Below are 57,551 nucleotides of genomic sequence, written 5' to 3'. Positions count from 1 at the left end.
GTTATAAAATAAGGAAAAAGAGATTTTTCGACAAAATGGAAAAAAGCTTGTTGTCAAATTGCGATAATCGTCGATTCGTTAAGAAAAACGTAGAAAAAGCTAGATAATGCTCTATTATTCGGAAAATTAAAGTTTTTTAAAGGTGATAGCATGGTTTTGTCGAATTGAACACTCAGAAGAGAAATGCAAAAGACTAAAGGAATCGACATTGGGGAGGAAAGAACGTGGAGAAAATTAAAGTGTGTGTAGCTGATGACAATCGAGAGCTTGTTGGCCTTTTGACAGAGTACATTGAGGGACAGGAAGATATGGAAGTACTTGGCGTGGCGTATAATGGTCAGGAATGTCTGACATTATTTAAAGATAAAGAGCCCGACGTTCTCCTCTTAGACATTATTATGCCTCATTTAGACGGTCTTGCTGTACTAGAACGCCTCCGTGAAAACAATGAAATGACAAAACAGCCAAGTGTGATTATGCTAACGGCATTTGGACAAGAAGATGTCACGAAAAAAGCAGTTGATTTGGGCGCATCCTATTTCATTTTAAAGCCATTTGATATGGAAAACCTAGTAGGTCATATTCGTCAAGTCAGTGGAAACGGCACACAAGTTACCCATCGCTCTTCATCAATCCAAAACAGTGTTCTTCGTAACAAACCTGAACCGAAACGTAAAAACTTAGATGCGAGCATTACGACCATTATTCATGAAATTGGCGTGCCCGCTCATATTAAAGGCTATTTATACTTAAGAGAAGCAATTTCTATGGTGTACAATGACATTGAGCTTCTCGGAAGCATTACTAAAGTGTTGTACCCAGACATTGCAAAGAAATTTAACACGACTGCCAGCAGGGTAGAACGAGCGATTCGTCATGCCATTGAAGTCGCTTGGAGCAGAGGAAACATTGATTCCATTTCCTCACTCTTTGGTTATACTGTCAGCATGTCAAAAGCGAAACCAACCAATTCAGAATTTATTGCCATGGTAGCTGATCGTTTGCGATTAGAGCATAGAGCAAGCTAGTATCTTTTTCATGAAAAAACGTTTCTTCATTGAGACGTTTTTTTATTTTGAAAGATGTTGTCAAAAATTGGTTAGGTTGATAAAATCATCTTAATGTTTAAATTGGACAAACGGGCTGCTTTATTTTCAGAATAAAATGAAAAATAAAGCATGAAAAAAATAAAAAAGACATAAAGTAGTGGTAATCAGCTGCGCCAATCGATCATGAAGTCTTCAAAATAGAAGAAGAAAACGCTCATTCGTAAGAAAAAGGATGAGAGGAAAAGGTCTCATGGATTTGGTAATTAAAGCAAACGAGATCGAAAGTTCTATTTCTATTGACCTGATTGGTTGGCGTTTTAAAGTCACTGGCTTCTTAGAGATTGTGCCATTTGAACTGAATATTCCCATTGTCGAATTTAATAATTTTCACATTCTTTTACTATGCTATAATAATGAAAAGAAGAGGGTGAGGTTATGGGAAAGCTGAAAATCCACTCTGCTGAGGTAGCGAACGAAATTAGCAAGTGGACGAGGGTCATTTCTCAGAATGACTTAGAAAAATCTGCTGTCTATAAAGAGAAAATTCAGAATTTGCTAAAAAATACAGATGAAGACCGTGAAGTTCTCCTTTATTATCAGCTTGTTGACGGCAGACATGAAATGTTACTTGGAAATATTGAAAAAGCCAATCAAATTATGAAAAGTGTCGGAACGCTCGATGAGAAGGCAGATGACATTATTAATTTTTATTTTTACTTTTACAAAGGCCAATATGCTGCATATGTGAAAAAGTATGATGAAGCCATAAGCTTTTACAAAATTGCAGAACAGCGGCTAAAACGTGTGAATGAAGACCTGGAAGTAGGAACTTTTCACCATAAGGTTGCTTCGATCTATTACGAACTGAAACAAAATTTCATATCCATTAATCATATTAAAAAAGCCATCGATACATTCAAAGCGCATGAAGAGTACACAGCGCAGGCGATTGACAGCTTAATTTTACATGCAAGTAATTGTATTGATTTGTTCCAATTCGATGAAGCAGAGAAAAAGTATAAAGAAGCACTTGAGAAAAGTAAGCGCATTAACAATGAAGTGCTCATTGGGAAATGCTATCACAATTTAGCGGTTCTTTATTATGCAAAGCATGATTATGAAAAAAGCGCACATTATGCCAAAAAAGGGATGGGCATTCAAATTCACCGTGACAATAGCCATTATTACATCCAATCTTTATATGTTCTGGCCAATGCCTTGGTTCATTTAGGAGATCAAGAGGCGAGGGAATATATTAAAGAGGGTATTTTGTATAGTTGTGATATCCAAAATAATGAATATATAGTAAAATTTGAAATTTTGGATTTGATGTGCGAGAATAGTGGGGCAGCAGACGTATTCTCAGAAAAATTAGACTACATAGAAAAAAATAGATTATATGTGGAGCTTGAGGATTTGTCTGAACAAATATCGAAATACTTCAAGGAACGAAATGATTATCAAAATGCCATTCGTTTTCTTGAAAAGAAATTCGATGCACAAATACTTCAAAAGAAAGTGGAGGTTATCTTATGAAAAAGTTGTTGTTAGGTGTAACCGTTGTTACAGCAGTCGCAGTTGTTTCTTCCCTTTTTGCTCTTGACGCAGAGACGACAGAGCAAGCCATCAGAGCGATTACGTGATCGAATTTATCTGTCAACCTCTTCGTATGAATCAGAAGAGGTTTTTTTATGCGCTCAAAACTGGAAAAACGAAAAAAGACACGTCATAATGAAAGGAAGCATCATATTTAGAGGTGACCTATGACGAAAATTTTTGCACACAGAGGCTTTAAAGGCATTTATCCTGAAAACACCATGATAGCTTTCGAGCATGCACTTCTTTCGGGAGCTGACGGAATTGAGCTGGATGTTCAGCTGACGAAAGACGGAAGACTTGCTGTCATTCACGATGAGAAACTGAACAGAACAACGAACATGAAAGGTTTAGTAAAAGACCATACATATGAAGAATTAAAAGCAGGAGATGCGAGTCATTCTTTCTACGAAGAAACCGGTGCTGTATCCATTCCTCTTTTAGAGGAAGTATTAGAGCTAGTGACGCAGCAATCATCACTCATCATCAATATTGAACTGAAAAACTCCATTTATCGATATCCGGGTATCGAAGAGAAAGTAAAAAAGCAAATCGAGCATTTTCAAATAGAAGATCGTGTACTTGTTTCATCGTTTCATCACGGCAGTTTAGCTCTTTTTCACAAACTGATGCCGCATGTTGAACTAGCTGTTCTTACAATGGATGTGATCCATCAGCCGGAGATGTATATAAAAACAGTACCAGCAAGAGGCTACCATCCGAATATAAAGGGTGCCGGCGTGACCAAAGAGGTGGTGTCAGCACTCCATGCCGCTCAGCAAGTGATCAGGCCGTTTACAGTAAATAGTGAAAAGCAAATGAAAAACATGTTTTCCTTAGGTGTCGATGGCATTTTCACTGATTTTCCTGATCGAGCCGTGAAAATAAGAGAAGAAATGAAATAAAGACCTGCTATCATCAGCAGGTCTTTTTTCACGTTTTATCTCTGCTTAAAGCGAGCAGTCACTTTATTTCGTTTACGGTCTCTATATAAAATAAAGCCAGCCACTACATAAAGACCACCCCCTAAAAATAACAACCCTGCAATTCCTTGCAGCCATAAATATGGAAATGGTGCAATGATGATGCCGAAAACAGTGTCACGCAGCAGCTTAATCCCAAGTGCTGCAAGCGCGCCAGGTATTAAAATAATCACTAGTGCAAGTATTCTCCCCATCAAATGTCCCCTTAAACGTCATTTACTTCCATTGTCTAATTCAAAAAATATTTTGTCAAGAAAGGAAAACGTGGTAATATAAGAGTTGTGCAATTTTTTGCAACGGAAAAATATGGTGTGCAAATTTTTTCATATAAAGGGGTAACGGGATGCAGAGAGTCTTGATTGTCGGTGCAGGACAAGGTGGATCAGCATTGCTTGAAACATTGCTGAAAACAAATACGATTCAAATCATTGCGATCGCCGACCTTGATCTTGAGGCACCGGGGATGGTAGAAGCGAAAAAGAATGGAATTGAGACGACAACGGATTGGAAAGAATACATAAAAGATGACATTGATATCATCATTGAAACAACAGGCAGTTCAGCAGTGCTGAAAGAACTGATTGAAAAAAAGCCAGAGCACGCAGTCATTGTGCCAAGTTCAATGGCTTACGTCATATCAGAATTAATGTCAGAAAAACAGCAGCTGATTCAAATATTAAAGGAACAAACCTATAAGCATGACCGCATTTTTAATGCAACGAACGACGGGATGATTTTTATAAACATGGATGAAGAAGTCGTCCTGTTTAATCGATCAGCGGCCAAAATGGTTGGATGCTCGCAAAAAGATGCGATTGGCCGTCATATACGAGAAGTGATCCCAAATACAAAGCTTCCCGACATTTTAAGATCGAGAGAGCCAGAATTTAATCAAAAACAATTTCTGAATCAGCAAATACAAATTGTGACAACGCGTTTGCCAATTATTGATGACGCGGGGAGAATGCTAGGTGCTTTATCCATTTTTAAAGATATTACAGATGCCGTTGAACTTGCGGAGGAAGTGACCAATCTTAAAGAAGTACGAACGATGCTGGAGGCGATCATTCAATCGTCGGATGAAGCCATATCGGTTGTTGATGAGCAGGGAAAAGGGATCTTAATCAACCGGGCATACACGAAAATGACTGGATTAACAGATAAAGAAGTTGTGGGGAAACCAGCAGGTGCAGATATTTCTGAAGGAGAAAGCATGCATTTGAAGGTACTGGAAACAAGGAGACCAGTTCGAGGCGTCAGAATGAAAGTCGGACCGAATAAAAAAGATGTGATTGTCAACGTAGCTCCAGTCATCGTTGATGGCATTTTAAAAGGCAGTGTCGGGGTCATTCATGACGTATCAGAAATTCAATCACTCACGAATGAATTAAATAAAGCAAGGCAGCTCATCCGGACACTTGAAGCAAAGTACACTTTTGAAGACATCATTGGAGAAAGTGAGCAAATGCTTGTGGCTCTTGAGCAGGCAAAGCTAGGCGCGAAAACGCCAGCCACGATTTTACTCCGGGGAGAATCAGGTACTGGAAAAGAGCTGTTTGCGCACGCCATTCACAATGAAAGTGACCGGAAATATAATCGCTTTGTACGGGTCAACTGTGCGGCCTTATCTGAGACCCTTTTAGAGTCAGAGCTTTTTGGCTATGAAGAAGGAGCGTTCTCTGGTGCAAGGCGGGGCGGGAAAAAAGGGCTGTTTGAAGAGGCAAACCAAGGCAGCATTTTTTTAGATGAAATTGGTGAAATGACGCCAAGTACACAGGCGAAACTGCTTCGTGTGATGCAGGAGAAAGAAATTGTAAGAGTAGGCGGAACAAAGGCCATACCAGTCGATGTTCGTGTGATCACGGCGACAAATGTCAATATTGAAAAAGCGATGGCGGAAGGAAAGTTCAGAGAAGATTTATATTATCGAATGAACAGATACCCGATCTCCATCCCGCCTCTAAGGCAGCGTCTTGAGGATATTGACTCGTTAAGCAAACGTCTCATCCAAAAGATCAATTTAGACTATGGACGGAACGTGAGCGGGTTAACGGAACAGGCACTCAAAAGACTGCGATCATATAAGTGGCCTGGAAACGTAAGAGAGCTTGAAAATGTACTTGGACGAGCCATGATCTTTTTGAACCCGCAAGAAGAGTGGATTGATGAAGGGCATATTTCTTTCATGGAGTCAGAAGATCAGGAAGAAAAAGAGCAGCAGGAACTGGCTGTCAGTCAATTTGAGGGAGAGACGCTTTCTGATGCTGTTGAGGCATTTGAAGCGCAGCTGATTAAACAAACCCTTGAAAAGCATCAATTCAATCGCACGAAAACAGCGAAAACGTTAGGGATCAGCATTCGGAACCTTTACTATAAAATGGATAAATATCAACTTGCAAAAGATAGCATGCAATAAAATGCATGTAACCTGCAAAAGATTGCACGAATGTCATGCGAATTGCCTCATTTTCACTGCATTTCAAACTGGCACGGAACTTGCATATAAAACATGAACCGAGCACAAGGAAAGGTGGGCATATATGAAGCTTGACGATCTGATTATGAAAGCCGCCCAGCTGCAGAATAAAACGGCGGCTGTGGCTCATGCAGAAGACGAAGAAGTGCTTCATGCCATCAAAATGGCAATTAAGCGAAAGGTCGCTCGCTTTCTCCTGGTTGGGAACAAACGCAACCTGAAGGAGCTAGTGAAGCAGCATGAAATCAATGAGGACTGGATAGATATTATTCATTCAGATTCTCCCGAAGAATCGGCCAAAATTGCCGTGCAGGCAGTGAGCGAAAAGCATGCAGATATTTTGATGAAGGGGCATGTCCCGACAGCCGTTCTTTTAAAAGCGGTACTGAATAAAGAATATGGGCTCAGGACAGCGAGTGTCCTATCACATGTCGCGGCATTTGAAGTGCCGGGCTTTGACCGCTTTATTTATGTCACAGATTCTGCGATGAACATCGCGCCCGATTTAAATATGCTGAAAGAGATTACGATCAATTCTGTTCAAGTAGCAAAAGCTGTCGGAAACGACATGCCGAAGGTTGCAGTATTGTCTGCGGTCGAGGTCGTGAATCCGGCAATGGATTCAACTTTGACTGCGGCAAGTCTTGCGCAAATGAATCGGCGGGGGCAAATTTCTGGCTGCCTGATTGATGGGCCTCTTGCTTTAGACAATGCCATTTCTCAAACGGCAGCTTCTCATAAAAATATTACGAGTGATGTAGCCGGCCATGCAGATATTTTGCTTGTGCCAACAATTGAGGCAGGGAACATTCTTTATAAATCTCTCATCTACTTTGCACATGCAAAGGTGGGAGCTGTGGTGGCAGGAGCGAAGGCGCCGATTGCTTTAACAAGCCGATCTGATTCAGCCGAAAGTAAGCTTTATTCAATTGCGCTTGCCATCTGTACATCAAATTAAGCGGAAGTAATAGGAGGAATAACACAATGGAACTTTTTAAATATATGGAACGATACGATTATGAACAGCTTGTATTTTGTCAGGATGAGCAGTCTGGTTTAAAAGCGATTATTGCGATTCATGATACAACACTTGGGCCGGCACTAGGCGGAACGAGAATGTGGACGTATGAAAACGAAGAAGCAGCCATTGAGGATGCACTGCGTCTAGCAAGAGGAATGACTTATAAAAACGCGGCAGCAGGACTTAATCTTGGCGGCGGAAAAACGGTCATCATCGGCGATCCGAGAAAAGACAAAAATGAAGAAATGTTCCGTGCATTTGGACGTTACATTCAAGGGCTGAATGGCCGCTATATTACGGCAGAAGATGTCGGTACAACGGTAGAAGACATGGATCTCATTCATGAAGAAACCGATTTTGTCACAGGGATTTCTCCTGCATTTGGTTCTTCTGGAAACCCGTCTCCAGTCACTGCTTACGGTGTATACAAAGGGATGAAAGCCGCTGCCAAAGCTGCATTTGGGACCGATTCATTAGAAGGAAAAACAATTGCCGTCCAAGGTGTTGGAAATGTCGCTTACAACCTGTGTAAACATCTGCATGAAGAAGGCGCGCAGCTCATTGTCACAGATATCAACAAAGACTCTGTCAAGCGAGCTGTTGAAGACTTCGGCGCAAAAGCAGTCGACCCTGACGATATTTATGATCAAGCATGTGATATTTATGCACCGTGCGCACTTGGTGCAACCATTAACGATGTGACCATTCCTAAGTTAAAAGCAAAGGTGATTGCAGGTGCTGCAAATAACCAGCTAAGAGAAACGCATCACGGTGACCTTATCCATGAAATGGGGATTGTCTATGCTCCTGATTATGTGATCAATGCAGGCGGTGTGATTAACGTTGCTGATGAGCTTTATGGCTATAATGCAGATCGTGCGATGAAAAAAGTCGAAGGCATTTATCAAAATATTGAACGTGTAATTGAAATTTCAAACCGTGATGCCATTCCAACTTATAAAGCGGCAGACAGATTGGCTGAAGAGAGAATTGAAAGAATGCGCAAATCAAGAAGTCAATTCTTGCAAAATGGTCAACATATTTTAAGCCGTCGCTAAATTGAAGAATGAGTTGAAACGGAGGTTTTGTTTTTGCTGACAAAAGAATGGCGTATTCTCACGATTAATCCTGGCTCTACTTCAACAAAAATCGGTGTGTTTCATAATGAACGTTCTATTTTTGAAACGACACTAAGACATACAGATGAGGAATTAAAGCAGTTTCCTCATATCATTGATCAATTTTCATTCCGTAAAGAAACCATTTTGAAAACACTGCATGAACAGGGGATGAACATCTCAAAGTTTGATGCAGTTTGCGCGCGCGGCGGCCTCCTTCGTCCGATTGAAGGAGGCACATATGAAGTCAATGAGCAAATGGTGGAAGACCTAAAAGAAGGATATGCCGGCCAGCACGCATCCAATCTCGGTGGAATCATCGCGAGAGAAATTGCACTTGGCCTGAATATCCCAGCCTTTATTGTCGATCCAGTTGTAGTGGATGAACTAAAGCCAATTGCTCGTATTTCAGGGCTACCAACGATTGAAAGAAAAAGCATCTTTCATGCATTAAATCAAAAAGCAGTCGCAAGAAAAACAGCGGCTTCTTTTGGAAAAAGTTACGAAGATTTGAACATGATTATTACTCATATGGGCGGCGGTATCACCATTGGTGTTCATGAAAAAGGAAAAGTCATCGATGTGAATAACGGTCTGCATGGCGAAGGTCCTTTCAGCCCAGAGCGTGCGGGAACCTTGCCGACAGGTGATCTTGTGAATCTTTGTTTTTCGGGGGAGTATACCCAAGAAGAAATGCTCAAACGCATTATTGGTGAAGGCGGACTTGCGGGCTATCTTGGCACGACAGACGCTGTGAAAGTGGAACGCATGATTGAAGCGGGTGATGAGCGGGCAGCGCTCATTTATGAAGCAATGTGCTATCAGATTGCCAAGGAAATCGGTGCGGCTAGCGCTGTCTTAAAAGGAGCAGTTGACGTCATTGTATTAACAGGCGGACTTGCGTACAGCAAACAAATTACGTCAAGTATTCGCGGCTATATTGACTGGATTTCAGATGTTGTCGTGTATCCAGGTGAAAATGAGCTGCAATCGTTAGCAGAAGGTGCGCTTCGTATTTTAAAAGAAGAAGAATCACCGAAAGAATACCCAAATGATCAACAGGAAAAGAAAGGAGTGACAAGTCATGGCAACTGAATATGACCTCGTCATTCTGGGTGGAGGCACAGGCGGCTATGTAGCGGCCATCCGTGCCTCGCAGCTTGGATTGAAAACAGCAGTTGTAGAAAAAGAAAAGCTCGGCGGAACATGTCTTCATAAAGGCTGCATCCCGTCTAAAGCGCTGCTCAGAAGTGCAGAAGTTTATCAAACCGTCAAACGCGCAGCTGATTTTGGTGTTGAGGCAGGAGGCGTTGCCTTGCAATTTGCCAATGTGCAGAAAAGAAAAACAGAGATCGTCGAAAAACTAGCAGGCGGCGTCAAACATTTAATGAAACAAGGAAAAATTGATGTATATGAAGGGATCGGCCGTATTCTTGGCCCGTCTATCTTTTCGCCAATGCCAGGAACGATCTCCGTAGAAATGGCAAATGGAGAGGAAAATGAAATGCTCATTCCAAAGCAGGTCATCATCGCGACAGGATCAAGACCGCGTGTGCTGCCAGGGCTTGAAGCAGATGGAACACACATCCTCACTTCAGATGATGCACTTGAACTGCCAGAGCTTCCGCAGTCGATGCTGATTGTGGGGGGCGGAGTGATCGGAATCGAGTGGGCTTCCATGCTCAATGATTTTGGTGTGAACGTCACTGTGATTGAATTTGCAGACCACATTTTGCCAACAGAGGATCAGGACATATCTAAAGAAATGGAAAAGCTATTATCTAAAAAAGGCATCACTTTTGTGACAAATGCGAAGGTACTGCCAGATAGCGTAGAAAAGCAGGGAAATCTCGTGACAATTCAAGCGGAAAAGGATGGAGACATTCAGACGTTTGAAGCGGAAAAACTCCTTCTTTCAGTCGGCAGAGTACCTAATATCGAAGGCATAGGTCTTGAAAACACGGACATCCAAACCGAAAAACAAGGCATTGTCGTGAATGAACATTATCAAACGAAAGAATCGCATATTTACGCAATAGGAGATGTCATCGGCGGACTTCAGCTGGCACATGTGGCTTCTCACGAAGGTATGATTGCTGTTGAACATATGGCTGGGAAAGATCCAAAGCCGCTCGATGAAACGCTCGTATCTAAATGTGTTTACTCTCACCCAGAAACCGCTAGTGTTGGACTCACTGAACAGGCGGCAAAAGAGCAGGGCTTTGAAGTCAAAATAGGGAAATTTCCATTTATGGCGATTGGAAAAGCGCTTGTGTACGGGGAGTCTGATGGATTCGTCAAAATCATTGCCGATCAAAAGACAGATGATATTTTAGGAATTCATATGATTGGTCCTCATGTAACAGATATGATATCTGAAGCTGGATTAGCCAAAGTACTTGATGCAACCCCGTGGGAAGTGGGGCAGACGATACACCCGCATCCGACTTTATCAGAGGCGATTGGCGAGGCAGCCCTTGCTGTTGACGGGAAGGCGATCCATTTTTAATCAAGGAGGGAAACATGATGAGTAACATGCGTCATCAGGAATTAGGATTATCAGATGAACAAGCAATTGATATATACAGAACAATGCTTCTAGCAAGAAAAATCGATGAACGGATGTGGCTTTTAAACCGTTCCGGGAAAATTCCATTCGTCATTTCTTGTCAAGGGCAGGAAGCGCAGCAAGTCGGCGCTGCATTTGCTCTTAATAGAGAAGAAGATTACGTCTTACCTTACTATCGTGATATGGGGGTTGTCCTTGCTTTTGGGATGACAGCAAAAGATTTAATGATGTCTGGTTTCGCAAAACAAGACGATCCAAACTCAGGCGGAAGACAAATGCCAGGGCATTTTGGGCAAAGAGCAAATCGAATTGTGACTGGGTCGTCACCTGTCACAACGCAGGTTCCTCACGCGGTGGGAATTGCCCTTGCTGGACGATTAGAGCAGAAAAACTTTGTCAGCTTTGTCACGTTCGGTGAAGGCTCATCAAACCAAGGTGATTTCCATGAAGGCGCAAACTTTGCTGCTGTGCATAAACTGCCTGTTATTTTCATGTGTGAAAACAATAAGTATGCGATTTCCGTGCCATATGACAAACAAGTAGCCTGTGAACGCATTTCAGATCGTGCGGTTGGATATGGGATGCCTGGCGTAACTGTTGATGGAAATGATCCGCTTGAAGTATATGCCGCTGTCAAAGAAGCGAGAGACCGTGCGGCTAGAGGTGAAGGTCCGACATTGATTGAAACAATCTCTTACCGTTTAACTGCGCATTCAAGTGATGACGATGATTCAAGCTATCGAGAAAAAGAAGAAGTGCTCGAAGCAAGAAAGAAAGATCCGCTCATCCAATATGAAACGTATTTAATCGAAGGAAAGGTCATGACTTCTGAAATGAAAGAAGAGATGACAAAAGAAATTATGCAAATCGTAAACGAAGCTACTGATGAAGCGGAAAACGCAGCTTATGCTGAGGCAGAAAGCGCACTTCGTTACGTGTATGCGGAGTAAGGGGGAAGAAAAATGCCTGTTATGTCATATATAGACGCCATTACACTGGCGATGAAAGAAGAAATGGAGCGAGATCCGAAAGTGTTTGTGCTCGGAGAGGATGTCGGGAAAAAAGGCGGCGTATTTAAAGCGACAGCGGGTCTTTACGAGCAATTTGGAGAAGCGCGCGTCATGGATACACCTCTTGCAGAATCAGCCATTGCGGGTGTAGGTATTGGGGCAGCGATGTATGGAATGCGCCCAATTGCAGAAATGCAATTTGCGGATTTCATTATGCCTGCAATCAACCAAATCATTTCAGAGGCTGCAAAAATTAGATACCGTTCTAATAATGATTGGAGCTGTCCAATGGTCATCCGCGCACCTTATGGGGGCGGAGTACACGGGGCGCTTTATCATTCACAATCGGTCGAAGCCATTTTTGCTAACCAGCCAGGTTTGAAGATTGTGATGCCTTCTACACCTTATGATGTCAAAGGTCTTCTAAAGGCTGCAGTGCGTGATCCAGATCCTGTATTGTTCTTTGAACATAAACGTGCATACCGCCTGATTAAAGGAGAAGTGCCTGAAGAGGATTACACTCTTCCGATTGGAAAAGCAGATGTGAAGCGTGAAGGCGATGATATCACGGTCATTACATATGGCCTTTGTGTCCATTTTGCGCTGCAAGCAGCAGACCGCCTTGCAAAAGACGGCATTTCCGCTCATATTCTCGATTTGAGAACAGTGTATCCGCTTGATCAGGAAGCGATTATAGAAGCGGCTTCTAAAACAGGGAAAGTGCTTCTGTTAACGGAAGATACAAAAGAAGGCAGCATCATGAGTGAGGTTGCGGCGATCATTTCGGAGCATTGCTTATTTGATTTAGACGCACCAATCAAACGCCTGGCAGGACCAGATATTCCGGCAATGCCTTATGCGCCGACAATGGAGAAATTCTTCATGGTCAACCCGGATAAGGTAGAAGCTGAAATGAGAGAGCTGGCGGCGTTTTAAGAAAGAGGAGGGTTTCAAAGTGGCAATTGAACAAATGAAAATGCCTCAGCTAGGTGAAAGTGTAACAGAAGGAACCATTAGCAAATGGCTCGTTTCACCTGGCGATCATGTGAATAAATACGATCCGATTGCGGAAGTCATGACGGATAAAGTGAACGCAGAAGTCCCGTCATCTTTTACAGGAACGATTACAAAGCTATCGGCTGAGGAAGGCGAAACGCTGCAAGTAGGAGAAGTGTTCTGTGAAATTGAAGTCGAAGGAAGCGAGCAGCAGAGCGTGAAAGAAGAAGCACCTGAGCAAAGCGAAGCGCCTGAAGCAGATCAAACAAATGAGAATCAAAGTCAAAAGAAACGTTATTCTCCAGCCGTTCTTCGTTTAGCAAATGAGCATGGCATTGATTTAGCGGCTGTTCAAGGTACAGGAGCAGGCGGGCGAATTACTAGAAAAGATTTGCTGCAGCTTATTGAAAACGGCGGCGTCAAAGAGAAGACAGCACCTGTCAATGAACGTGCCGTTCAACCGGAGCCTGCGCAGTCATCTAAAGCAAAAGCGGCGCCTGCTGTCCCTTCTATGCCTGGTGATGTTGAGCTGCCAGTCACGCCGATCCGTCAGGCAATTGCCGCCAATATGCTGAGAAGCAAACATGAAATTCCGCATGCATGGACAATGATGGAAGTCGATGTGACAAATCTAGTGACAAGAAGAAATCAGCTGAAGGATCAGTTTAAAGCAAAAGAAGGCTTTAACTTGACGTTCTTTGCGTTCTTTGTCAAAGCAGTGGCTCAGGCCTTAAAGGAATTCCCTGAAATGAACAGTATGTGGGCCGGAGATAAGATTGTGCAGAAGAAAGCAATCAATGTTTCGATTGCTGTCGCTACAGATGACGCGCTTTTTGTTCCAGTCATTAAGGATGCGGATGAAAAGACCATTAAGGGCATTGCCAAAGAAATTCATGAGCTTGCGTTTAAGGTGAGACAAGGAACGCTCAAGCAAAGTGATATGGAAGGCGGTACTTTCACTGTCAACAACACGGGATCATTTGGTTCGGTACAATCTATGGGAATCATTAATTATCCGCAAGCGGCGATTTTACAAGTAGAATCGATCGTGAAGCGTCCAATGATCGTAAACGGAATGATTGCGGCAAGAGACATGGTCAATCTTTGTCTCTCATTAGATCACAGAGTACTAGATGGTCTTGTATGCGGTAGATTTCTTCAACGAATTAAACAAATCCTTGAAGGTATCGACGAGCAGACATCTGTTTATTAAAACATTATTTTCCCCCTCCCGGCATGAGAGGGGGATTTCCACATCTAGGAGAAAGGAGCGATGATATGTCTGGACTAGATTTTTTTGCTTTTCTCACGATTGGTCTCATGTTTATCACAGCGATTGCCTTCGCTTTTCTGCGGTACATTTCTAAATCGCGCAATCATCCTGAACGATTACTGCTTATCATATCGATCGTTTCAATTATTCAAATCGTGTACTGTCTGCTGATTGTCGGCGGGTTTAAAGGAGCAGCCAATAGCTTTTTAGGAATATCACTTCTCGCCGGGACGCTGCTCGGATATGCACTTGAATATTTATACAGACGCTATATCAAAAAAACGCCCGAATCAAAATGATATCGGGCGTTTTTTTATTCTGCTGGAACAATAAAGGTCAAATGGTGTTTTAACACTTCTAAAGAAGAGGGAGCCGTCATATAAACCTCACCATCCGTATCAGCATCCATTTCCTCTTTTGTGTGGATACGAATACTGGACGCTTGAATGAGAGACAGATCGCCGGTGAAATCCTCCAGCTCTTCCCGGTTCATTGAGAAGATTTCTTTTAAAGCAGAGAAACTCGTATTTCTGCAAATTAAGATTTCAGCTTTTCCATCATCAATGGCTGCATGAGGCAAATCAATTTTATTTGTACCGATAAAATGTCCATTCATGACAAGAACGATGACAGCTTCCTCTACCCAGCTTTCCTCTTCGGTCTCAATGCGTACGTGAAAAGGATCTGTTTGCTGCAGGGTGCGCAGGGCACTTGTGAAGTAGCTGATTTTGCCAAGTACGGCTTTTTCTTTGTCATTAATATTGTTGGACGTGTCTGCGATCAGCCCAATTCCCCAAAAGTTTAACACGTATCGATCTTCTGCTTTGATTAAGTCGACCTTTTTCTCTTTGCCGTCTACAATCATTTGAGCGGCTTTTTGTATTTGTTGAGGAATACCTAGTGTTCTAGAAAAATCATTGCATGTCCCGCCTGGTAATATCGCTACAGCGGGCCTTTTTTCTAAGCCGCCAATACCGTTCATACATTCATGCACGGTACCATCTCCGCCTAATATGATGAGCAATTCCACCGTCTCATCAATATGACGGCAGAAATCATAAGCATCATTTGGCTGTTTTGTTGGTTTCAAAATGAGTTCATCAATATGTAGTGAAAGAAGAGGCACTGTTTGACCGAGTGTTTTTTCCATGTTTTTTTGTCCAGCATTTCCATTATAAATGAGCATCGCTTTTTTGAATTGTGCCATCACGCAGTTCTCCCTTTCTTCTCTTTATCATCACTTTTCCCCAATTTGACAGCTCATAAACGAGGTTCGGAAAAAGAGGCGGCGGATAAGACAACACATTTGCCCGCAGGCGTTTTCCTTGATATGATGGAGTTAAAATGGTTATGGTACGCAAAAGGAGTGGACGGACATGAATATTGATTTTAATTTATTTATGAATGATATTGTGAAACAAGCGAGAGAAGAAATTAAGCAGGCAGGCTACACTGAGCTCACGTCAGCTGAAGAAGTAGACGAAGCACTGACTAAAAAAGGGACGGCACTTGTCATGGTGAATTCAGTATGCGGCTGTGCAGGCGGTATTGCAAGACCAGCTGCCGGCTATTCTGTTCATTACGATAAGCGTCCAGATCAATTGCTGACAGTGTTTGCTGGGCAGGACAAAGAGGCAACAGCAAGAGCTCGTGAATACTTTGAAGGCTTCCCGCCATCTTCACCATCCTTTGCCTTATTAAAAGATGGAAAAATCATTAAAATGGTCGAGCGTCATGAAATTGAAGGGCATGAGCCAATGGAAGTCGTGTCAAAACTACAAGCCGCTTTTGATGAGCATTGCGAAGAAATCTAACATATGACGTTTGAATGAATAAATATAAAGCAGTCCGGTCTTTAGATCGGTCTGCTTTTTGTTTTATAAGACAATAGAATCAAAATAATTTTAGCAAAATACTATTGCATCTTAAAAAGAAAGTGTTTAAAATACATTATAGTGAATAAATATTCAAATCAATACATGATTTTAAATACTGGGAGGCATCATCATATGAAAAAGTGGTTATTATTACTTATGACAGCTGGTCTTGCAGCTGCACTCGCGGCATGCGGAACTTCTTCTAATAATTCAAACGCATCAGGAGATGACAAGACACTCGTGATGGCGACATCAGCAGATTATCCGCCATTTGAATCAAAAGACGGAGATAAAATTGTCGGTTTTGATGTAGATCTTGCAACAGCACTAGCGAAAAAGAACGGCTACAAGCTAGAAATTCAAGATATGGACTTTGCTAGCCTTGTATCAGCCCTCAAAACAAACAAAGCTGATATTGTCCTTGCAGGGATGACACCTACAGAAAAACGTAAAAAGCAAGTTGATTTCTCTGATGTTTATTACAATGCTAAAAACTTGGTTGTATCAAAGAAATCTAGCGGTATTAAGGCAGAGAAAGATTTAAAAGACAAAACAGTCGGCGTTCAATTAGGTTCTATTCAACAGGATGAAGCAAATGGACTGCAAAAGAAATATAATCTAACAGTTGAAGACCGTAATAAAATTTCTGATATCATTCAAGAGATTAAAGCAGGCCGTTTTGATGCAGCCATTATTGAAGATAAAGTAGCTGCTGGTTACTTGAAAAAGGAAAAAGACTTCCAAGCATTTGGATTGAACAGCTCAAACGAAGGTTCAGCCATTGCATTCAAGAAAAATAGCGACTTAACAGCGAAATTTAATAAATCATTAAATGAAATGAAAGATAATGGCGAACTTGATAAATTAATTAAAAAATGGTTTGCTGATGAAAAGTAAGTCAGGAAAAGGATCAGCGTCATTCAAGAAAATCAAGTAGAAAAGCGCTGAAAAGTTCAACTCATGTTGAACTTTTTTCCTGTTTTGTATGAAGGCAGAAAAAAGGAGAATGTCATGTTTGATTTTAAAGATGTAATACCTCAGATGCCCTTTATTCTAGAAGGACTTAAGGTCACGCTTTCTATAGTATTGGTGTCCCTTTTACTTGGATTTATCTTAGGAATTTTATTAACGCTTTGTAAAATTAGTGTGTTTAAACCGCTCATTTGGCTTGCAGATTTTTATACGTCAATTTTCCGAGGCACACCGCTTGTGCTTCAATTGCTCATTATTTATTTTGGTCTGCCTCAGCTTCTTGGGTTTCAAATCGACCAATACTGGGCTGCTGTAGCGGCATTTTCACTCAACTCGGCGGCATACGTATCTGAAATTATTCGTGCGGGTATTAATGCCATTGATAAAGGTCAAAAAGAAGCGGCCGTTGCTTTAGGCATCCCTTATGCTAAAATGATGAAGGACTTATTGCTTCCGCAGGCGTTTAAAAATATTTCACCTGCACTTGTGAATGAGACGATTACACTGACAAAAGAATCAGCGATTGTAACAGTCATCGGACTGGGGGATGTCATGAGACGAGCCTATCAAGCAGGGGCCGTTACGTATAATTATCTTGAACCGCTTATTTTTGCGGGTCTTATCTATTATGTCATCGTGCTTGTTCTCACCTTTGTCGGCAAATCGGTGGAAAGGAAGTTAAAATCAAATGATTAAAATAGAGAAACTCACAAAATCTTTTGGTAAAAATGAAGTTTTAAAGGGGATCGACACCACCATTAAAGAAGGAGAAGTTGTTGCGGTCATTGGACCATCTGGTTCAGGAAAATCGACGTTCCTTCGCTGCATCAATTTACTTGAAAAGCCGACTTCTGGTGTCATTACGATTAAGGACACCGAAATCACCAACCCAAAAACGAATGCACTAAAAGTGCGTGAGAACATCGGAATGGTATTTCAGCATTTCCATCTGTTCCCGCATAAAACGGTGCTGGAAAATATCACGTATGCGCCAATGAATGTGAAGAATCAATCGAAGGAAGACAGCATCAAACAAGCTGAAGACCTGCTCAAAAAGGTAGGGCTTTTAGAGAAAAAAGATGATTTCCCGAACCGTTTGTCCGGCGGTCAAAAGCAGCGTGTGGCGATTGCGCGTGCGCTTGCGATGACACCAGACATTATGCTGTTTGACGAACCAACGTCAGCCCTAGATCCAGAAATGGTCAAGGAAGTATTAGAGGTCATGAAAGAGCTGGCTCAATCTGGAATGACACTCGTCATCGTCACACATGAAATGGGCTTTGCAAAAGAAGTGGCTGACCGCGTGATCTTTATGGATGATGGGAAAATTGTAGAGGATGCAAACCCTGTACAATTTTTTGAATCACCGTCTTCACAGCGTGCGCAAGACTTCTTACAAAAAATATTATAAAGAAAAAGAGAAGGAGACTTAACATCTCCTTCTTTTTTTGATTATAATGGGGAAAGTAAAAAAAGTTCATCATTTCACAAAAGTGAATGGAAACAAGACAGAAAAGAGTGAATCACATCATGTTTAAAATCGGCTACCGAACGCTGAAAACAGCATTAGGAACAGCGATCGCTATTTATATTGCACAATTGCTTGGCTTGCAAAATTATTCAGCTGCCGGGATTATTACGATCCTTTGTATTCAGGTGACAAAGAAAAGATCCCTGTTAGCATCGGGGGCCCGCTTTGCAGCTTGCAGTCTTGCCATTTTATTTTCTTATTTATTTTTCGATCTGATTGGGTATCATCCTTTTGTGATCGGTTTGATGCTGCTTGTCTTTATTCCGACAACGGTTCTGCTTCGAATTAAAGAAGGGATTGTCACAAGTTCAGTCATCATCCTCCATTTATACATGTCTGGCGGGATTACCCTGCATCTCATCTGGAATGAACTGCTGCTGATTACCATTGGTGTTGGGGTAGCGCTGATTATGAACCTCTATATGCCAAGTGTTGATAAAAAACTCAAACGCTACAGCGAACAGATTGAAGCCAACTTTGCTAAAATCTTTGAGGAAATCGAGCAATACTTAATGACAGGGAAACAAGACTGGACAGGAAAAGAAATACCAGAGACACATCAATTGATTAAAGAAGCAAAAGCTCTCGCATATCGTGATGTTGAAAACCATGTATTAAGACATGAAAACCTGTACTATCATTATTTCAACATGAGACAAAAGCAATTTGAAATCATTGAGCGTGTGCTGCCTAAAATTACGTCGATTTCCGTCACAACGGAGCATGGACAAATCATTGCAGAATACATTAGAGACTTACGCGAACATATTCACCCAGGGAACACAGCGCATAAGTTTTTAAGACGTCTCATTGATATGAAAGAAGAGTTCGATGCACTTCCGCTCCCGCAAACACGAGAAGAATTTGAGGCAAGAGCGGCACTCTTTCATTTCCTCGGTGAAATGGAACAATATTTAGTACTGAAAAGCTATTTTAAAGGGATGAAAGAATAGAGACGCATGAGTTCCTCCTTCATTGGTCAATCTAATGAAAAAGGAGGAGCCTATGCGTCTTTTATTTTATACCGTACTGACCATGTCCCTTTCACCAATCTGGCCGCTTGGACAAAACCCGCTGCCAGGTGACCCATTTGTCATTATTAATAAACAAACAAATGAACTTGCCTTTATTGATCAAGGGAAAATTCAAAAAGTATATCCTGCCTCTACAGGAAAAACAGCAGATTTAACGCCAGAAGGTGAATTTACGATTATGATCAAAGCGAAAGATCCCTATTACAGAAGAAAGAATATTGAAGGCGGTGCGAAGAATAATCCTCTTGGGCGAAGATGGATTGGATTTGATGCACGAGGAACAGATGGCAGAACCTACGGAATTCACGGAACGAGTGACGAAACTTCGATTGGGAAATTTATCACAGCAGGCTGTGTAAGGCTTCATAATCAAGATGTAGAGCTATTGTTTGATCAGCTTCCAATTGGTACAAAGGTATGGATTACAACCTCAAACGATTCCTTTGAAAAACTTGCCAAAGACAAACAGGCCATTCGTTGATATCGCGAATCACCTGCTTGTCTGCTTTTATTCAAACCTTATAAAAAGGCTGCTGCTCCTGCTAAAAGTGAAGAAACTAACAGCAGGCTAATCATAAGCAATACCATAAATTTCATGAATTTTTGAGACATATCGCACCCCTATAACCGAAGATTTTTGCGACAAGCGCACTTGTCTTTATTTTATCTGGTTTTTTCATATGCGACAAGTGATCAGCAAAGGAAGTGAACGGATGAACCAAATCGATCATATTGCCATTGCCGTCTTTTCTATTAAAGAAACATCTCAAACGCTTCATCAGCTATTTAACTGGCATTTTTCAGACATACAAGAGATTCCTGAGCAGGAGATTAAAGCGTCCTTCGCTTTACTTGATGATCTGCACATTGAATTAATTGAGCCCATCTCAGCCCGCAGTAAACTACATACCTTTTTAACAAAAAGAGGAGAGGGGCTCCATCATATTGCGTTAAAGTCAGATGACATTCAAATGGATCTTAGCCGTCTCGATCACCTTGGCGTGGAGCTTCTCCAAAAAACAGCACAGATGGGCGCCGGCGGAAAGCAGATTGCATTTATTTCACCTAAAGAAACGTCAGGTGTGTTATTTGAATTGTGCGGGTCCTTGAAAGGAGAGAAACATAGCGATGAATGAATCGTTCAATGACTTGTCCGAATGGCGGAAGAAAGCGTTAATGGGCGGCGGCGAAAAACGAGCAGCAGCTCACAGAAGCAAAGGAAAGCTGACGGTTCGAGAGCGACTGCACGAACTTCTTGACGAGGGCAGCTTGATGGAAATTCAGTCATTTGCAACAGGCGGTCTGTCAGAGCATGTTGGTGACGGCGTCGTCATTGGCACGGGACTCATTCACGGTAAGCCCGTTTGTGTTTATGCACAAGATGCAACCGTATATGGGGGCTCATTAGGCGAAATGCATGCCAAAAAAATTACCTCTTTAATGGATCTGGCAGCTAAGCATCAGATGCCGGTCATCGGTCTAAAAGACTCAGGTGGTGCGAGAATTCAAGAGGGTGTGGTATCATTAGAAGGATACGGACAGATTTTTAAACGGAATGTGCTGTACTCTGGTCTAATCCCGCAAATATCTGTTATTTTAGGTTCATGTGCTGGAGGTGCAGTCTATTCTCCTGCATTGACTGATTTTGTCTTCATGACAGAGCAAACAGCTCATATGTTTTTAACTGGTCCGAAAGTAATAGAAAAGGCAACAGGAGAAACGGTCTGTCCTGACCGTCTTGGCGGTGCAAGTGTACAGCATCAGACAAGCGGAAATGTTCACTATACTGGGGAAGATGAGAAGGACGTGTTAAAAGCGGTTCGAACTCTTTTAACGTACATACCAACGAAACAACAGGCTGTCATGCAGGCTGAAGCACGAAAGCAAGATACCGCTGATCCAGGCAGCAATTTGCCAAAGGATCCATCACGCACCTATGATGTCAAACAAGTGGTGACAGCGATAACCGATCCAGACTCATTCTTTGAAACGCAGCCTTGTTTCTCAAAAAATATTGTCACTGGTTTTGCCAGACTACAAGGAGCTTCCATTGGTGTTGTTGCCAATCAGCCAAAGGTGCTGGCAGGCAGCCTTGATCTTGACGCGGCCGATAAAGCGGCCAGGTTTATTCGATTTTGCGATGCATTTCATATTCCGATCTTAACCCTTGTGGACGTTCCTGGTTTTTTACCAGGGGAGAAAGCCGAGCATGCGGGAATTATCCGCCACGGTGCAAAGCTTTTATATGCGTACGCTGAAGCAACCGTTCCAAAAATCACTGTGATTTTAAGAAAGGCGTTTGGCGGTGCATATGTCGCGATGAATAGCAAGGGCTTAGGCGCTGACTTTGTTTATGCATGGCCAGAGGCCGAAATTGATGTCATGGGGAAAACGTTCGCAGACGAAATCGTTCATCCTGCTTCGCGCGAGACTGAGAACAAACCAAGTGTATGGAAAGCGGCTCAGGCAGGTCTGATAGACGATATTTTCATGCCGGCTGAAACGAGAGAGCGATTGATCCGCTCATTTGATGTGCTTCGCAGTAAGGAAGAAGATAGACCGTTAAAAAAGCATGGCAACATGCCGCTATAAGAGGAGGAGCATCATTATGATCAATGAAAAACGCTTACTAGACGAATTTTTAGAATTAGTTCAGATTGATTCAGAAACAAAACACGAAGAGAAAATTGTTGAAGTCCTAAAAGAAAAATTCTCGCAGCTTGGTCTAAAAGTGGTTGAAGACGATTCAAAAGCGGTAACAGGCCACGGCGCAGGCAACCTTGTCTGCACATTAGAAGGAAATCAAGAGGCAGATACGATTTATTTCACTTCTCATATGGATACAGTTGTACCGGGGAATGGCGTAAAACCAGTCATTGAGGACGGCTATGTGAAAACAGATGGAACAACCATTCTTGGCGCTGACGATAAAACAGGACTTGCTGCTATGTTTGAGGCGATCCGCGTGCTGAAAGAGAAAAATTTACCGCATGGAACAATTGAATTTGTGATCACAGCAGGTGAAGAATCAGGACTTGTTGGAGCAAAAGCGTTAGATCCGAATTTGATGACAGCGAAATACGGCTATGCCCTTGATTCAGATGGCAAGGTTGGTACGATTATCGTAGCTGCACCAACACAGGCAAAAGTACGCGCAACGATTTACGGAAAAACTGCTCACGCAGGTGTCGCGCCGGAAAAAGGTGTGTCTGCGATTACCATTGCATCAAAAGCAATTGCCAGCATGCCGCTTGGCCGGATTGATGAAGAAACAACGGCGAATATCGGCCGTTTTGAAGGCGGAACACAAACGAATATTGTGTGCGATCAAGTCGATATTTTGGCGGAAGCACGCTCTTTAGAACCAGCAAAAATGGAAGCTCAAGTAGCGAAGATGAAAGAAGCCTTTGAAAAAACCGCTAAAGAAATGGGCGGAAGTGCCGATGTACAAATTGACATCATGTATCCAGGCTTCAAATTCTCACACGGCGATCAAGTCGTAGAAGTGGCGAAAAAAGCGGCAGCAAAAATTGGCCGTCCTTCAGAACTGCAGACGAGCGGCGGAGGCAGTGATGCAAACGTCATTGCAGGCAACGGCGTCCCAACTGTCAACCTAGCTGTTGGATATGAAGATATTCATACGAAAAATGAGAAAATGCCGATTGAAGAATTAGTCAAAACAGCTGAAATGGTTCTCGCCATTATCGAAGAAACGACAAATCCATCGTAAAGGCAGGAGACTCTGTGAGCACGCAAAAGATTATTATTTTTCAGGTGGGACAAGAGGAGTTTGGCATCAGTGTAGAGCATATTCGTTCGATTGAAAAGGTCCCTTACTTACAAGAAGTATCGAATCTTCCAAAAGAAATTAAAGGCCTGATGTCATTAAGAGGAGAGGTCATTCCTGTCAGTGATACAGGCGTGATGCTTCACGGAAAGCCTCTTGATGTGAACGAGCAGTCAAAGGTACTTTTATTTGAAGTTAACGATCAAATGATTGGCTGTCTTGTCTCAGATGCAAAAGATATCATCGATATCGAGCAGAGCGAGATCAAGCCATTTCATATGAACACGAAGGCCTCTGAATATTTCTTCGGCGTTGTGGAGAGAGAAAACAAAATGATTTTACAAGTGGACCCAAATAAGTTCCTTGGGAAAATTGAGGACCTCGATCAATTGCCAGACCGGTTGAAAGAAGAGTTGGCATAATGAAAACCCCCTTATCTTTAGATAAGGGGGTTATTTTTATTCAGCAGCTGGTTTGGCTTGTTCGTTAGCCGCAGCTTTCGTTTTTGATTTTTGGTACATGACATTTAAAATAATCGTTTGTATCGTGAGTAGTAGTCCGCTTGTCATCCAGTATAAAGGAAGAGCAGCGGGTGCATTAATTGAAAGAAACAGCATCATGATTGGGAAAATCATGCCCATTACTTTCGCTTGCTTCAGCGCAGCCTCTGTCTGGGTGCCTGATTGCTTCGCATATTTTTGCGTGACATAAAATTGCAAGAAATACATAGCCCCTGCAAAGACTGCCACCAATAAATCGGTTTGTCCTAAGTTAAACCATAAGAACGTATGAGTTGCGATCTCAGGTGTTGAGCGGATTGCTGAGTAAAAGCCAAGAACAATTGGAATTTGAATCAGCATAGGCAGACAGCCCATTGCCAGCGGGTTCACATTGTTCTCTTTATATACTTTCATCATTTCCATTTGCAGTTCTTTTTGTTTTTCAGGATCTTTCGTTTTCTTCAATTTGCTTTGTATTTGGTCAATCTGAGGTTTCACCAGTGCCATTTTTTCCTGCATGACTCTTTGCTTCTTAAATTGATTCGCAAAAAGCGGGAAAATCAGCAGGCGGACAATCAAGGTGACGAACATAATGGATAAACCATAATCATCATGGAAAAAGTTCGCAAGCCAAATGATCAGCTCAGAAAAAGGCTGAACAAAATAATGATGGAAAAACCCATCAGAGCTCGTATTCGTTTGCGCACTCGCTGCAAATGCAGGTGACGCAATCATCATCAAACATAAAGTCGTAAAAACAGTCAATAAACGTTTCAATTCGTTTCCTCCTCATGATTAAAAAATTTAATTAGTGAGAGGAAGCGAATGGTCTTCATCATCATTAGATGATCTTTTCATTCGAATGACTTTACTAATCCAAGTTGTAATGCGATCATATATGATAAACAGAAAGTCTGTTCGATTCAAGCAAGATGCGTCCAACTCTTCCAAACGATGTCCACCAAGGTGTTCGTTCATACGGCAGTCTTTTAGTAAAAACGCAATGCCGATGGCCGTCAGCGCTGGAAGAATAATCGTAAAGAATTCAACAAGGAAAAAGACTTCATTGAATGTATCAATAATCATGATTATCACATCCATTTCATTACTCACAGTGTACTATACACATGGTTAAATGTCTAACAGAACCACGTGTTTTCTCTATTAAATAAAATTCCTTATTTTGTATAAAATAGTAAATGTCATCCAAACTTCATATTTCCTATCCTATAATGAGGGGGATAAAAAGAAATGGAGGTTTTGAATATGACAAGTATTTACCCAAAGTTTCGAGCAGCTGCGGTACAAGCAGCACCTGTCTACTTAAATTTGGAAGCAACCGTTGAGAAATCATGTGAACTGATCGACGAGGCAGCTTCAAATGGTGCAAAGCTTGTGGCATTCCCAGAAGCATTTTTACCTGGTTATCCTTGGTTTGCTTTTATTGGTCATCCAGAATACACGAGAAAGTTCTATCATGAATTATATAAAAATGCAGTTGAAATCCCTAGCTTAGCCATTCAAAAGATCAGTGAGGCAGCAAAAAGAAATGAAACGTACGTTTGTATATCATGCAGTGAAAAAGATGGCGGATCTCTCTATTTAGCTCAGCTTTGGTTTAATCCGAATGGGGATTTGATTGGAAAACATCGGAAAATGAGAGCTTCTGTTGCAGAAAGACTCATTTGGGGGGACGGAAGTGGAAGTATGATGCCGGTGTTTCAAACTGACATTGGAAACCTTGGCGGATTAATGTGCTGGGAGCATCAAGTTCCACTTGATCTTATGGCGATGAATGCCCAAAATGAGCAGGTACATGTAGCCTCTTGGCCAGGTTATTTTGACGATGAAATTTCAAGCAGATATTATGCCATCGCGACACAGACATTTGTGCTGATGACTTCATCTATATATACGGAAGAAATGAAAGAGATGATTTGCTTAACGCAGGAGCAAAGAGATTACTTTGAAACATTTAAGAGCGGGCATACGTGCATTTACGGGCCGGATGGGGAACCGATTAGTGATATGGTTCCAGCTGAAACAGAGGGAATTGCTTACGCTGAAATTGATGTAGAAAGAGTCATTGATTACAAGTATTATATTGATCCGGCTGGACACTACTCCAATCAAAGTTTGAGTATGAATTTTAATCAACAGTCCACACAGGTTGTGAAACATTTATATCATCAAAAAAATGAAGTATTCACATATGAGGACATTCAATATCAACATGGTATACTTGAAGAAAAAGTGTAAATGAACGTGAAACCCAGCGCGCAGACAAACCCTCGCATTTGGTGTCAGTCCTGCGCTCCGATGCTCGTCCTTCCTAGGGCTGCCAAGGTTTTTGATCACGCTGAAAAGAAGACAAAGGGCTAAAATCAAGATCATTTTAGCCCTTTGTCAACAATCTGGACCTTCTCTTTTTTAGAGAAGGTTTTTTTGAGGAAAGATGAAATAAATCAATGTATAATTGAGCATAAAAGGGATCCATCATGTTTGATATATGAGGAAACAGCTGATCAAAATACAGGTAGACAAGAAAATGGGGTTATGCCAATGTCAAATATTATTTTTCATATAGACATGAATGCTTTTTATGCCAATGTAGAAATGGCGTATGATCCTTCTTTGCGGGGGAAACCTTTAGCCATCAGCGGAAATGCAAAAGAGCGTAAAGGGATTGTTGTGACGTGCAGCTACGAGGCAAGAGCACTAGGTGTGAAGCCCCCGATGCCCTTATGGGAGGCGAAGCGGCTATGTCCGGGACTCATTGTCCGCACACCGAACTTTGACCGATACCGCAGCTCCTCACAAGAGATGTTTACAATACTTAGAGAATACAGTGATTTAGTCGAACCTGTATCGATTGATGAGGGCTATATTGATTTAACGCATACACCATATGCCGAGCATGCGGTAAAAACGGCTCATGATATTCAAACAAGGCTTGTAGAGGAGCTGATGCTACCTTCAAGTATCGGCATTGCACCGAATAAATTTTTAGCGAAAATGGCGTCTAATTGGAAAAAGCCAATGGGCATCACCATATTGCGTAAACGAGATGTTCCGAATATGCTCTGGCCGCTCCCTGCTGGTGATATGCACGGGGTTGGACAAAAAACGGCAGATAAATTAAAAAAAATCGGAATTCATACTATTGAAGACTTAGCGAAAGCGAATGAGTATACGCTAAAAGAATTGCTTGGCATTAATGGACCGAGATTAAAGCAAAAGGCGAATGGTGAACATGACGGCATCGTGGACCCAGAAAGAATATACGAATTTAAATCCGTCGGCAATTCATCCACTCTGCCTCATGATTCGGATGATTCAGATGAACTTGTCACGTTAATTGATAAGCTGTCACAATCTGTGAGTGCAAGGTTAAGGAGAAAAGAAGTGATGGCGAACCGGCTGCTCATCATGATTCGGTATGCAAGCTGGAAAAATATCACGCGAAGTGTCATGCTCACGAATCCAACGGATCGAAAGGAAGATATATTTGAAGCGGCAAAGCAGTTATTCCTTAAACATTGGAATGACCAGCCAGTGAGGCTCTTAGGTGTGACGGGGACAGACCTTGTCGAACGAAAAGCAGCTGTTAAACAGCTTGATTTATTTTCATATACAGAAGATGCAAAAGAAGAGCCCCTCCAAACCATTTTAGATGGACTGAAAGAAAAATATGGAAAGTCATTGGTGCAAAGAGGGGTCACCATTAAGGAAAAAGAGAGCAAAACAAGCGGGACAAGTTTTAATAAAGATTTTTTTCAGGACGAAAGAGGAAATGACTAGCCTGAAAACTTGATAAAAGAGGTGATGTTGTGGTAATTTCAAAGGGTACATCATTTCAGCAGTAATCAATATAGTGTGTTAGAAGGGACGTCAGAATTATGTCAAAACAACAAATCGGTGTGGTTGGACTAGCCGTTATGGGGAAAAACCTTGCCCTCAATATTGAAAGCCGCGGTTTCTCCGTATCCGTTTATAACAGATCTAGCAGCAAAACAGAAGAGTTTCTTCAAGAAGCAGAAGGAAAAAACGTTGTTGGCACATACAGCATCGAAGAATTTGTTCAGTCGCTTGAAACACCGCGTAAAATTCTTTTAATGGTAAAAGCTGGTGCAGCAACAGATGCAACCATTCAATCATTACTTCCTCACCTAGAGAAAGGTGACATTTTAATTGATGGTGGAAATACATATTACAAGGATACACAAAGACGTAACCAAGAGCTTGCAGAGAGTGGTATTCACTTCATTGGTACAGGTGTTTCCGGCGGTGAAGAAGGCGCGCTAAAAGGCCCTTCCATCATGCCAGGCGGTCAAAAAGAAGCGCATGAGCTAGTGAAACCAATCTTAGAAGCGATCTCTGCGAAAGTAGATGGCGAGCCTTGTACAACGTATATCGGCCCAGATGGAGCAGGACATTATGTCAAAATGGTTCATAACGGTATCGAGTACGGAGATATGCAATTGATCTCTGAATCATACTTTATCTTGAAGCATGTTGCTGGTTTGTCAGCAGCGGAGCTTCATGAAGTATTCTCAGAGTGGAATAAAGGCGAGCTTGACAGCTATTTAATCGAAATTACAGCTGACATTTTCACAAAAGTGGATGAAGAAACAAACCAGCCGCTTGTGGATGTGATCTTAGATAAAGCTGGTCAAAAAGGAACTGGAAAATGGACAAGCAAAAGCTCACTTGATCTAGGTGTCCCGCTTCCAATCATTACTGAGTCTGTTTTTGCGCGCTACATTTCTGCAATGAAAGATGAGCGTGTGGAAGCAAGTCAATTGATCGAAGGTCCTGAGCCAGCGCAATCAGCTGAGAATAAACAAGAGCTGATCGAAGCGGTTAGAAAAGCCCTATTCATGAGTAAAATCTGCTCTTACGCACAAGGCTTTGCGCAAATGAAAGCAGCGTCTGATGAATATAACTGGGATTTAAAATACGGTGAAATTGCGATGATCTTCCGCGGCGGATGTATCATTCGTGCAGCCTTCTTACAACAAATTAAAGAAGCATATGACCGTAATCCTGAACTGAAAAACCTATTGCTTGATCCATACTTTAAGGATATTGCTCAAAACTATCAATCATCACTTCGTAAAGTCATTTCACTTGCAGTGGAACAAGGAGTTCCTGTTCCTTCATTCTCAAGTGCACTTGCTTACTTTGATAGCTATCGCACAGCTGTCCTTCCAGCGAATTTAATTCAAGCACAGCGTGACTATTTCGGTGCACATACGTATGAGCGCACAGATAAAGAAGGCGTATTCCATACTGAATGGATGAAATAAATAGAGAACGACTGAAAAACCTTACCTTTGGTAAGGTTTTTTTGTTTGTATCTTTTCGGCTAAAAATGTGAAAAAGAGGGATGCTATGTAAAAAAGACAAGAAAGTAGGGATAGAAGTGGGCATTTTATATGCACTTCTCCCAGCGATATTTTGGGGAAGTATTGTTCTCATCAGTGTCAAACTAGGCGGGAATGCGTATCAGCAAACCCTCGGCATTACGCTCGGCGCATTTTTATTTTCGATTGCAGCGTTTTTCATCAAAATGCCAGAGCTGACACCGCTTATTTTTGCGGTTTCCGTCATTTCAGGCATCTTCTGGAGTATTGGACAAATGAATCAGCTTTCAAGTGTTGCTTTTCTCGGTGTATCTAAAGCGGTTCCTTTATCAACGGGCATGCAGCTTGTGAGCACAACGCTATTTGGTGTCATGGTCTTCAAAGAATGGCAGACGATGACGGTCATACTCATTGGTTCTTGCGCCATTTTACTGATCATTGCAGGTGTTGTGATGACATCGCTCGGTCAAAAAAAGAATGGCGGCGGGGATGGCAGAGGCAATTTTAAAAAAGGGATTATTATTCTGCTCATCTCAACCGTTGGCTACGTCGGATATGTCGTCATTTTAAGATGGTTTGATATTGATGGCTGGTCTGCACTTGTCCCGCAATCCGTCGGCATGCTGCTTTCATCCTTAGCGATTAGTTTAAAGCAGGATCCATTTAGTAAATATACGTTTAGAAATATCATTGCCGGTCTTGTTTGGTCAACAGGAAATCTTGGTCTGCTTTTGGCCATTCCATTAATCGGCGTAGCCGTAAGCTTTTCGATGTCACAAACAGGGATTGTTATCTCAACACTAGGCGGCATTTACTTATTAAAAGAGAAAGCATCTAGAACAAGCTTTGTCATTGCAGGCTGCTTGATGATTATTGCAGGCGGTGTGCTGCTAGGCTTTACAAAATAGGAGGTTACACGAATGTATCCAGATTTAGAAGGAAAAACAGTTCTGATTACAGGTGCAGGTACAGGGATTGGTCAAGCGATGGCCCGCCGATTTGGACAAGAAAAAGCCAATGTGGTGATCAATTACTTCTCCGATAAAGAAAATCCGGATGAAACCATTGCAGATATTCAAAAACATGGCGGACAGGCTGTGAAAATCAAGGGAGACGTATCAAAGGAAGAGGATATGCAGGCGATGATTGATAAAGCCATTGATACATTTGGCAGTCTTGATGTGATGATCAATAACGCAGGCATTGAAAATGAAGTACCTTCTACCGAAATGACGCTGGATAATTGGAACAAAGTGATGTCTACCAATTTAACAGGCATGTTTCTAGGATGCCGTGATGCACTGAAGTATATGACAGATCATGGGATAGAAGGCTCGATCATTAATATGTCGTCGGTTCATCAGCAAATCCCTTGGCCTCATTTCGTGCATTATGCAGCCAGTAAAGGAGGCGCAAAGCTTTTGACAGAAACATTGGCGCTTGAATATGCCCCTAAAAAAATCCGTGTAAACAGCATTGCACCTGGCGCTATTGATACCCCGATTAATGCGGAGAAATTCGATGATCCAGCATTGAAAAAAGGCGTGATTGAGCTGATTCCAATCGGCTATATTGGAAAGCCAGAAGAAGTGGCAGCATGCGCTGTCTGGCTGGCATCAAAAGAGGCGAGCTATGTCACAGGCCTGACGTTATATGTAGACGGCGGCATGACAAAGTATCCTGGGTTCCAGGCAGGAAAAGGATAAGACAATGAAGACAAAGAGCGTAAAATACGCTCTTTTTTATATTAAATACAGACAAATGAAATTAAATGTCTAGACATTTAAAAATAAAAATATATAATATTAATTGGAAGCGCTTTTATTACAACAATGGGGTGAGAGAAATGAAACGTATTTTATTAGCATGCAGTTCGGGAATGTCTACGAGTTTACTAGTGACAAAGATGAAAGCACATGCCGATTCAATCGGGGACGAAGCAGAAATTTGGGCAGTTGGTCAAGATCAAGCAAAAAAAGAAATGGCGAATGCAGATGTTGTGTTAATCGGACCGCAAATGAGCTTTTTAAAAGGAGACCTTCAAAAAGAAGCAACAAAATACGGGATTGAGGTAGAGGTCATTGATATGCAGGCATACGGGCTTGCCGATGGACAAAAAGCGTATGAACAGGCACTTACATTGATGGGAGAATCTTAAGGATGGAAAAGAAAACACTCGAAGGGCTCACGGAGGAACAAGTGAGCTTTCAATTGATCTTACACAGCGGGAATGCACGCAGCAAATTGCTTCAGGCTCTAAAACAATATCGAGAAGGTCTAGAAGAAGAAGCTTTTGATCTTATGAAAGAAGCGGAAGAAGATTTACGGCTTGCACATGACATCCATTTTCAACTCGTGCAGAAAGAGGCAGGCGGAGAAAGGGCATCCTTTTCCTTACTGCTCATGCACGCTGAAGATCACTTAATGTCGACCATTACCATCAAGGAGCTTGTGGGAGAGCTCCTGCCGATATTCCAATCGCTTAAACAATAAAGGGTGTAAACAAGGGGGGAAACCAATGTTTGATAAAATAAGTGCCATTTTGGTTCCGATTGCTGGGAGATTGAACAACAACCGCTATTTAGGCGTTTTACGTGATGCCTTTATGCTTGCGTTCCCGCTCACCATCTTTGGTTCCATTATGGTTGTGCTGATGAATTTGCCATTTTTAGATAAAATCATGAGTAAAACCGTACTGGAAGGCGTCCAGTCTGCACTGAATATCGCACCGAGTGCGACCATCAGCATTATGAGTGTGTTTGTTGTATTTGGGATCGGCTACTATTTATCAAAAAGCTATGATGTAGAAGCTGTCTTTGGCGGCGTGATTGCTTTAGCCTCTTTCTTGCTTCTAACTCCGTTTTTACTAGAACAAGAAGGCGGTGCAACGATTGCAGGCGTTATCCCAGTTGATCGTTTAGGTGCAAAGGGAATGTTCCTAGGAATGATCACAGGCTTTTTGTCTGCTGAAATTTATCGTTATTTTGTCCAGAAGAAATTTGTGATCAATATGCCGCAAGGGGTTCCGCCAGCTGTTTCCAAGTCTTTTGCTGCACTGATCCCGGCTACTTTGACACTTACAACCTTTTTGTTTATTAATATCATCATTACACAAGGCTTCAAAACAAATATGCATGATTTGATTTATCATGCCATTCAGGCGCCGCTTGTCGGTCTTGGAAGCGGTATCATTCCGACGTTGATCGCTGTTTTCTTTATACAAATTCTTTGGTTCTTTGGGCTCCATGGCCAAATTATTATTAACTCTGTCATGGATCCGATTTGGAATACATTGTCCATACAAAACCTAGAAAGCTATACAAAAACAGGTGAGGTTCCTAATATCATCAGCAAGCAGTTTATTGAAATTTATACGGTTGGAATGGGTGGAACCGGTATGACGCTTGCTGTTGTGTTTACGATTTTAATTTTCCTGAAAAGTAAGCAATTAAAACAAGTAGCCAAGCTGGGCTTAGGACCAGGATTATTTAACGTCAATGAACCGATTATCTTCGGTTTACCGATTGTCATGAATCCGCTTATTCTCATTCCGTGGATTTTGGCGCCAATGGTCATTACATGTATTACTTATTTTGCGATGGCATCAGGCATTGTACCGCCGCCGACAGGCGTGAATATCCCATGGACAGTACCGATCTTTATTAGCGGAATGATGGCAACAAATTCATTAGCGGGCGGTCTGCTTCAGCTGTTTAACCTAATGATTGTGTTTGTCATTTGGTTCCCGTTCCTGAAGTTTATTGACCGTATGAATGTGAAAAATGAAAAAATAACGACAACAGAAAAAACGAAGGCAGCAAATATCAAAGGCGAAGGAGACTCAATACATGTCGATGGAAACTAACAAGCAATCATATACATTCCCAGAAGGTTTCTGGTGGGGATCTTCTGCTTCTGCGACGCAAACAGAAGGGAGCGTCCCCGGCGATGGAAAGGGACCGAACATTTGGGATCATTGGTTTGAACAAGAGCCGACTCGTTTTTTTGATGGCGTAGGGCCGAACGTGACATCCCAATTTTATCGAAAATATAAAGAGGATATCCGTCTCATGAAAGAAATTGGCCACAATTCATTTCGGCTGTCGATTTCATGGTCACGCCTCTTACCTGAAGGAACAGGTGCCGTCAATGAAGAAGCGGTGTCTTTTTACAATGATGTGATCAATGAACTGATTGCACATGATATCGAGCCATTTGTGAACCTATACCATTTCGATATGCCAATGGCGCTTCAGGAGAAGGGCGGCTGGGTGAACAGACAGGTGGTCGACGACTATGTCAGCTATGCGGCATTATGCTTCCAATTATTTGGTGACCGGGTGAAAAAATGGTTTACCCATAACGAACCGATTGTGCCTGTAGAAGGCGGATATATGTATAGCTTTCATTATCCAAACGAAGTCGATTTCCAAAAGGCTGTACAGGTCGGTTTTCATGAACTTTTATCAAATGCGAAGGCGATTGCGGCTTATAAAAAGCTGCAGCAAGGCGGTAAGATTGGCATCATCCTAAACCTGACTCCTTCGTACCCGCGAAGCCAGCATCCGCGCGATGTAGAAGCAGCAGAGATGGCCGATGCTTTCTTTAACCGTTCCTTCTTAGATCCTGCGGTGAAAGGGCATTTCCCGGAAAAGCTAGTAGAAGTCTTAAAGAAAGAAGGCTTTATGCCAAGTATGGAAGAAGGGGACCTTGAGCTCATTCGAGAGAATACGATTGATCTTCTTGGCATCAACTATTATCAGCCAAGAAGAGTGAAAGCGAAAGAGCATATGCCGCACCCTCAAGCACCATTTATGCCGAACCATTATTTTGATTCTTTTGAGATGCCGGGAAGAAAAATGAATGTGTATCGAGGCTGGGAAATCTATGAAAAGGGCATTTATGACATATTGAAAAAAGTCCAAACAGACTATGATAATATTGAATGTTTTATTTCTGAAAATGGCATGGGTGTCGAAGGAGAAGAGCGGTTTAAGGATGAAGAAGGAATGATTCATGACGATTACCGCATTGACTTTATTTCTGAGCATCTCAAATGGGTTCATCGAGCCATTCAAGAAGGAAGTAATGTGAAAGGCTATCATCTATGGACCTTTATGGACAACTGGTCCTGGTCGAATGCATATAAAAATCGTTATGGATTTGTCTCAGTCGATCTTCAAAAAGACGGGAAACGAACGATTAAGAAAAGCGGATACTGGTTTCAATCCGTTTCAAAGAATAACGGCTTTTAATCAAAATACTTGCTCTTTCCTTGAAAAGAGCAGGTATTTTTCTTATGTGACGGGAAGTGGATGAAACAAAAATGGCTGGCACCTTTTAAGCTCACATCCCTTAGTGTAAAATGAGAGGAAGGCTAAAAAACGCCATATTTCCTTCTAGAATAAAGCGCTATGAAAAAACAAGTCAGTTGGTGGTGTGAGATGAAGAAGTATGAACTCATTTCAGAAGAAATCAGAAAACGAATAGGAACAGCATATTATCCAGAAGATCAACCCATTCCAGATGAAAACTCGCTTGCCGCCGAATTTCAATGCAGCAGAATGACAATGAAACGTGCGCTCGATCTTCTCGTTGCAGAAGGTCTGCTCTTTAGAAAAAGAGGCCACGGTACATTTATTGTAAAGGCAGCGCTCAATCAAGGGGCAATCAATGTATCAGGCCATGAAAATAAAGGGTTCACAAAAGTCATGGCAGATAAAAACGTCACGACTCAAATCATTCATTTTGATGTCCATTTTCCAAGCGAAGAGGTGGCAGCCCATCTATCTATTGACTCAACCACACCTATTTATGATATCATCCGGCTCCGTCTTGTGGATGAAGAGCCTTATGTATTAGAAAAAACGTTTATGCCTGTTAATCTCATTAAGGGCATAGATGAAGAAGTTCTACTGGGTTCTATCTATGGCTACATTTCAAATCAGCTTCATCTAAAAATAGCAGGAGCGCACAAGAAAATTAGAGCGGCTAAATCAGATCAGCTGGATCAGCAGTATTTAGGGTGTGACCCCACAGATCCTGTGCTTGAAGTCGAGCAGGTTGCTTATTTAAACGCAGGGCAGCCGTTTGAATATTCATTTAGCCATCATCGCTATGATAAATTTGACTTTTCAACGGTTGAAATAACAAAAACAGGACGTTAAAAAAAGAGCAGAACCCCCAAGGGAGACTGCTCTTTTTTCATATGATTTTATATATTCCACCAATGGTATCCATCTTTTTCTAGAAGCTCATCAGCTTCTTTCGGTCCCATAGAACCAGCAGGATAGTTTGGTTTTAATGTTTTGCTTTCTGCCCATTTCTCAGAAATCGGATCAACAAAGTTCCAAGAAAGTGCCACTTCATCCCAGTGAGCAAAGTTTGTCGCATCGCCTAGCAAGCAGTCATGAATCAGCTTTTCATATGCTTCTGGTGTATTCATGATGTCGTTATAGTTTGTTTGGTAGTCAAGCTTAATCGGTTTCGCATATGTGCCGCCATCCAGCTTGCGAGCATTTAAGTGAAGGGTGATGCCTTCATCTGGCTGAATATGAATGACGAGTAAGTTTGGATGCATGGCATTTCCGTTTCCATAGTACAGGTTCATTGGAATGTCTTTAAATTGAACCACGATTTGAGTAGATTTCTTTTCTAACCGTTTTCCTGTTCGAATGTAAAATGGCACCCCGGCCCATCTAAAGTTATCAATCAGCAGTTTCCCTGCCACAAATGTTTCTGTGTTTGAGTTCGGGTCAACATTTTGCTCTTCCAGATAAGAAGGAACGACATTGCCATTCATCGTACCAGTATCATACTGACCGCGGACAAAGAATTGATCGACCTCATCTTTAGAGAAAGGACGAAGAGCGCGCAGTGCTTTCCGTTTTTCGCTGCGGATTTCCTCTGTATTCAGTTTAATTGGCGGCTCCATTGCTAAAAGGGCAACCATTTGAAGCATATGGTTTTGGACCATATCTCTTAGTGCACCAGAATTTTCGTAATATCGAGCCCGGTCTTCAACCCCTAAGGATTCACTGGATGTAATTTGAATGTTTGAAATATAGCGGTTTGTCCAAAGTGGTTCAAAAATGGCATTTGCAAAGCGGATGACTTCAATGTTTTGAACCATTTGTTTACCAAGGTAGTGGTCAATACGATAAATTTGATCTTCTGTGAATGCATCACGAATTTCTTCATTTAATGTTTTGGCACTTGGCAGATCGTGCCCAAATGGCTTTTCAATGACAAGTCGTGACCAGCCGGTTGTTTCTGATACGCCCTCACTCTTTAGGAACTTCGCAATCGTTCCGAAAAATTCCGGTGCCATAGCTAAATAGAACATGCGGTTATTTGGAATACTGTACGTATCTTCAAGGCCCGTTAAAAGCGTGTTTAGCGATTGATAGGAAGCAGGGCTTGATACGTCAAAATCGTGATAATAGAAATGTGAAATGAATTCCTCTGTTTTCGCTTCTGCATCATCAGAAGAAACAGATTCCTTTACCACAGCTCTGAGGTCCTCATGAGACCACGGGCGGCGTCCAACTCCGACAACAGCGAATTGATCACCTAGCTTTCCGCTATGGTAAAGTCTATGTATAGAAGGGTAGAGCTTGCGTTTGGCAAGGTCTCCTGTTGCGCCAAAAATGACAATGACTGCTTTAGGGTTGTTAGTTTCTGTATTCACGAGAAGTACCTCACTTTATTCGTAGCATTGTTGTAAAAACCGAGAATGTATGTACATTTTCTTTATTTTAAAGCTTCATTGTTCGTAAAGCAAACATTTGATTCGACTTTTTCTGCTCTCGTTTCACTTTTTTCAATAATTCCATTGAATTCACATTTACCTTGTCTTCATGTATTCTATATGAATGAAGATATTGTATACCGGCTTTAGGAGGAAAAGTAATGGAACTGCTCTTTTTAGGAACAGGTGCAGGCATACCTGCAAAAACAAGAAACGTCACTTGCACAGCGCTAAAGCTTTTAGAAGAAAGAAATGCAGTGTGGCTTTTTGATTGCGGAGAAGCAACGCAGCATCAAATCTTACATACAACGATTAAACCGAGAAAGATCGAGAAAATATTTATCACACATATGCACGGTGATCATGTATATGGCCTTCCGGGACTCCTTGGCAGCAGATCCTTTCAAGGCGGGGAGGATGAATTGACGATCTATGGACCAAAGGGCATCAAGGCCTTTGTGAATGCAGCACTTTCAGCTACACAAACGCATTTGACTTATCCGCTGCATATCATAGAAATAGATGAAGGGATCGTCTTTGAAGATGATACCTTTCAAGTAGAAGCAAGAAGAGTCTCTCACGGGATTCCAGCTTACGGCTATCGGGTTGTGGAAAAAGATATGCCTGGTTCATTAAAAGCCGAAGACCTAAAAGAAATCGGTGTAAAACCTGGACCTTTGTATCAGAAGTTGAAAAATGGGGAAACCGTGACACTCGAAGATGGAAGAACCATTGATGGAACCGATTATTTGGAACCCCCTAAAAAAGGGAGAATCGTTGCATTTTCAGGAGATACCCGTTTGTGCGAGAATATAACAAGGCTTGCCAAAAATGCGGATGTGTTAGTCCATGAAGCAACATTCGGTAAAGAAGATGCAGATTTAGCCTACAATTATTATCACAGTACAACAGAACAAGCAGCGAAAACAGCACAGGAAGCAGGCGCAAAAAGGCTCATTTTGACCCATATAAGTGCACGTTACCAAGGAGAAGAGGCACTGAAACAACTGTTGAAAGAAGCGCGCGATATATTCCCGCTGACAGAAGCTGCACATGATTTCTCTTCTTTCCCCATTGAACGCACCCTGTAAAAATTGGATGAATCGTCAAAAAAAGTTGTGTGATTTTTTTGATATTTATGATGACGCTCTTTTTCAGGTAGTGGTAAAATGGTGAAGAAAAAACAAATGACGAATTAAACTATGAAGAATACGGGAGGCACAATCAAAGATGAGCGGTTTTACAGCATTAAGTGAAGCAGAATTGAATGACCTATATGTGGCACTACAAAATGAGTATGAAACTTACAAAAGTAAGAACTTGCACTTAGACATGTCTAGAGGGAAGCCTTCACCAAAACAGCTCGATTTGTCTATGGGCATGCTCGATGTTGTGACATCAAAGGATGCAATGACAGCTGAAGATGGCACAGATGTGCGAAACTATGGCGGCTTGACAGGCCTTCCTGAAACGAAGACATTTTTTGCAGAAGTACTCAATTTAAAGCCAGAACAAATCATCATCGGCGGTAATTCTAGCCTGAATATGATGCATGATACCATTGCACGTGCGATGACTCACGGCGTATGTGACAGCAAAACACCTTGGGGAGAGCTGCCAAAGGTAAAATTCCTTGCACCAAGCCCAGGGTATGACCGTCATTTTGCCATTTGTGAGCTATTTAACATAGAGATGATCACGGTCGATATGAAGGCTGATGGACCTGATATGGATCAGGTAGAAAAATTGGTCGCAGAAGATGAAGCGATTAAAGGCATTTGGTGTGTACCGAAATATAGCAATCCAGACGGCATTACGTATTCAGATGAAGTCGTTGACCGCCTAGCTTCAATGAAAACAAAAGCAGACGACTTCCGCATTTTTTGGGATGATGCATATGCAGTCCACCATCTAACGGATACACCTGATACGTTAAAAGATATTTTTCAAGCAATTGAAGAGGCAGGATACCCGAACCGTGTGTTTATGTTTGCGTCTACGTCTAAAATTACATTCCCAGGCTCAGGTGTTGCACTGATGGCGTCTAGCCCTGACAATGTGAGCTTCACTCAAAAGCAATTATCGATTCAAACGATCGGACCAGACAAAATCAATCAACTAAGACATCTTCGTTTCTTCCAAAATCCAGAAGGTTTGAAGGAACATATGAAAAAGCATGCGGCGATCATTAAGCCAAAATTTGACCTCGTTCTTTCCATTCTTGACGAAAAACTTGGCGGGAAAGACATCGCTGAATGGCACAAGCCAAATGGCGGATATTTCATTAGTTTAAATACACTTGATCATTGTGCAAAAGCTGTTGTGCAAAAAGCAAAAGAAGCAGGTGTCACAATGACAGGTGCAGGTGCAACATATCCATATGGAAAAGATCCGCTTGATCGCAACATTCGCATTGCACCAACATTCCCGGCTCTTGAAGAACTAGAGCAAGCGATTGACATCTTTACATTATGTGTTCAGCTTGTCAGCATTGAAAAGCTGCTTTCTGAAAAAAGTCAATCTGCTCCAACGGCATAAATAGAAGAAACTCCTTGACTCATAACGGGTCAAGGAGTTTTTTATTTTAATTAGCTGTTTGATAATAGGAGACAGGTTGTTTGGCTGCGCACCATACATCATAGATAGCAAGCTGTACAATATGCGGTTCATCATGATGAATATAGTGCGAGCTGTTTTGCGCCTGAATCCATCCGCTTTGGGATGACAAAGACAGCATGCGTTTATGAAGTCTGAGCCAAGCTTCATGAGCTGGGTGAAACAATCGGCTCTTACCTGATGAAATGACAAGAAGCGGCATCATTCCAAAATGAGTTTGCTCCTCTTTCATTGTGCTTAACATTTGCTGAAAGTCCTCATGCGTACATTCTGCTGTAAACTGCGCCATATATGAAGTGCGTTCTTCCTTTGATAAAAGCGGCAGGATCATCTGCTCTTGCTCCTCGCTTGCTGGGTCTAACAGCACCATGCCAATGACATCATCTCCTCTGCGGCTTGCCCATAACCGGCTGACAAGAGAGCCAAATGAGTGAGCGACAATAAGAAATGGCGGCTGAATATTGGCTTCTTTCAGCAGCGCATCTAAATCATCAGCGAGGTCATGCAAGGTTCTTCCTTCACCACTCTCACTGCTCTTTCCATTTCCTAAACGGTCGTATAAGAAAACCCCAAGCTCTGGGTCAATATCACGTGCCATATTCGACCACGTATCACTAGAAATGCCGTAGCCTGCTTCAAAGATAATCGTGGCTTGCCTTTTGCCTTGACGATGTTTTGTATAAAAGTGGTGTCCATCTATATGATACATTTTTTCAATCATTACCGAATTCATTCTTCCATCTCCTCTAAGCAGTTCTTTAGCTAAAAGACGGCACAAAAGGCAGATATGTTTCTCTTAAAAACAAAAAAGATGCCTATTTCGAAAAATAGACACCTTTTTTCCTAAAGAGCTTTTACCAAGCGCGATCATATTGACGCGGGCTTTCGATGGATGTACGGAGCTCTTGAGCAGCTGTTTTTGGGAAGTATGGATCCCGTAAAAACTCTCTGCCAATAAAGATCAAATCCGCACGCTGATTTTGTAAAATCTCCTCTGCCTGTACACCAGATGTGATGAGACCGACAGCAGCTGTTTGAATGCCGGCACCTTCTTTTATTTTCTCTGCGAATGTGACTTGGTAGCCGGGGAATGTATTGATTTTCGCCTGTACGACAGCACCTGAGCTGACATCGATTAAGTCGACACCTTGCTCTTTGAGCCAAGTGGCAATCCCAATATAATCTGCAATATCAAGTCCTTTTGTCGTGTAATCAGAAGCCGACACACGGACAAATAAAGGTCCGTCCCATACGGTATTGACTGCATCTACGACTTCTCTTAAGAAACGATAACGGTTCTCTGGTGAACCGCCATAGTCGTCTGTTCGGTGGTTCGCCAGCGGTGAAAGAAATTCATTGATCAAATAGCCATGTGCACCATGAATTTCAATGATGTCAAAACCCGCTTTTTTTGCCCGTACAGCTGCATCCTGAAACGCCTGAACGGTATCTTTGATTTGGTCAACAGACATCTCGACAGGGGTTTTAGATGTTTCATCAAATGGGATGCTTGATGGTGCAAGAATGTCTCCATCAAGTTCAGCCTTACGTCCTGCATGGGCTAGCTGGATGGCTGTCTTCGTTCCGTATGCTTTGATTTGTTCGTTTAATGAAGCGAAACCTTCAATGTGCTCATCGCTCCAAATACCGAGGTCTTGATCACTAATTCTTCCCTCGGGAGATACAGCGCTGGCTTCCACCATGATGAGGCCAGCCTGACCTTGTGCACGGGAAATATAATGTGTGAAGTGGAAAGGCTGTAATTTCCCATCACGGTCATAGGATGAATACATACACATCGGGGACATCACGATGCGGTTTTTCAGTGTAACACCTTTTAATGTCCAAGGTGAAAAGAGTTTTGTTTCCAAATACCTTCGCCTCCTCATGGAATTGTATAGCCGATTATAACAGCCATTCAAACTTTCGTCATAAAAGGTGCTCAAAGAATATAGCTTTTATACACGTTTTTGTATAATGGAGAGATAGAGACATCAAAGGGGGAGAACGGATGAAATGGCAAAAAGAGAGTGAACTAAAGGAGCTCCTGACAGCTCTTATGCAGTATGAAAGCATATCAGGTACAACAGGAGAAGTCGCGTTAGCGGAATATTTATATTATTTGCTGAGGGAGCGGCCTTATTTTGAGCAGAACCCTGATCATTTGGCTTTGCATCCGATGAAAGATGGCCGGTATTATTTAACGGCACTTGTGAAGCGAAGTACGCTGCAGCGTACCGTGCTGCTTCTTAGTCACTTTGATGTAGTCGATACAGAAGATTACGGCGAATTTCAAAACATGGCATGCAAGCCTGAAGAGTTAATGACTTCCTTTTCGCAAAAAAGTGAGCTTCTTCCAAAGAGGGCAAGAGAGGACCTTGCTTCAGGCGACTGGCTGTTTGGAAGAGGGGCCATGGATATGAAAGCAGGTCTCACCGTACAGCTTTCTATGCTGGAAAGAGCGATGACAGAAACATTTGATGGAAATGTCCTGCTCGTCACAGTTCCTGATGAGGAAGTAAATTCACAAGGAATGCTTGAGGCTGTGCCGAAATTAAAAGAGCTTAAAGAAAAACATGATCTTGACTATACCGCGTGTTTAAACAGTGAGCCGATGTTTGAAAAGTATCCAGGGGATGAACATCATTATATGTATACAGGCAGTATAGGAAAGGTATTAGCCGGATTTTTCTGTAAAGGGATCGAAACGCATGTAGGAGAGCCTTTCTCAGGCTTAAATGCGAATTTTATGGTATCTGAACTAAACCGGCTGTTAGAGCTCAATAGTGACTATTGTGAGGAAGTAGATGGTGAAGTAACGCCGCCTCCAACGAACTTAATGCAAAAGGACTTGAAAGAAGCCTATTCCGTTCAAACACCTCACACAGCCGTATCTTTATTTAATGTGCTCATGATGAAACGTTCAAGTGAAGAACTGCACGGACTTCTCTATGAAACTGCGAAACAAGCAGCAGACCAAATCGAGGCAAATCTTCGGCAGAAAACAGCTGACTTTCAGCGCTTTAAACACTTTACACCAATAGACACTCAGGTGACGGTTCTCACATATCACGAGCTGTATCAAAAAGCCGCAGATCGCTCTGGTGAACAGGAAGTCGAGCGCATTGTCAACTATGCATTCGCCAACCGAGGTGAACTTGGAGATCGTGATTTTTCAACGAAAATTGTCTCGGAGCTGACGACACTATGTAAGGAAGAAGGACCGCTGATTGTTCTATTTTATAGTCCGCCATTTTACCCTTCGGTGTCCTCAACAGAAGATACGCATATTCAGAAGACATTCAAGAAGATTCAAAAAGAGGCAAAAGAGGTATATGGACTTGAAGTAGAGGAAGTGAAATATTTCCCGGGATTGTCTGATTTAAGTTACTTACAGCTCGAAAAGCAGGAAGTAGGTCATTATACAACCAATATGCCGCTTTACCAAAAAGGCTATTCTTTACCGCAAGGAGAAAAGGAAGCCCTTTACGTTCCAGTCATCAACGTAGGTCCACTAGGAAAGGACCCGCACAAATGGACAGAGCGGCTACACGTCCCGTTCTCTTTTGGCATTTTGCCAGAATTATTAGAATCAACGATTCATGCTTTATTAGAGAAAAGTAAGTAGATGTAATGAAGAGCCCTATCTTAATGATAGGGCTTTTGGTTGTGAATGTTCAGTCTATATTTTCATGGTTATACCAAAAGTTTCATACGTAAATTGTATATAAAACAATAGTCCTTACAAAAAATAGTGAAAATGATTGAAATATTCAGAAAAGTCTATTATAATCAATTATGTAATTAAGTTACAATTTATCTAATTAAAAGGAGGTGATGAAAATGAAGCGTAACGAGTGGATTGCAATCTAATGAATGGAATCAATACTTACTGAAAAGAGTGTTTCGCAGAGAAGTGATTTTCTTAGCTTCTCTGTGAATTTGTATGTGGGATAAAAATAGACGAGAGTTGGGTGAGAGAATTGTCAAATATGAAAAGTTATTATGATGAGCATCCGTCTTTATGGAATTTTCTTTATCCTTTTTTTGGCCAAGCGAGCCAAGAAGGAGCACAATCTCGTGTGACAGAATTCATTCAGAAAGAACGAACATTTCAAAAAGGGAAAAACGCTTTATATTTACATATCCCTTTCTGCGATACGATCTGTTCGTTTTGTCCTTTTATTAAATCTACGAAATATGAGCCCATTATCGGAAAGTATATAGATGCTTTAATCAATGAGATGCGTATCTTATCCCAATCCCCTAATATCCAAAAAATGACGTTTGATGTGGTGTTCGTTGGTGGAGGTACTCCTTCCATAATGCCCCCAGAACTAATCTATCGACTTTCGACCGCTATAAAAGAAAATTTCTCATTATCTGCTGATTATGAATGGACATTTGAATGTGAAGCAAAAACAGCTACACCAGAAAGAGTGGCTGCTATGGCTGAAGGTGGAGCCAACAGAGGGAGCTTTGGTGTCCAAACATTAAATGAATACTATCGGAAAATGTTCAACTTAACGGCTAGTTTTGATCAAATCTCTCAGACTGTGGACTTAATGAAACGTCATTTCCAATCTTATAACATTGATTTGCTTTATCAGCTGCCTGGACAAACGAAAGAAGAGATGATAGAGGACATAAATGGAGTGATGTCATTAGGAAGCACAAGTATTGATACGTATCCACTAGAATATATTGCTTGTTCGAAGGGATGGTTATCAAAAATTAACAAAGGCAAGGTGCCAATGCCGCCAAATCCTAAAGAAAAATTTGAGTTTAGTGATACATTATATCGTCATTTAAAAAAGAATGGCTGGCATCAAAATTATGTGTATACGTTTATGGCTCCAGAGCATCAGAATAAACGTTTTCAATATGGCGAAGTGATTTACGGGGGATATGAAGATCAATATATTGGTTTGGGAACAGGAGCGATCTCCTACATGCAAGGCATGATATGGTCAAATGAAGGAAATACGCAAAAGTATATCGAAAGCCTGACGAATCAAGAATTACCTATTGTTAAATCTAGAGAATATCATGCTTTTGATAGAAGACTCGTCTTCTTCCCTAAAACAATGAAAATAGAAAAAACGCATCTCAATCGAATGCCAAAGCGTGAGGAAATCTATCGTAAACTACAACTGCTCATAATGAAAGGAGTAGTTGAAGAAGCGGAGCAATATTTTGTAATCAAAGAAGAAGCGAAGCCATGGTATCCGGCGATCTTAGTTGATCTTATACCAGAAAAAGAGAGAGAAAATTATGATCAAGCCGTGGAGTTTATGCAAAAAGAGTTAGGCTGGTACGAGTCGACTGAGGTGCTCCTCTAATGGTTTCAAAGAAAGAAACGACATCTCTTTTCAAAGATCAAAATTTTGTCTGTTTCTTTATTGGGCAAAACTTATCTGCTTTTGGAGATTGGTTTAGAACGATAGCGACGATTGGTTTAATTTATGAGCTTACTGGGAAAGCGACCCATCTAAGCATTCTATTTATTTGTTCCATGCTCCCTCTCATTTTAACATCTATGCTTTTGAGCCCAATTATAGATAAGTTTTCTTACAAAAAAGTTGTGATATTCGCAGATGTGGCACGTTTTATCATTGGACTGGGGTTTGTTTTAGTTGTCACAATGAATGTTACACCGTTTATCCTTTATTTATTATTAGCGTTAAATGGTGCTTTCTCTGGTATATATCTGCCTGCTCGTTCATCTATGATACCTGAAATCCTTGATAAGGAGCAGCTTTCTAAGGGGAATAGTATACTGGCCACATCTTTTAGCGCATCGATGCTCATTGCGACAGGATTAGGCGGGTTGGTGACAGAAATTTGGTCAATTTCCACAATTTATTTAGTAGATGCGCTGACATTTTTATTATCAGCTATGCTATTAATTCCAATTAAAGCGAAAGAAGCATCTGAAAAAAAAGAGTATGTGTCATATGTTCAAAGTTTTAAAGAAGGAATTAAAGAAATCAAGGGATCACCCAAAATTCAAAGCGCCATATGGATATTGATGTCAAGAGAGTTTGCTTTAAGCATCGTTTATGTTTTATTTAGTCTGTATATTTTAGAAGTGGCAAGAGAAGGGAATTTTGGCTTGGGGCTTGGTCATACAATTAGTGGACTAGGGCAAATTATCGGTGGACTTACACTTGCAGCGTACTTCAAAAAAGTGAAATTCTCCTTTCAATTTTATAAAAGGTGGTCTACATTAGCGGTTATATTGCTTGCGATATTACATGCATTGTCGTATCAACAAACGACTTTTATTGGATTTTTGATTGTTGTTTTATTAGCCAATCTATTATATAGCCCAATCGAAGTTTTGTATTCTACTAATATTATGACATATGCAAGCAGTCATTTAAGAGCCCGTGTGTTTTCAGCAGGTCTTGCATTATCACGCATATTTTATATTAGTGGGTTTATCCTCATGGCATTTATCGGAGATTTGATTCCTATACATGTCATCGCTATAGGGATGGCAGGGCTTGTGATAGTAGCAGGTTTGATAAACAGCTTACTGCTACTAAAAGGAAAGCATCAAGATAAATCAAAAGTAGAAATGCATTCACTGTAAAGGAGACGTTGATTGCGTAATGGAAACTGGGAAATTAACAAGAACAGACATCATCACATCGCTTCAGGAAAGTATGAGTGAACTAGAGAAGATAGTAAAGGCTTGTGATGATTACACACTGGATCAATCTTTGGGGGAGGGGAAGTGGTCAATTAAGCAACTCGCCGGGCATTTGTATGACACAGAAGAAGTCTGGTCAGAGCGGATAGAGCAAGCGATATCAGATGATCACACGCCCTTTCAATCGTATGATCCTGAAATATACGTGAAAGAAAGAGCGTATGAATGGTATAACGCTGACGATATCAAAGCATTGATCAAACGGATGAAAGAGAGAAGAAACAACACGCTTCGGCTATTAGAAAAAGATATTTGGGCACAATCAGGCCTGCATCCGGAAGAAGGAGTGATGACCGTCCAAATATTAGCTGAAACTATCGCTTTACATGAACAACATCATCTGGATCAAATCAAAGCCATCATGTCAATGAGTGAATCATCTACATGAGGAGGTGCTAAAGTGAAGCATCAAGAATTATTAGTTGATGTGAATTTTTATCAGGCACGTGATTCTTTATTAGAACAAGCCATTTCTAGTAAAGAACAGAAAGAACCGAAGTGTGAATCACGCAATTCACACCCAGTGGCCAGCGAGAAAAAATAGAGGGTCATATGTGAAAAAGCACCTGTCATCAAAACAGGTGCTTTTCAATTTCATTTATACGTGCTTGCTGAAAACATTTCGTTTAATTCTGCTGCGCGTTTAGTAGCTGTTTTGACACAATCGACAACGGCTTCTTCAAATTGATAGGCAGCCAGTGTGTTCAGGCCTGCTTCTGTTGTTCCGCCTTCACTTGTGATTTCTTTGCGCAGTTGGGCCGGCTCTTTTCCGCTGTCTTGAAGCATATTGGCGGCGCCTGCAATCATTTGGCAAATGAGTAATTTCGCAGTTGCTTGGTCCATTCCAAGTTCCGAAGCTCCTCGCTCCATTCCTTCAATCAAATGATAAATGAAGGCTGGGCCGCTGCCTGCGATGGCTGTCACAGCATTTAGCTGCGATTCATCTAATACTGTGACATGCCCGATTGTTTCAAACAGCTCGACGGCTTTTTTCTTTTGCTCCTCTGTCACTTCATGACTTACGGCAATACCTGTTGCTGACTGCTGAATCGCCGCTGATGTATTTGGCATCGCACGAACGACTGCTGTCTTTCCGCCAGCATAGTGTTGAATCGTTTCAATGGAAATACCAGCTAAAATAGAAATGATCAGCTGTCCATGTAAATGAGGCTGGACTTCAGAAATTCCGCTTTCTGCATCCTTCGGTTTTAAGGCAAAAACGAGAATATCCGCTTCTTCATAAATAAAGGACCGAGCGAAATCCGTTTTGACCCCATAACGTACCTGTAATTCTTCTAATCGTTTTTCATTCGTTTTGTTTGTAACAATGATATCTTCATGCGACATCATTCCGCTTTTTAATAAACCTTTGATCATAGACTCTGCCATTGAGCCTGCACCGATAAATCCAATTTTACTCATAAGCTGCTCCTCCTTGTAGAAAATAAAAAAACCTCTCGCCTGAAAAGGACGAAAGGTTTTTCGCGGTACCACCCTCAATTAGCATGCAAACCTGCATACTCAGCTCTAGTCCCTTAACGCGGGAAACGTTTAGGTTTGCCTAACAGCTCAAAGGGCAGGTTCAGCAAATAAGAGGATGGTGAAGTCTTTCAGCCGGCGGACCTCACTCTCTTGCATCGTTATTTTGCTTACTAATCCTTATCATCGCGCATCATATATTTGTTGTTCATTATGCAACGATGGACAAGTTTATGTCAATAGGGCAGTTTAAAAAATTGCCCATCTAAACCGCATGACAGTCTGCCTTTTGCAAGATACAATGAAGTATGAAGGCTTAAGTACCCACAATCATGAGTCAAAAAGCAGGAGATGACGTATAAAAGTGAAAGAAAACATCATTCAATTATCCATCCCGACGCCGTTTGCCGTTGGGGATGTGCATGCATATGTATTAAAAGGAGAGGCCGTCACCTTAGTAGATTGCGGTCCGATGACAGAAGAGGCAGAGCATGCTTTTGTCACGCAATTAAAGGAACATCGTTTATCGATAGACGATATTGATCAAGTGGTGCTGACCCATCATCATGCAGATCATGTCGGTCTGTTAAATCTGATGAAACCTCATGTCCGTGTGATCGGACACCAGCTAAATGAGCCGTATATTAGTCAGGATCCAGTCTTTAAGCAGCGCCAAGTGGACTTTATGATTCCTTTTTTTCAGCAGTTAGGTGTCCCGCTTCGGCAAAATGAGTGTGAAAAAATGGTGAAGCAATCTTATACATATTCTTGTACTTCACATGTAGATGAGATCATTAAAGAAGGTGATCGTTTAAGCGGGCATGAACACTTCCTTGTGATGGAAACACCCGGACACGCACAATCTCATCTTTCTTTTTTAGATGAAAGAACGGGGAATTTTATTGGCGGCGACCTGCTTTTGACGACCATTTCTTCAAATCCGTTAATGGAAGCACCGTATGAAGGCGAGGAACGTCAAAAATCACTGCTTCAATATAAAGCATCACTCAATCGGTTATTGCGTCTGCCAATCAAGACGATTTATCCAGGACACGGTCAGCTCATCACGTCCCACCATGAATTGATTGAAGAAAGATTTAAGAAACAAGAGAAACGAGCAAATACGATGTATCAGCTGCTTAAACAAAAAGAAATGACGGCCTTTCATCTTTGCCGCAAGTTATTTCCAGTGATGTATGAAGAGGCCTTGTTTTTAACGATGTCAGAGACAGTCGGTCAGCTGGATGTGCTCTTAGAGGCTGGGCAAATTGAAGAAATGCCAAAAGACGGAATCGTCTATTACAGAGCAAACTAAGGAGTGAAACGCATGGGGCGATTGACAGGAAAAAGGGTTTGGATTACTGGCGCATCTGGGGGCATTGGTGAAAAAATGGCGTACTTGGCAGCAGAAGAAGGCGCAGAGATCATTATTTCAGCAAGACGAGTGGAAAAGCTTACTAGTGTGAAAGAAAAAATTATGAGTGCTGGCGGGGTGTGTCACATCGCTCAGCTTGATGTCAGCCAGCTTGAGGACATTGATCGCGCGTATGAAGAAGTGGGGCCGGTCGATATTTTGGTCAACAATGCCGGCTTTGGCGTATTCGATCTCGTCGAAGATGCCTCCATAGAGGAAATGGTGTCGATGTTTGAGGTGAATGTGTTTGGCTTAATCGCCTGCACGAAAAAGGTCATCCCTGAGATGAAACAAAGAGGGCAGGGACATATTATCAATATCGCATCCCAGGCAGGAAAGATTGCAACACCCAAATCAGCTATTTATTCCGCATCAAAGCATGCCGTTCTTGGATTTTCAAACAGCCTCAGAATGGAGCTGGCAGACTCAGGCATTCACGTGACGACAGTCAACCCAGGACCAATTGCCACAGACTTCTTTACCATCGCTGACCGCAGCGGTGAATATGTGAAGAACGTTGATTTTATGATGCTGAGTGCGGACAAGGTGGCAGGGAAGGTCGTATCTGCCATGATGACGAAAAAGAGAGAGATTAATCTGCCCGGCTGGATGAACGCTGGCAGCAAATTGTATCAGTTATTCCCATTTTTATTTGAAAAAGCAGCAAGAAAAGCGATGATGAAAAAGTAACAAAAAAGAAACCGGTTTTGAACTGGTTTCTTTTTTTGAGGTAAGGCTTCATTGTGACACTTTCTATATCCGTCTTGCCGCTTGCTGAAGCGGGTCCCATACACTGTTAAAAGGCGGTGCATAGCTAATATCTAAATCTTCAAGATCTGTTATGGTCAGCTCTTGGTAAAGGGCAGCCGCCACGATATCGATCCGTTTATCTACACCGTTTCTGCCGATGATTTGGGCACCAAGCAAGGTACGGTCATCGCTTCTGTAAATCAGTTTCACTTTCATTTTCTGCGCTTCTGGGTAATACTTCGCGTGATCTGTACTATCAATGGTGATGACGGAGAAAGGAATGTCTGCCTCTTTTGCTTCTTTTTCTGATAAGCCTGTTCGTCCCGCTGTCACGTCCATAAATTTCATGACGGCTGTTCCAGTCACGCCTTGAAATGCCCGGTTTGTTCCTGTCATATGAAATCCTGCGATTCTCCCTTGTTTATTCGCAGTTGTGCCAAGCGGAATATAATCCAGTGATTTTTTGATGCGGTGGTAGGTCGCCGCGCAATCACCGGCAGCATAAATGTCTTTTATATTGGTTTGCATGTATTGATTTACTGCAATAGCGCCATTTTGAAGGCGCTTGATTCCGGTATGATGTAAAAAGGAGGTTTGCGGAGTGACGCCGATGGCCATGATGACCATATCTGTTTGAATGGTTTGTTTGTCTGTGATAACAGCTGTGACATGTGACTTGCCTTCTAATTGCTGTACCGTTTCTCCGAGCGATACGTGAATGCCCTTGGCGTCAGCCTCTTCTTTAAGGTGTTTTGCCATATCGGAGTCAAAGCCCGGGCCGAGTGCTGCTCCCCGCTGAATGATATGTACGTTCTTTCCGAGCGCTTTTAAATTTTCAGCCATTTCAAGGCCGATATATCCACCGCCAATGATCGTGACATGTGTGACGTCCTTTTTTAAATGGTCTAAAATGGACAGCGCATGCGGGATGGTTTTTAATACGTGTACGCCTTCTAATGGCTGGCTGTCTAAATCCAGTGTGACAGGGCTTGCTCCTGTCGCAATTAAGAGGCGGTCATAGCTTTCTGTAAAGGGTTCTTTTGTTTTCGTATGATGACCCGACACTGTTTTTTGCTCTGGGTCAATAGAGGTCACTTCGTGTAAGCATCTGGCGTCAATTCCATATTTCTCGCGAAAGGTTTCGGCACTGCGTGCGATCAGCTTTCTGTGATGATCAATGAGACCGCCGATCAAATAGGGGAGTCCGCACTGTCCATATGAGAAAATCTCTCCTTTTTCAAAAGCAACAATGTGTGCATCTGGATCCTCTCTATATATTTGCATAGCGCAGCTCATTCCTGCTGCGTCTCCGCCAATCATCACATATTTCATTTGGTTTGCTCCCTTCTATCTATCGTACTGAATACTCTTATTTACCCTCATATTCCTTTTTTTAATGCTTTTTTTTTGCAAAAGAAGTAAACTTTCGTTGAAAAATAAAGACAGCGCCTTCATTTTAAGCTACAATCGGATTATCGTCTTTTTGGGTTACGAGTTTAGTGAAGATTGGTGGGAAAGACTTTGAGTGACACGAGACTAGATTTTAATACGCTATACACGCGCCATACGAGAGAGGCTTGGGCAGCTCTTGGAGAATATATGCCGGTATCTGTTTCAGAAGAGGAAGCGAGAGCGCTGCAAGGGTTAAATGACTATTTATCGCTGGAAGAAGTTCGAGATATTTACATACCGCTTATTCGTTTTTTGACATTACATGTCTTTGCAGAAAAACAAAAAAACCAGCATGTGAATGCCTTTTTAAACTACCCGCACCATGCCAAAATTCCCTTTTTAATTGGAATTGCTGGAAGTGTAGCTGTCGGGAAAAGCACAACGGCTCGTATCATTGAAACGCTTTTATCGAGGCTTGGAGATGGGCTGAAGGTGAGTCTTGTGACAACAGATGGCTTTTTATATCCTCAAAAAGAATTAAAGGATCGAGGGCTGATGGAAAAGAAGGGCTTCCCGGAAAGCTATGATGTCAAAGCCCTGCTGTCTTTTTTGAATGAATTAAAATCAGGTAAACAAACTGTGCATGCCCCGGTATATTCGCATCTGACCTATGACCGGCTAGAAGGGGTGTATGAAACAGTAGAGGATGCGGATATTGTCATTATTGAAGGAATCAATGTGCTCCAATCACCAGCGCTGGATGATCTGAAGGATGAACCGCGTGTGTTTGTATCAGATTTCTTTGATTTTTCGATTTATGTAGACGCCGCTGAAACGCAAATTCAATCATGGTATAAAGAACGATTTCGTTTGCTAAGGGAAACAGCCTTCCAAGACCCTGAATCCTTCTTTCATCAATATAAAGATTTGACGGATGAAGAGGCAGATCAAATGGCAAGCACGATTTGGAATACCGTGAACCGCCCAAATTTATATCAAAATATTTTACCGACAAAATATCGGGCTGATCTCATTTTGAAAAAAGGGGATCAGCACAAGGTGGAAGAGATCGCCATCCGCCGGGTATAAAGAAAAAACCGCTCAAACGAAAGAGCGGTTTTTTTAATGATCTCCACTTACTTTAACAGCTATGGCTGCTGCCGATCGCTTTTTTAGACGGTAATATCCAATGAGTAAAAATGGAACGCCTGCGATGGTGATCATTGACAAGACCGTAAAAATGGAGAGGGGATGGGCTGCGCCAAAATAGTCAATACACAGTCCGCCGACAAATGGTCCGATGACGCTGCCGAGCTGAGAAAATCCCATCGCCCCAAAGTACGATCCCTTCACTTCAGGCTTTGCAATATTGTCTACAAAAAGATCCATCATCGCAAACAGCAGAACCTCCCCAATCGTAAACACGACAATGATGAAAGCAAGCATGCCGAGACTCTGTGAAAAAGCAATGGCAAACAAACTGCCGGCAAGAAGAATATTCCCGGTGGTCAGCGACAAAATGGTGGAGTAGCGCTTCGCAATCATGATGAGCGGATATTGTACAACAATGACAACCACTGCATTTAAAGATAAAAGATATCCAAACAGTTTAGGACCATCCTCAATCATAGGTGACGCTGATAAGTATTGAGGCAGCGTTGAGCTTAAATGCGAATACCCGAACGAACATAAGGTAACACCGATGAGGATGATGCTAAAGACCGTATCTTTTTGGATAATGGAAAGGGCTTTTTTGACGCTGATTTGTTTCGTACTTTCTGGAGCAGCAACTGGATGCTTCTGAAATTGCCAGGCCAGTGTTAATCCATATAACAAATAAATGAAGGCAGCGACAAGAAATGGAAATGTTGTTTTCGATGATCCTAGATATAAGCCAAGCAGCGGGCCGAAGATCACCCCGATATTAATGGCCGTATACCGTAAATTAAAAACAAACAACCGAATACTTGATGGGGTGACATCGGATAAGAGTGCCTTAGACGTCGGTTCAAACAGTGCCCGGCACAGTCCATTTAAAGCGTTCATGAGAAAGAAGACCCAAATGGCATCTGCAAACGCAAAGCCAACAAAGACAAGTGTCCAGCCGAAGATGGATAGAAGCATGACCTTTTTCCTGCCGATTCGGTCAGAAACATAGCCGCCGTAAAAACTCGCCACGATCCCAATAAGGGAGCTGACGGCAATGATTAACCCAGCTGAAGAAGCTGAAGCCCCTTTGACTTGTGTCAAATAAACGGCCAAAAAAGGAATGCTCATGGACGTCGCCATTCGGCCGAATATGGTGCCGATGATGATCGTCCAACTAAGTGGATGTAAAGTACGTAAGTTATTTTTCATGCTGTTTCTCCCCTGAGTGTTAAGATGTTCCAATCATACATGAAAAATTGTGCAAATTAAATACACAATTTGATGGAGGAGACATCCGCCATAGGACAGAGGAGCCCCAAATAGCTCGCAAATTTGGAGAGCATGTTTTTTTCTGCCGATGCTTCTATGTCTTTTAGATCTTCTGATTCGTATGGTCACTTAAAGACCATTTAATCAAGATCAATCGCGACAATTTGCTGCAAGGACAGGTGGAGAACATCTTCATCATTGACGATTTTTATGCGCCGGGTTTCATAATGAATGGCTTTCACCCAGCCCCAAAACTGCTGTTTCATACCTGCTGCAGCATATGTCACGCAAATCGCTTGATCCTCTGTAATCGACTGTGTGATCAAAAAATTCATTTCCTCTAGCTGATCAGTGCTCAGCGGAGGAGGCGTGTATTCTTTTTTCTTCCGTTTTTGAGCAAGCAGCTGTTCACGGTGCTCTGGGAGCATCATTCGGCTTGATTCCCACATGATGTTGTATCCAGGTGTTAATTTATTGGGATTCATGGCTTTTCGCCTCCGTTATTTGTAATGTCCACCAATTTTTTCGGCGCGGTGATACGCCTGCCCTGCGCTTGTTAGTGACGAGGCGTGCAAGAGTGCAGCAGGTCCATACTTCATATGGATCGCATCAAATACTTTGCTGAGTCTGTCTTTTTTTAAATGGTGATCAAATAAACTCAGCTGATATTGGCTGTCAGGCTGCAGCTGCGAGAGAGTAATACCTACACTGCGAATGGGCTGGCCGTCCCAGTGCTGCTGGCATAGCTGAATAGCTGCTTCTGCAATATCTGTCCCGTACTGTGTGGGTGAATGGAGCTTGATTTGTCGATGAAATCCAGTCGGATGAGAAAAATCAGCGCCTCTTACGCCAACAGACACCGTTTGCCCAACATAATGCTTAAAGCGCGCACGTCTTGCCACTTCTTCACTCAATTCAAGAAGGGCGACTTTGATGTCCTCAAAGGACGCATAATCATGGGGAAGGGTCATATGATGCCCAACCGCTTTTTGCTGATCATGTGTGTGAAGAGTGACCGGGGAAGGGTCGTGGCCTAAAGCAGTTCGCTGCAGAAGCTCCCCGTTGATTCCCCAGCGTTTTTTTAGCCGGTCTAACGGATAAGTAGCAAGCGTCCCAATGGTACTGATGCCCATTCGTTTTAAATGGTGCTCCATTCGTTTGCCGACGCCAAATAGTTTTCCAACCGGAAGCGGCCATAAATCAGCCGCAACCCGGTCTGCACGAAGTTCATAGATGCCAGATGTGTTTTTTTTAGCAAAATGGTCACAGGCCATTTTAGCGAGCACTTTATTAGGACCAATACCAACACGTGCGTAAATGCCCGTCTGGTTCATAATGGTCGTTTGTATATTTTGAGCGATCTCGCGGGGTGAACCGAGTAGTGTCACACTCCCCGTAATATCGAGAAACTGTTCATCAATTGAATAGGGTTCGACAAGATCTGTGTATTGTTCAAGCAGTTCTGTCATCATGACAGAGACATCAAGGTAGCGCTGCATACGTGGACGTACGACGACGGCTTCAGGGCATTTCTCCTTTGCTTCCCATAATCTTGATGCATTTTGTACGCCCCGTTTTTTAGCGAGCGGGCAGGCCGCAAGTACGACCCCGCTCCGCCGCTCGGGATCTCCTGAAACGATGAGCGGCACATCCTTCAAATGGGGAGCCTCCACTTTTTCGACTGACGCATAAAACGACTGCATATCCACAAGCAGAATGGCTCGTTCATTCATGATTTTCACCTCTTAGAACGTATGTTCTGTATACATTTTAACCGCCAGAAGGTGAAATTGATACTGGTAAATCATTCAAAGAGAAGAGTGTAAATCCATACAAAAAAGACGAAGTGTCTCCACTTCGTCTCATCTGGGTAAAATGAGTCATTTTAAGCATGTGCCAAGTTGTTGGATGTTTGGAGCGGCTCAGAACGCAAACGATAGGCCGTTAGTTTTTTCTTAGGCTTATGGGTAAACTGCCGCACCACATCCACGTGGTCATCGTAATGATACAGATAAAGGGTTACATCATGCTTGCCAAGCTTTGTTTGCATGGTAAGCGGCGCCGGTCCTTCCTGTGGATGAAGAAAACGCTCTTCGTCACCAGGGTAAATATAGTAGCGTTCAATAAAGATCGCATCATTAAAATGTTGAATAATTTCAGATGTTTGCTGATCATCGAGTGGACGTCCTTGAAACGTCATCGTTGTTTGATCACTTGTTACTTTTGCATGCACCGCATAACGACTAAAAAGGCGTTCAACAACACCCGAAGGCAGCGAAGTGACAAGCAGCTTTAAAAGACTAAACACAACAAGTGAAGTAACAATCCAAACCAATATCATCATCTCCAATAAACGTTTGTTCCATTTCCTATATGATCCATCTTAACATAACAAAAGAATAAAACTTTCGCACAAAAAGTGAACTTTTTGAAATAAGTGTGAAGATTTAAAAGGAGATGACAGCGAAAGAACGAAGAACCAACAAAGCTGAAAGGAAAAAAGGCTGATACATCACCTTTACAAACAATTGATCAGACAGGTAGACTATTGAAACAGTTGATTTTTTGTGAAAAAAGAGCGGTACAGCTAAAAACGAAAAGGGGCGAGGTCATCATGATACGTCAAGTAAAACCGTCAGATTTTTATGCGGTCACATCCGTCATTCAAAGCTGGTGGGGAGGCAGAGATTTGCGCGCAAAATTGCCAAAGCTATTTTTCGAACATTTTCAGCAAACAAGTTTTGTTGTTGTTGAAAAAGGTGAACTGATCGGCTTTTTAGTCGGTTTTTTATCGCAATCACATTCAGATGAAGCGTATATTCACTTTGTCGGGGTACATCCAGACCACCGGAAATTAAAGATTGGTAAAATTCTCTATCAAGCGTTTTATGAAGCGGCTGAAAAGGAAGGAAGAACGACGATTAAGGCCATCACAGCTCCTGTCAATAAAGTCTCGATTGCTTACCATACAAAGCTCGGTTTTCAGATAGAAAAGGGAGATAAAACAGTGGATGGCATTTCAGTTTTTTCAGATTACGACGGCATTCATGAAGACCGGGTGCTATTTGTGAAAAAGCTGGAGGCGAAAGCATGATCATCAGACTGGATCAAAAAAATAAAGAAATAGCAAAAGAGCTGTTACATATACAATTAGCCGCATATCAGCGGGAGGCAGAACAAATTGGCTATCAAGATTTACCGCCCTTAAAAGAAACGGTTAAAGACATAATAGAAACAGATGAGATTTTCATAGGATTTGAAAAAGAGGGGCATTTGTTAGGGATCGCTTCATATGAACTACATGACGATCGGATCATCCTCAGCCGGTTAGCTGTGCACCCACATCATGTCAATCAAGGAATCGGGACAGCGCTCCTGCAATCCATTATCCAGCATCAAAAAACAATCGAGCTCACAACAGCAGAGGCAAATACACCAGCAATCAAGCTTTATGAAAAATTAGGGTTTAAACAGAAGGCCCGTTTGCAGGTGGAAAACAATCTGATGTTAACAAAGATGGAACGTTTGATGCTTCGAAAGGTGGAAGTGATTGAATACCAATCGAGCTGGCCAAAACAATTTCAAGATGAGCATGACAAGCTGAAAAAGATAGTTGGCGACAACTGGGTATATGGCCACCATATTGGCAGTACGTCAGTCATAGGAATGGCGGCTAAGCCAATTATTGATATCTTGCTAGAGGTGAAGCATATCAGCAGCTTAGATGAGTGTAACCATCTGTTTCGCCAGCTTGGATATGAACCGCTCGGAGAAAATGGACTCAAGGGAAGACGTTTTTTTAGAAAAGGCGGCTTGAACCGAACACATCACGTTCACGCCTATGAAGCCGGACATG

59 protein-coding genes and 1 other annotated feature (1 of these 60 only partly in view) are annotated in these 57,551 nt (G+C 42.0%); of the genes, 45 read left to right on the top strand and 14 right to left on the bottom strand.

Annotated elements, in window-relative coordinates:
* Positions 1–224 precede the first annotated feature (224 nt).
* The 4 genes from spo0A (at position 225) to NSQ25_RS11110 (ending at position 3,550) form a co-directional block, all read left to right on the top strand.
* The gene (gene spo0A, locus NSQ25_RS11125) at positions 225–1,028 is read left to right on the top strand and encodes a sporulation transcription factor Spo0A (protein ID WP_024422935.1); all 804 of its coding nucleotides are present in this window, start codon (positions 225–227) and stop codon (positions 1,026–1,028) included.
* A 271-nt stretch (positions 1,029–1,299) separates the two neighbouring features.
* Positions 1,300–1,497 carry a hypothetical protein gene (locus NSQ25_RS11120; protein ID WP_024422934.1) on the top strand — a complete coding sequence of 66 codons (198 nt, stop codon included), beginning with the start codon at positions 1,300–1,302 and terminating at the stop codon, positions 1,495–1,497.
* On the top strand, positions 1,485–2,585 hold the full coding sequence (locus NSQ25_RS11115; RefSeq protein WP_024422933.1) for a Rap family tetratricopeptide repeat protein: 1,101 nt from the start codon (positions 1,485–1,487) through the stop codon (positions 2,583–2,585). The genes NSQ25_RS11120 and NSQ25_RS11115 overlap by 13 nt, the downstream gene beginning before the upstream one ends.
* A gap of 227 nt (positions 2,586–2,812) precedes the next feature.
* Positions 2,813–3,550, top strand: coding sequence for a glycerophosphodiester phosphodiesterase (locus NSQ25_RS11110; RefSeq protein ID WP_041117937.1), 738 nt, complete (start codon positions 2,813–2,815; stop codon positions 3,548–3,550).
* A 35-nt stretch (positions 3,551–3,585) separates the two neighbouring features.
* Here the strand turns inward: NSQ25_RS11110 and NSQ25_RS11105 are convergent, their stop codons facing one another.
* Positions 3,586–3,822, bottom strand: coding sequence for a DUF2627 domain-containing protein (locus NSQ25_RS11105; RefSeq protein ID WP_024422931.1), 237 nt, complete (start codon positions 3,820–3,822; stop codon positions 3,586–3,588).
* 149 nt (positions 3,823–3,971) lie between these two features.
* Here NSQ25_RS11105 and NSQ25_RS11100 point away from each other — a divergent pair, with 149 nt between their 5' ends.
* The 9 genes from NSQ25_RS11100 to NSQ25_RS11060 all read left to right on the top strand — a co-directional run bounded on the left by NSQ25_RS11100 (position 3,972) and on the right by NSQ25_RS11060 (position 14,390).
* Positions 3,972–6,044 (top strand): sigma-54-dependent Fis family transcriptional regulator, encoded by a 2,073-nt coding sequence (locus tag NSQ25_RS11100; protein WP_034280272.1) that lies wholly within the window; start codon positions 3,972–3,974, stop codon positions 6,042–6,044.
* A gap of 124 nt (positions 6,045–6,168) precedes the next feature.
* Entirely contained in the window at positions 6,169–7,062 is an 894-nt protein-coding gene (gene yqiS, locus NSQ25_RS11095; RefSeq protein WP_065214644.1) for a phosphate butyryltransferase, read from the top strand.
* Positions 7,063–7,088: 26 nt separating this feature from the next.
* Positions 7,089–8,183 carry a branched-chain amino acid dehydrogenase gene (gene bcd / locus NSQ25_RS11090; RefSeq protein WP_003215658.1) on the top strand — a complete coding sequence of 365 codons (1,095 nt, stop codon included), beginning with the start codon at positions 7,089–7,091 and terminating at the stop codon, positions 8,181–8,183.
* Between the two features lie 27 nt (positions 8,184–8,210).
* Positions 8,211–9,338: a butyrate kinase gene (gene buk / locus NSQ25_RS11085; protein ID WP_087975822.1), complete on the top strand. Its 1,128-nt coding sequence runs from the start codon at positions 8,211–8,213 to the stop codon at positions 9,336–9,338.
* Positions 9,328–10,752: a dihydrolipoyl dehydrogenase gene (gene lpdA, locus NSQ25_RS11080; RefSeq protein ID WP_326136244.1), complete on the top strand. Its 1,425-nt coding sequence runs from the start codon at positions 9,328–9,330 to the stop codon at positions 10,750–10,752. The genes buk and lpdA overlap by 11 nt, the downstream gene beginning before the upstream one ends.
* Positions 10,753–10,769: 17 nt before the next feature.
* A complete protein-coding gene (locus tag NSQ25_RS11075; RefSeq protein ID WP_034280276.1) occupies positions 10,770–11,762 on the top strand; it encodes a thiamine pyrophosphate-dependent dehydrogenase E1 component subunit alpha in 993 nt (330 codons plus the stop codon).
* A gap of 12 nt (positions 11,763–11,774) precedes the next feature.
* A complete protein-coding gene (locus NSQ25_RS11070; RefSeq protein WP_024422925.1) occupies positions 11,775–12,758 on the top strand; it encodes an alpha-ketoacid dehydrogenase subunit beta in 984 nt (327 codons plus the stop codon).
* Between the two features lie 19 nt (positions 12,759–12,777).
* Positions 12,778–14,031: a dihydrolipoamide acetyltransferase family protein gene (locus NSQ25_RS11065; protein WP_326136245.1), complete on the top strand. Its 1,254-nt coding sequence runs from the start codon at positions 12,778–12,780 to the stop codon at positions 14,029–14,031.
* A 65-nt stretch (positions 14,032–14,096) separates the two neighbouring features.
* A complete protein-coding gene (locus NSQ25_RS11060) occupies positions 14,097–14,390 on the top strand; it encodes a YesK-like family protein (protein ID WP_024428019.1) in 294 nt (97 codons plus the stop codon).
* 14 nt (positions 14,391–14,404) lie between these two features.
* Here the strand turns inward: NSQ25_RS11060 and NSQ25_RS11055 are convergent, their stop codons facing one another.
* Positions 14,405–15,298: a YegS/Rv2252/BmrU family lipid kinase gene (locus NSQ25_RS11055; protein WP_326136246.1), complete on the bottom strand. Its 894-nt coding sequence runs from the start codon at positions 15,296–15,298 to the stop codon at positions 14,405–14,407.
* A 169-nt stretch (positions 15,299–15,467) separates the two neighbouring features.
* Between NSQ25_RS11055 and NSQ25_RS11050 the strand changes: the two genes are divergently transcribed.
* From NSQ25_RS11050 to NSQ25_RS11025, 6 genes are all read left to right on the top strand, one after another.
* Positions 15,468–15,905 (top strand): BrxA/BrxB family bacilliredoxin, encoded by a 438-nt coding sequence (locus tag NSQ25_RS11050; RefSeq protein WP_024428021.1) that lies wholly within the window; start codon positions 15,468–15,470, stop codon positions 15,903–15,905.
* Between the two features lie 195 nt (positions 15,906–16,100).
* The gene (locus NSQ25_RS11045; RefSeq protein ID WP_041086095.1) at positions 16,101–16,865 is read left to right on the top strand and encodes a transporter substrate-binding domain-containing protein; all 765 of its coding nucleotides are present in this window, start codon (positions 16,101–16,103) and stop codon (positions 16,863–16,865) included.
* Positions 16,866–16,979: 114 nt separating this feature from the next.
* Entirely contained in the window at positions 16,980–17,636 is a 657-nt protein-coding gene (locus NSQ25_RS11040; protein ID WP_046312293.1) for an amino acid ABC transporter permease, read from the top strand.
* Positions 17,629–18,351, top strand: coding sequence for an amino acid ABC transporter ATP-binding protein (locus tag NSQ25_RS11035; RefSeq protein ID WP_034280282.1), 723 nt, complete (start codon positions 17,629–17,631; stop codon positions 18,349–18,351). The genes NSQ25_RS11040 and NSQ25_RS11035 overlap by 8 nt, the downstream gene beginning before the upstream one ends.
* Positions 18,352–18,470: 119 nt before the next feature.
* Positions 18,471–19,424 (top strand): aromatic acid exporter family protein, encoded by a 954-nt coding sequence (locus NSQ25_RS11030; protein WP_024422917.1) that lies wholly within the window; start codon positions 18,471–18,473, stop codon positions 19,422–19,424.
* A gap of 52 nt (positions 19,425–19,476) precedes the next feature.
* The gene (locus NSQ25_RS11025) at positions 19,477–19,986 is read left to right on the top strand and encodes a L,D-transpeptidase (RefSeq protein ID WP_120208186.1); all 510 of its coding nucleotides are present in this window, start codon (positions 19,477–19,479) and stop codon (positions 19,984–19,986) included.
* A 38-nt stretch (positions 19,987–20,024) separates the two neighbouring features.
* On the opposite strand, the gene prli42 is transcribed toward NSQ25_RS11025, so the two are convergent.
* Positions 20,025–20,117, bottom strand: coding sequence for a stressosome-associated protein Prli42 (prli42, locus tag NSQ25_RS11020; RefSeq protein WP_149126490.1), 93 nt, complete (start codon positions 20,115–20,117; stop codon positions 20,025–20,027).
* Positions 20,118–20,218: 101 nt separating this feature from the next.
* On the opposite strand from prli42, the gene mce reads away from it, so the two are divergent.
* Genes mce through NSQ25_RS11000 form a run of 4 tightly spaced genes read left to right on the top strand, consistent with a single transcriptional unit; the run spans position 20,219 to position 23,714 of the window.
* Positions 20,219–20,641: a methylmalonyl-CoA epimerase gene (gene mce, locus NSQ25_RS11015; RefSeq protein WP_120208184.1), complete on the top strand. Its 423-nt coding sequence runs from the start codon at positions 20,219–20,221 to the stop codon at positions 20,639–20,641.
* Positions 20,634–22,097, top strand: coding sequence for an acyl-CoA carboxylase subunit beta (locus NSQ25_RS11010; protein ID WP_120208182.1), 1,464 nt, complete (start codon positions 20,634–20,636; stop codon positions 22,095–22,097). Before mce ends, NSQ25_RS11010 begins: the two co-directional genes overlap by 8 nt.
* Positions 22,098–22,113: 16 nt before the next feature.
* Positions 22,114–23,235: a tripeptidase T gene (locus tag NSQ25_RS11005; protein WP_041117918.1), complete on the top strand. Its 1,122-nt coding sequence runs from the start codon at positions 22,114–22,116 to the stop codon at positions 23,233–23,235.
* Between the two features lie 14 nt (positions 23,236–23,249).
* Entirely contained in the window at positions 23,250–23,714 is a 465-nt protein-coding gene (locus tag NSQ25_RS11000) for a chemotaxis protein CheW (protein ID WP_024422912.1), read from the top strand.
* Between the two features lie 36 nt (positions 23,715–23,750).
* Here NSQ25_RS11000 and NSQ25_RS10995 read toward each other — a convergent pair whose 3' ends face one another.
* A complete protein-coding gene (locus NSQ25_RS10995; RefSeq protein ID WP_046312291.1) occupies positions 23,751–24,530 on the bottom strand; it encodes a membrane protein insertase YidC in 780 nt (259 codons plus the stop codon).
* 66 nt (positions 24,531–24,596) lie between these two features.
* The gene (locus NSQ25_RS10990) at positions 24,597–24,878 is read right to left on the bottom strand and encodes a hypothetical protein (protein ID WP_024422910.1); all 282 of its coding nucleotides are present in this window, start codon (positions 24,876–24,878) and stop codon (positions 24,597–24,599) included.
* 180 nt (positions 24,879–25,058) lie between these two features.
* Between NSQ25_RS10990 and NSQ25_RS10985 the strand changes: the two genes are divergently transcribed.
* The 10 genes from NSQ25_RS10985 (at position 25,059) to NSQ25_RS10940 (ending at position 35,325) form a co-directional block, all read left to right on the top strand.
* Positions 25,059–26,051 (top strand): carbon-nitrogen hydrolase family protein, encoded by a 993-nt coding sequence (locus tag NSQ25_RS10985; protein WP_284381691.1) that lies wholly within the window; start codon positions 25,059–25,061, stop codon positions 26,049–26,051.
* A gap of 297 nt (positions 26,052–26,348) precedes the next feature.
* The gene (locus NSQ25_RS10980; protein WP_046312288.1) at positions 26,349–27,593 is read left to right on the top strand and encodes a DNA polymerase IV; all 1,245 of its coding nucleotides are present in this window, start codon (positions 26,349–26,351) and stop codon (positions 27,591–27,593) included.
* A gap of 98 nt (positions 27,594–27,691) precedes the next feature.
* Positions 27,692–29,101 (top strand): NADP-dependent phosphogluconate dehydrogenase, encoded by a 1,410-nt coding sequence (gene gndA, locus NSQ25_RS10975; RefSeq protein ID WP_034280291.1) that lies wholly within the window; start codon positions 27,692–27,694, stop codon positions 29,099–29,101.
* Between the two features lie 116 nt (positions 29,102–29,217).
* Positions 29,218–30,066 (top strand): GRP family sugar transporter, encoded by an 849-nt coding sequence (locus NSQ25_RS10970; protein WP_034280777.1) that lies wholly within the window; start codon positions 29,218–29,220, stop codon positions 30,064–30,066.
* A 12-nt stretch (positions 30,067–30,078) separates the two neighbouring features.
* Positions 30,079–30,864: an SDR family oxidoreductase gene (locus NSQ25_RS10965; RefSeq protein WP_120208178.1), complete on the top strand. Its 786-nt coding sequence runs from the start codon at positions 30,079–30,081 to the stop codon at positions 30,862–30,864.
* Between the two features lie 140 nt (positions 30,865–31,004).
* Positions 31,005–31,316 carry a PTS sugar transporter subunit IIB gene (locus tag NSQ25_RS10960; protein ID WP_024422905.1) on the top strand — a complete coding sequence of 104 codons (312 nt, stop codon included), beginning with the start codon at positions 31,005–31,007 and terminating at the stop codon, positions 31,314–31,316.
* Positions 31,317–31,318: 2 nt separating this feature from the next.
* Positions 31,319–31,651 (top strand): PTS lactose/cellobiose transporter subunit IIA, encoded by a 333-nt coding sequence (locus NSQ25_RS10955; protein WP_034280297.1) that lies wholly within the window; start codon positions 31,319–31,321, stop codon positions 31,649–31,651.
* 25 nt (positions 31,652–31,676) lie between these two features.
* Positions 31,677–33,023 carry a PTS cellobiose transporter subunit IIC gene (gene celB, locus NSQ25_RS10950; RefSeq protein WP_034280299.1) on the top strand — a complete coding sequence of 449 codons (1,347 nt, stop codon included), beginning with the start codon at positions 31,677–31,679 and terminating at the stop codon, positions 33,021–33,023.
* Entirely contained in the window at positions 33,007–34,413 is a 1,407-nt protein-coding gene (locus tag NSQ25_RS10945) for a glycoside hydrolase family 1 protein (protein WP_046311709.1), read from the top strand. Before celB ends, NSQ25_RS10945 begins: the two co-directional genes overlap by 17 nt.
* Positions 34,414–34,602: 189 nt before the next feature.
* Complete coding sequence (locus NSQ25_RS10940; protein ID WP_041117910.1) at positions 34,603–35,325, top strand: GntR family transcriptional regulator; 723 nt, start codon at positions 34,603–34,605, stop codon at positions 35,323–35,325.
* A gap of 47 nt (positions 35,326–35,372) precedes the next feature.
* Here NSQ25_RS10940 and zwf read toward each other — a convergent pair whose 3' ends face one another.
* Positions 35,373–36,848 carry a glucose-6-phosphate dehydrogenase gene (gene zwf, locus NSQ25_RS10935; protein WP_034280304.1) on the bottom strand — a complete coding sequence of 492 codons (1,476 nt, stop codon included), beginning with the start codon at positions 36,846–36,848 and terminating at the stop codon, positions 35,373–35,375.
* 221 nt (positions 36,849–37,069) lie between these two features.
* Between zwf and rnz the strand changes: the two genes are divergently transcribed.
* Positions 37,070–37,999 carry a ribonuclease Z gene (rnz, locus tag NSQ25_RS10930; RefSeq protein WP_034280306.1) on the top strand — a complete coding sequence of 310 codons (930 nt, stop codon included), beginning with the start codon at positions 37,070–37,072 and terminating at the stop codon, positions 37,997–37,999.
* 139 nt (positions 38,000–38,138) lie between these two features.
* Positions 38,139–39,446 (top strand): aminotransferase class I/II-fold pyridoxal phosphate-dependent enzyme, encoded by a 1,308-nt coding sequence (locus tag NSQ25_RS10925; RefSeq protein ID WP_034280307.1) that lies wholly within the window; start codon positions 38,139–38,141, stop codon positions 39,444–39,446.
* Positions 39,447–39,492: 46 nt separating this feature from the next.
* Here the strand turns inward: NSQ25_RS10925 and NSQ25_RS10920 are convergent, their stop codons facing one another.
* Together NSQ25_RS10920 and namA are read right to left on the bottom strand one after the other, a co-directional pair.
* Positions 39,493–40,257 (bottom strand): alpha/beta hydrolase, encoded by a 765-nt coding sequence (locus NSQ25_RS10920; protein WP_046311700.1) that lies wholly within the window; start codon positions 40,255–40,257, stop codon positions 39,493–39,495.
* A 121-nt stretch (positions 40,258–40,378) separates the two neighbouring features.
* On the bottom strand, positions 40,379–41,395 hold the full coding sequence (gene namA, locus NSQ25_RS10915) for an NADPH dehydrogenase NamA (RefSeq protein ID WP_081124558.1): 1,017 nt from the start codon (positions 41,393–41,395) through the stop codon (positions 40,379–40,381).
* A 140-nt stretch (positions 41,396–41,535) separates the two neighbouring features.
* Here namA and NSQ25_RS10910 point away from each other — a divergent pair, with 140 nt between their 5' ends.
* The 5 genes from NSQ25_RS10910 (at position 41,536) to NSQ25_RS10890 (ending at position 46,786) form a co-directional block, all read left to right on the top strand.
* Positions 41,536–43,152, top strand: a complete 1,617-nt coding sequence (locus NSQ25_RS10910; RefSeq protein ID WP_070326521.1) for a M20/M25/M40 family metallo-hydrolase — start codon at positions 41,536–41,538, stop codon at positions 43,150–43,152.
* Positions 43,153–43,516: 364 nt separating this feature from the next.
* Positions 43,517–44,866, top strand: a complete 1,350-nt coding sequence (locus tag NSQ25_RS10905) for a radical SAM protein (protein ID WP_070326522.1) — start codon at positions 43,517–43,519, stop codon at positions 44,864–44,866.
* Positions 44,866–46,122 carry an MFS transporter gene (locus tag NSQ25_RS10900; protein WP_326136247.1) on the top strand — a complete coding sequence of 419 codons (1,257 nt, stop codon included), beginning with the start codon at positions 44,866–44,868 and terminating at the stop codon, positions 46,120–46,122. The genes NSQ25_RS10905 and NSQ25_RS10900 overlap by 1 nt, the downstream gene beginning before the upstream one ends.
* A 19-nt stretch (positions 46,123–46,141) precedes the next feature.
* Positions 46,142–46,630: a DinB family protein gene (locus NSQ25_RS10895; RefSeq protein WP_070326523.1), complete on the top strand. Its 489-nt coding sequence runs from the start codon at positions 46,142–46,144 to the stop codon at positions 46,628–46,630.
* A 12-nt stretch (positions 46,631–46,642) separates the two neighbouring features.
* The gene (locus NSQ25_RS10890) at positions 46,643–46,786 is read left to right on the top strand and encodes a hypothetical protein (protein ID WP_155267113.1); all 144 of its coding nucleotides are present in this window, start codon (positions 46,643–46,645) and stop codon (positions 46,784–46,786) included.
* 50 nt (positions 46,787–46,836) lie between these two features.
* On the opposite strand, the gene proC is transcribed toward NSQ25_RS10890, so the two are convergent.
* Complete coding sequence (gene proC / locus NSQ25_RS10885) at positions 46,837–47,664, bottom strand: pyrroline-5-carboxylate reductase (RefSeq protein WP_070326524.1); 828 nt, start codon at positions 47,662–47,664, stop codon at positions 46,837–46,839.
* A 41-nt stretch (positions 47,665–47,705) separates the two neighbouring features.
* Positions 47,706–47,917: a binding site (T-box leader), on the bottom strand.
* Positions 47,918–48,085: 168 nt separating this feature from the next.
* Here proC and NSQ25_RS10880 point away from each other — a divergent pair.
* Positions 48,086–49,036 (top strand): MBL fold metallo-hydrolase, encoded by a 951-nt coding sequence (locus NSQ25_RS10880; protein ID WP_034280322.1) that lies wholly within the window; start codon positions 48,086–48,088, stop codon positions 49,034–49,036.
* A gap of 12 nt (positions 49,037–49,048) precedes the next feature.
* A complete protein-coding gene (locus tag NSQ25_RS10875) occupies positions 49,049–49,825 on the top strand; it encodes an SDR family oxidoreductase (RefSeq protein WP_034280324.1) in 777 nt (258 codons plus the stop codon).
* Between the two features lie 63 nt (positions 49,826–49,888).
* Here NSQ25_RS10875 and NSQ25_RS10870 read toward each other — a convergent pair whose 3' ends face one another.
* Positions 49,889–51,217, bottom strand: coding sequence for a CoA-disulfide reductase (locus NSQ25_RS10870; protein WP_034280326.1), 1,329 nt, complete (start codon positions 51,215–51,217; stop codon positions 49,889–49,891).
* A 189-nt stretch (positions 51,218–51,406) separates the two neighbouring features.
* On the opposite strand from NSQ25_RS10870, the gene coaA reads away from it, so the two are divergent.
* Entirely contained in the window at positions 51,407–52,366 is a 960-nt protein-coding gene (coaA, locus tag NSQ25_RS10865; protein WP_024428044.1) for a type I pantothenate kinase, read from the top strand.
* A gap of 33 nt (positions 52,367–52,399) precedes the next feature.
* Here coaA and NSQ25_RS10860 read toward each other — a convergent pair whose 3' ends face one another.
* From NSQ25_RS10860 to NSQ25_RS10845, 4 genes are all read right to left on the bottom strand, one after another.
* Positions 52,400–53,635 carry an MFS transporter gene (locus NSQ25_RS10860; RefSeq protein WP_024428045.1) on the bottom strand — a complete coding sequence of 412 codons (1,236 nt, stop codon included), beginning with the start codon at positions 53,633–53,635 and terminating at the stop codon, positions 52,400–52,402.
* Positions 53,636–53,835: 200 nt separating this feature from the next.
* Positions 53,836–54,180, bottom strand: a complete 345-nt coding sequence (locus NSQ25_RS10855) for a YolD-like family protein (RefSeq protein WP_034280328.1) — start codon at positions 54,178–54,180, stop codon at positions 53,836–53,838.
* A 15-nt stretch (positions 54,181–54,195) separates the two neighbouring features.
* Positions 54,196–55,428: a DNA polymerase IV gene (locus tag NSQ25_RS10850; RefSeq protein WP_046311686.1), complete on the bottom strand. Its 1,233-nt coding sequence runs from the start codon at positions 55,426–55,428 to the stop codon at positions 54,196–54,198.
* Positions 55,429–55,580: 152 nt separating this feature from the next.
* Positions 55,581–56,030: a YfmQ family protein gene (locus NSQ25_RS10845; RefSeq protein WP_024422888.1), complete on the bottom strand. Its 450-nt coding sequence runs from the start codon at positions 56,028–56,030 to the stop codon at positions 55,581–55,583.
* Positions 56,031–56,309: 279 nt separating this feature from the next.
* Between NSQ25_RS10845 and NSQ25_RS10840 the strand changes: the two genes are divergently transcribed.
* Positions 56,310–56,789, top strand: coding sequence for a GNAT family N-acetyltransferase (locus NSQ25_RS10840; RefSeq protein ID WP_024428048.1), 480 nt, complete (start codon positions 56,310–56,312; stop codon positions 56,787–56,789).
* On the top strand, positions 56,786–57,551 hold the 5' portion of the coding sequence (locus tag NSQ25_RS10835; RefSeq protein ID WP_034280332.1) for a GNAT family N-acetyltransferase. It continues 209 nt past the right edge of the window; 766 of the gene's 975 nt are visible here — the first part of the coding sequence; it begins with the start codon at positions 56,786–56,788; its stop codon lies beyond the right edge, outside the window. The genes NSQ25_RS10840 and NSQ25_RS10835 overlap by 4 nt, the downstream gene beginning before the upstream one ends.

This window comes from Bacillus sp. FSL R5-0512 (genome assembly GCF_038593295.1).
Lineage (GTDB): Bacteria > Bacillota > Bacilli > Bacillales > Bacillaceae > Bacillus > Bacillus safensis.
This window is presented reverse-complemented; position numbering and strand designations above follow the sequence as displayed.

What these genes read in the sequence shown, in the direction of transcription:
- NSQ25_RS11070 (WP_024422925.1), top strand. Translation starts at nt 11,775, where the DNA reads ATGCCTGTTATGTCATATATAGACGCCATTACACTGGCGATGAAAGAA.
- celB (WP_034280299.1), top strand. Translation starts at nt 31,677, where the DNA reads ATGTTTGATAAAATAAGTGCCATTTTGGTTCCGATTGCTGGGAGATTG.
- NSQ25_RS10940 (WP_041117910.1), top strand. Translation starts at nt 34,603, where the DNA reads ATGAAGAAGTATGAACTCATTTCAGAAGAAATCAGAAAACGAATAGGA.
- NSQ25_RS10900 (WP_326136247.1), top strand. Translation starts at nt 44,866, where the DNA reads ATGGTTTCAAAGAAAGAAACGACATCTCTTTTCAAAGATCAAAATTTT.
- mce (WP_120208184.1), top strand. Translation starts at nt 20,219, where the DNA reads ATGAACCAAATCGATCATATTGCCATTGCCGTCTTTTCTATTAAAGAA.
- NSQ25_RS10955 (WP_034280297.1), top strand. Translation starts at nt 31,319, where the DNA reads ATGGAAAAGAAAACACTCGAAGGGCTCACGGAGGAACAAGTGAGCTTT.
- NSQ25_RS10910 (WP_070326521.1), top strand. Translation starts at nt 41,536, where the DNA reads ATGAAATGGCAAAAAGAGAGTGAACTAAAGGAGCTCCTGACAGCTCTT.
- NSQ25_RS11030 (WP_024422917.1), top strand. Translation starts at nt 18,471, where the DNA reads ATGTTTAAAATCGGCTACCGAACGCTGAAAACAGCATTAGGAACAGCG.
- NSQ25_RS11110 (WP_041117937.1), top strand. Translation starts at nt 2,813, where the DNA reads ATGACGAAAATTTTTGCACACAGAGGCTTTAAAGGCATTTATCCTGAA.
- NSQ25_RS10945 (WP_046311709.1), top strand. Translation starts at nt 33,007, where the DNA reads ATGTCGATGGAAACTAACAAGCAATCATATACATTCCCAGAAGGTTTC.
- NSQ25_RS11025 (WP_120208186.1), top strand. Translation starts at nt 19,477, where the DNA reads ATGCGTCTTTTATTTTATACCGTACTGACCATGTCCCTTTCACCAATC.
- NSQ25_RS10850 (WP_046311686.1), bottom strand. Translation starts at nt 55,428, where the DNA reads ATGAATGAACGAGCCATTCTGCTTGTGGATATGCAGTCGTTTTATGCG.
- proC (WP_070326524.1), bottom strand. Translation starts at nt 47,664, where the DNA reads ATGAGTAAAATTGGATTTATCGGTGCAGGCTCAATGGCAGAGTCTATG.
- NSQ25_RS11050 (WP_024428021.1), top strand. Translation starts at nt 15,468, where the DNA reads ATGAATATTGATTTTAATTTATTTATGAATGATATTGTGAAACAAGCG.
- NSQ25_RS11115 (WP_024422933.1), top strand. Translation starts at nt 1,485, where the DNA reads ATGGGAAAGCTGAAAATCCACTCTGCTGAGGTAGCGAACGAAATTAGC.
- NSQ25_RS10960 (WP_024422905.1), top strand. Translation starts at nt 31,005, where the DNA reads ATGAAACGTATTTTATTAGCATGCAGTTCGGGAATGTCTACGAGTTTA.
- NSQ25_RS10965 (WP_120208178.1), top strand. Translation starts at nt 30,079, where the DNA reads ATGTATCCAGATTTAGAAGGAAAAACAGTTCTGATTACAGGTGCAGGT.
- NSQ25_RS11075 (WP_034280276.1), top strand. Translation starts at nt 10,770, where the DNA reads ATGAGTAACATGCGTCATCAGGAATTAGGATTATCAGATGAACAAGCA.
- NSQ25_RS10875 (WP_034280324.1), top strand. Translation starts at nt 49,049, where the DNA reads ATGGGGCGATTGACAGGAAAAAGGGTTTGGATTACTGGCGCATCTGGG.
- NSQ25_RS11120 (WP_024422934.1), top strand. Translation starts at nt 1,300, where the DNA reads ATGGATTTGGTAATTAAAGCAAACGAGATCGAAAGTTCTATTTCTATT.
- NSQ25_RS11100 (WP_034280272.1), top strand. Translation starts at nt 3,972, where the DNA reads ATGCAGAGAGTCTTGATTGTCGGTGCAGGACAAGGTGGATCAGCATTG.
- NSQ25_RS11010 (WP_120208182.1), top strand. Translation starts at nt 20,634, where the DNA reads ATGAATGAATCGTTCAATGACTTGTCCGAATGGCGGAAGAAAGCGTTA.
- gndA (WP_034280291.1), top strand. Translation starts at nt 27,692, where the DNA reads ATGTCAAAACAACAAATCGGTGTGGTTGGACTAGCCGTTATGGGGAAA.
- NSQ25_RS10905 (WP_070326522.1), top strand. Translation starts at nt 43,517, where the DNA reads ATGAAAAGTTATTATGATGAGCATCCGTCTTTATGGAATTTTCTTTAT.
- yqiS (WP_065214644.1), top strand. Translation starts at nt 6,169, where the DNA reads ATGAAGCTTGACGATCTGATTATGAAAGCCGCCCAGCTGCAGAATAAA.
- NSQ25_RS10870 (WP_034280326.1), bottom strand. Translation starts at nt 51,217, where the DNA reads ATGAAATATGTGATGATTGGCGGAGACGCAGCAGGAATGAGCTGCGCT.
- NSQ25_RS11105 (WP_024422931.1), bottom strand. Translation starts at nt 3,822, where the DNA reads ATGGGGAGAATACTTGCACTAGTGATTATTTTAATACCTGGCGCGCTT.
- NSQ25_RS10860 (WP_024428045.1), bottom strand. Translation starts at nt 53,635, where the DNA reads ATGAAAAATAACTTACGTACTTTACATCCACTTAGTTGGACGATCATC.
- prli42 (WP_149126490.1), bottom strand. Translation starts at nt 20,117, where the DNA reads ATGTCTCAAAAATTCATGAAATTTATGGTATTGCTTATGATTAGCCTG.
- NSQ25_RS11005 (WP_041117918.1), top strand. Translation starts at nt 22,114, where the DNA reads ATGATCAATGAAAAACGCTTACTAGACGAATTTTTAGAATTAGTTCAG.
- bcd (WP_003215658.1), top strand. Translation starts at nt 7,089, where the DNA reads ATGGAACTTTTTAAATATATGGAACGATACGATTATGAACAGCTTGTA.
- NSQ25_RS11055 (WP_326136246.1), bottom strand. Translation starts at nt 15,298, where the DNA reads ATGGCACAATTCAAAAAAGCGATGCTCATTTATAATGGAAATGCTGGA.
- NSQ25_RS11060 (WP_024428019.1), top strand. Translation starts at nt 14,097, where the DNA reads ATGTCTGGACTAGATTTTTTTGCTTTTCTCACGATTGGTCTCATGTTT.
- NSQ25_RS10995 (WP_046312291.1), bottom strand. Translation starts at nt 24,530, where the DNA reads ATGATGATTGCGTCACCTGCATTTGCAGCGAGTGCGCAAACGAATACG.
- NSQ25_RS10895 (WP_070326523.1), top strand. Translation starts at nt 46,142, where the DNA reads ATGGAAACTGGGAAATTAACAAGAACAGACATCATCACATCGCTTCAG.
- NSQ25_RS10925 (WP_034280307.1), top strand. Translation starts at nt 38,139, where the DNA reads ATGAGCGGTTTTACAGCATTAAGTGAAGCAGAATTGAATGACCTATAT.
- NSQ25_RS10840 (WP_024428048.1), top strand. Translation starts at nt 56,310, where the DNA reads ATGATACGTCAAGTAAAACCGTCAGATTTTTATGCGGTCACATCCGTC.
- NSQ25_RS10855 (WP_034280328.1), bottom strand. Translation starts at nt 54,180, where the DNA reads ATGAATCCCAATAAATTAACACCTGGATACAACATCATGTGGGAATCA.
- lpdA (WP_326136244.1), top strand. Translation starts at nt 9,328, where the DNA reads ATGGCAACTGAATATGACCTCGTCATTCTGGGTGGAGGCACAGGCGGC.
- NSQ25_RS11035 (WP_034280282.1), top strand. Translation starts at nt 17,629, where the DNA reads ATGATTAAAATAGAGAAACTCACAAAATCTTTTGGTAAAAATGAAGTT.
- NSQ25_RS10980 (WP_046312288.1), top strand. Translation starts at nt 26,349, where the DNA reads ATGCCAATGTCAAATATTATTTTTCATATAGACATGAATGCTTTTTAT.
- NSQ25_RS11040 (WP_046312293.1), top strand. Translation starts at nt 16,980, where the DNA reads ATGTTTGATTTTAAAGATGTAATACCTCAGATGCCCTTTATTCTAGAA.
- NSQ25_RS11045 (WP_041086095.1), top strand. Translation starts at nt 16,101, where the DNA reads ATGAAAAAGTGGTTATTATTACTTATGACAGCTGGTCTTGCAGCTGCA.
- rnz (WP_034280306.1), top strand. Translation starts at nt 37,070, where the DNA reads ATGGAACTGCTCTTTTTAGGAACAGGTGCAGGCATACCTGCAAAAACA.
- NSQ25_RS10985 (WP_284381691.1), top strand. Translation starts at nt 25,059, where the DNA reads ATGACAAGTATTTACCCAAAGTTTCGAGCAGCTGCGGTACAAGCAGCA.
- NSQ25_RS10920 (WP_046311700.1), bottom strand. Translation starts at nt 40,257, where the DNA reads ATGAATTCGGTAATGATTGAAAAAATGTATCATATAGATGGACACCAC.
- NSQ25_RS10990 (WP_024422910.1), bottom strand. Translation starts at nt 24,878, where the DNA reads ATGATTATTGATACATTCAATGAAGTCTTTTTCCTTGTTGAATTCTTT.